Source organism: Microbacterium sp. LMI1-1-1.1 (assembly GCF_040815675.1).
Taxonomy (GTDB): domain Bacteria; phylum Actinomycetota; class Actinomycetes; order Actinomycetales; family Microbacteriaceae; genus Microbacterium.
Map to the genome: position 1 here is coordinate 847,753 of NZ_JBFPNN010000001.1, position 55,602 is coordinate 903,354.

The window sequence follows — 55,602 nt, forward strand, 5'->3', positions numbered from 1 at the left end:
GCTGGGCCTTGGTGAAGCGGTGGATCTCGTCGAGGAAGAGGATCGTCGACTGCCCGTAGAGGTCGCGCTGGGTGAGCGCCTCCTGCATGACCTCGCGGACGTCCTTGACCCCCGCGGTGATCGCCGACAGCTCGACGAAACGCCGCCCCGAGGACCGGGCGATCGCCTGCGCCAGCGTCGTCTTGCCCGTCCCGGGCGGGCCCCACAGGATGACGGACACGGCGGACGCTGACGCCGACGAGTCCGTCGTCGCCAGGGTCACCAGCGGTGACCCGGGCCGCAGCAGGTGCCCCTGACCGGCGACCTCGTCGAGGCTCGTGGGCCGCATCCGCACGGCGAGCGGCGTCTGGCCCTGGAACAGGGCGTGCGAAGGGGTCACCCGACCAGGCTAACCGTGCCCGCCGACACGGGCGGGCGTCCGCTTTGTCCCGCCGCGGGCCCGCTGAATAGGATCGACGGAGCCCGCGAACGGGCGCGAGGAGGTCGACGTGGCGACGGGTGGCAAGGACCGGCAGAGCCGGGAGCAGCGGGAGCGTGCGCGGATCTACCAGGCGCGGCGGGACCTGCACGAGCGGACCATCCGGCGACGCACCCGCGACAACGTCCTCGCCGCGGTGATCGGCGGGCTCGTCGTGCTCGCCGCCGTCGGCGCGCAGACCGCCTACTTCGTCGCGGGTCCGGGAGCGCCCGCGCCGGTCCCGTCCGAGACGGCGACGCCGCAGCCCTCCTCGTCGGAGACGCCCGCGCCGTCGGAGACGCCCGCTCCGTCGGAGACCCCCTCCCCCTCGGACGCGCCGAGCCCCGAGGCCACCCCGACGACCGCCCCCTGATCCTGTCGGCGGCCCGCCGGGCGTACTAGGCTCGGAGGGTCCTTCTCCCCCAGGCGGCGTTGCCGCGATGAGGTGCTACTCCGTGACTTCCGAGCCCACTCCCGAGACCGTCGACCAGCCGCAGCCGTGGGGCCGCGTGGATGACGACGGCACTGTTTCCGTCCGCGAGGGCGATGACTGGCGCGTCGTCGGTCAGTACCCCGACGGCACCGCGGACGAGGCGCTCGCCTACTACGAGCGCAAGTACGCGGACCTCGCCAGCGAGGTCACGCTCCTCGAGGTGCGCTCCCGTCGCGGGGGCGCCTCCGCCTCCGACCTGCGGTCCACCGCCAAGACGGTGCGCGGCAAGCTCGACGGCGCCGCCGCGGTCGGCGACCTCGCGGCGCTGGTCACCCGCGTCGAGGCGCTCACCGCGCAGTTGTCGGAGGCCACCCAGGCCGAGTCCGCCGCCGCCAAGGAGGCGGTCGACGAGGCCGTCCGCGAGCGCACCGCCATCGTCGAGCAGGCCGAGGCCTACGCCGCGCGCGACCCGCAGACCGTGCAGTGGAAGCAGATGACCGCCGACATGACGGCCCTCTTCGACCGCTGGCAGGCGCACCAGCAGAACGGTCCGCGCCTGCCGAAGTCCACGGCCCAGCAGCTGTGGCGCCGCTTCCGCGATGCGCGTGCGGTCGTCGACCGTCACCGTCGCGAGTTCTTCTCGGCGCTGGACGAGACCCACAAGTCGGCGCGCGACGCCAAGACCCGCCTCGTCGAGCGCGCCGAGGCCCTCGCGCCGCGCGGCGAGGACGGCATCGGCGCCTACCGCGACCTCCTCGACCAGTGGAAGGCCTCCGGTCGCGCCGGCCGCAAGGTCGACGACGCGCTGTGGGCCCGTTTCAAGGCCGCCGGCGACGCGCTCTACAGCGCGCGCGGTGAGCGCGAGGCCGCCGACGCCGAGGCGTCGAAGGAGAAGATCGAGCAGAAGAAGGTGCTGCTCGAGCAGGCCGCTCCCATCGTCGACGTGAAGGACCTGGCGACCGCCCGTCAGCGCCTCACCGCCATCCAGCGCCAGTGGGACGAGATCGGCCGCATCTTCCCGCGCGACAAGGAGCGTGCGCTGGACGACGAACTGCGCAAGATCGAGCAGAGCGTGCGCACCCGCGAGGACGCCGACTGGAAGCGCAACGACCCGGAGCAGAAGGCACGCGCCAACGACATGACCCGTCAGCTGACGGACGCCATCGACAAGCTCGAGGCGGAGCTGGCCGACGCTCAGGCCCGCGGCGACAAGCGCGCGGAGGCGCAGGCGTCCGAGGCGCTGGAGGCCCGTCGCACCTGGCTGCGCGCCCTGGGCGGCTGACACCTCCTCCCCACCTGACGCGGCGCCCGCGGTTGTCCACAATGGATGCCGCGGGCGCCGCGTCGTGTCCGGCGGTGACGCACACTGCTAGGCATGGCATCCCCGTTCCTGTTCTTCCCCGGTGATCCGCTCACCGAGTCCGAGCTGCGCGCCGCGTGCCTCGACGGTCTGCTCGTGCCGCTCGGGGCCGGATTCATGCACGCCGACGCCGCGGAGACGGCATGGATGCGCGCGGCGAGCCTGCGGCCGCTGCTCGGCGACGCCCTCGCCGCGACACGGCTGACCGCGGCGTGGATCCACGGCGCCCTGGACGTCGAGCCCGTCCGCCACGAGGTGCAGCGGGCCGTGCCGCGGCGGTCGACCGATGCCCGGCGGCTCTCCGTGGCCTACCGCGACATGCAGATCGACGACGGCGACCTCGAGACCGTCGCCGGCGTGCGGGTGACCAGCGTCGCGCGGACACTGGCCGACCTGGCGCGATCGGAGGATCCGGTGCATCTCGAGGCGGCATCCCGATGGCGCGACGGCGACCGCGCCGCCGTCATCCGGGCACGGGAGTGGCTGGCGGGGGCGCGTCGCTTCCCCGGCAAGCGGCGGGCGGCGGCGCTGCTGGGCGAGGCGTCCTCGTGACGCCGGCTCGTCGCTCTGCGACGGCGCCACGGTGCGGAGACGCCCCGCGTCCGCCACCGCGCCCCGAAGAGGGACGCGCCGCGCGTCGTCAGGACGACGTGACGCGGTAGACGTCGTAGACCGCGTCGATGCGCCGCACCGCGTTCAGCACGCGGTCGAGGTGCACGGTGTCGCCCATCTCGAACACGAACCGGCTGATCGCCAGGCGATCGTTGTTCGTCTGCACCGACGCCGTCAGGATGTTCACGTGGTGCTCGCTCAGCACGCGGGTGACGTCGCTGAGCAGTCCGGAGCGGTCCAGCGCCTCGACCTGGATCTGCACGAGGAACACGCTCTTCGTCGTCGGCGCCCACTCCACGTCGATGAGACGCTCGGGGTCCTCCCGCAGCGACTTGACGTTCGTGCAGTCGTCGCGGTGCACCGACACGCCGCTGCCGCGGGTGACGAAGCCCACGATCTCGTCGCCGGGGACGGGCGTGCAGCACTTCGCGAGCTTGACGAGGATGTCGGGCGCACCGCGGACCAGGACGCCGGAGTCGCCGCCGCGCGGGGCGCGGGAACGGCCGATCTGCGGCAGGTCGATGGGTCCGGTCGAGGTGTCCTCGGCACTGACGAGGGCGGTGACCTTCTCGATCACCGACTGCGTCGACACGTGTCCCTCGCCGACCGCGGCGTACAGAGCCGACACGTCCTCGTAGTGGAACTGCCGGGCGACCTCGGTGAACGAGTCCTGGTTCATCAGGCGCTGCAGCGGCAGATTCTGCCGGCGCATGGCGCGGGCGATGGAGTCCTTGCCCTGCTCGATGGCCTCCTCGCGACGTTCCTTCGTGAACCAGCCGCGGATCTTGTTGCGCGCCCGCGTGCTCTTGACGAAGCCCAGCCAGTCCTGGCTCGGCCCGGCGTCGGGGTTCTTGGAGGTGAACACCTCGACGACGTCGCCGCTCTGCAGCTCCGACTCGAGCGGTACGAGGCGTCCGTTGACCTTGGCCCCCATCGTGCGGTGGCCGATCTCGGTGTGCACGGCGTAGGCGAAGTCGACGGGCGTCGCACCGGTCGGCAGCCCGATCACGCGCCCCTTGGGCGTGAAGACGTAGACCTCCTTCGCGCCGATCTCGAAGCGCAGGGAGTCGAGGAACTCCCCCGGGTCGGCCGTCTCGGCCTGCCAGTCGGAGATGTGGGCGATCCACGCCATGTCGGCGTCCACCGCCTTGGCGTCGGTCTTCCCGCCCGCCATCCGCTCCTTGTACTTCCAATGCGCCGCGACGCCGAACTCGGCCTGCTGGTGCATCTCGTTGGTGCGGATCTGGATCTCGACCGTGCGCCCGCCGGGACCGATCACCGTGGTGTGCAGCGACTGGTACAGGTTGAACTTCGGCGTGGCGATGTAGTCCTTGAACCGGCCCGGCAGCGGCGTCCAGCGCGCGTGGATCGCCCCCAGGACGGCGTAGCAGTCGCGCACCGTGCCGACGAGGATCCGGATGCCGATGAGGTCGTAGATGTCGTCGAACTCGCGACCTCGCACGACCATCTTCTGGTAGACGGAGTACAGCTGCTTGGGTCGGCCCATCACGCGTCCGCGTACGCGGAGCTCACGCAGGTCGGCATCCACGTTGTCGATGACCGTCTGCACGTACTGCTCGCGCTGCGGTGTGCGCTGCTTGACGAGGCTCTCGATCTCCGCGTACAGCTTCGGGTGCAGCACGGCGAACGAGAGGTCTTCGAGCTCGGACTTGATCGCCTGGATGCCGAGACGGTGGGCGAGCGGGGCGTAGATCTCGAGCGTCTCAGTAGCCTTCTTCGCCGCCTTGTGCGGCGGGACGAAGCCCCACGTGCGCGCGTTGTGGAGGCGGTCGGCGAGCTTGATGAGCAGGACGCGGATGTCGCGCGACATCGCGACGATCATCTTGCGGACGGTCTCGGCCTGCGCGCTGTCCCCGTACTTGACGCGATCCAGCTTGGTCACGCCGTCGACGAGCATGGCGACCTCGTCGCCGAAGTCGGCGGCCAGCTCGTCGAGCGGATAGCCGGTGTCCTCGACCGTGTCGTGCAGCAGCGCCGCCGCGATCGCCTTGGGCCCGAGACCGAGCTCGGCGAGGATCTGGGCCACGGCGAGCGGGTGCGTGATGTAGGGCTCGCCGCTCTGACGCTTCTGACCGTCGTGCGCTTTGTCCGCCACGGCGTAGGCGCGCTCGATGATGACGAGATCGCCCTTGGGGTGGTGCGTGCGGACGGTGCGCAGCAGCTTGTCGACGTCGTCGCGGCGGGCGGCGCGCGAGAAGATGCGCGGCACGAGGCGCCGGAGAGAGGACGTCTGCGACCCGGCCGGAACGGTCTCGGTCATTCGGCCTCCCCTGGAAACGCCATGAAGCTCAATCCTACGCCCGCCGCGCCCCTCCCCCGCGCGCCGCTGGTCACCCGTCCCACAGCGCCCCTGCAGGACGAACGGCGAGATGGATGCCACAGCCGTCCCTCCCGCACCCACCCGCCCCACCGGCCCTGCAAACGCCCCCGTCCGCGCAGCGCCGGCAGCGTCCCGGAAACGCCGCGGGCCCCCGACCGAGGAGGTCGAGGGCCCGCGGGCAGGAAGGACGTCAGGCGGTGACGACCGCGCGCTCGCGCGCGTCGAGGACACGGGCGTCGCGCTGGGCGATCGGCGCCTCCTTCTCGCGCAGCAGGGCGTACAGCGGCACCGCCACGAACAGCGTCGAGTACGCCGCGATGATCGTGCCGACGAAGATCGACAGCGAGATGTCGCTCAGCGTCCGGGCACCGAGCGGCACGCCGATGAACAGGATCGCGCCGACCGGCAGCACCGCCACGACGGTCGTGTTGATCGAGCGGATGAGCGTCTGGTTCGCCGCGAGGTTGACCGACTCGGCGAACGTGCGCCCCGAGATCTCCCCGTCCTCGCGGGTGTTCTCCCGGACCTTGTCGAAGACGACCGTCGTGTCGTACAACGCGTACGACAGGATCGTCAGGAAGCCGATCACCGCCGCCGGGGAAATCTCGAACCCGAAGAGCGCGTAGACGCCGATGGTGATGACGAGGACGTCGACGAGGCCCACGATGGCGGCGACGGACATCTTCCACGTGCGGAAGTACACGGCGAGGATGATGAACGTCAGGGCGAGGAAGATCGACAGACCCCACAGCGACTGCCGGGTCACGTCGGCGCCCCACGTGGGTCCGATGAACGAGTTGGTGATCTCGCTCGTCGGCACCTCGTACGCCTCGGACAGCGCGGCCGAGACGGCCTGCGTCTGGTCGTTGGTGAGCTGATCGGTCTGCACCCGCACGGCCTGGTCGCTGATGACGCTGACGCGGGTCTGCGCGCCGGGCACGACGGACGTGACCGCCTGGGTCGCCGTGTCCTGCTCGAGCGACGCGGGGTTGGAGACCGTGAACTGCGATCCGCCGGTGAACTCGATCGAGAACTGGACGGGCCGGAACAGCGGCACGAGGGCCGCCCCGATCACGAGGACTGCGGCGATGATGAACCACAGGCGGCGGCGCTGGACGAACGGGAAGGACGTCTTCCCGGAGTACAGGTCGTTACCGAGCTGAGTCATGGAACGCATCAGTTGTCGCCCTCCTTGGGGCCGCTCTCGCCGCGGCTCGCCGCGGCCAGCTCGGCCTGCTTGCGTTCGGCGATGGTCTGCCGGCGGGCGGCCTCGCCGCGCGAGCGCGAGGCGCGGCCGCGCGGCGCGGAGACCGGAGCCCGGAACTGCGCACGACCGCGGTAGACCGCCCCGAGCGCCTCCGGGTTCATGCCCGACAGCGCGTGGCCGGAGCCGAAGAACCGGGTCCGCGCCAGCAGCTGCATGACCGGGTGCGTGAACAGGATGAAGATCAGGATGTCGATCGCGGTCGTGAGACCGAGGGTGAACGCGAAGCCCTTCACCGTGGCATCCGCGAGGATGTACAGCACCACCGCGGCCAGCACGTTGATGGACTTCGAGATGTAGATCGTGCGCTTGGCGCGATCCCATCCGTCCTCGACGGCCGAGGTGATGGACTTGCCGTCGCGCAGCTCGTCGCGGATGCGCTCGAAGTACACGATGAACGAGTCCGCCGTGAAGCCGATGGTGACGATCAGACCGGCCACACCCGCCAGCGACAGGCGGAAGCCCATGCGCCAGGCGAGGATGCACAGCGTGATGTAGGTCAGCACCGCCATCACGCCGAGCGAGGCGATGATGACCATGCCGAGCGCGCGGTAGACGATCAGCGAGTAGATCGCGACGAGGCCGAGGCCGATGAGACCGGCGATGAAGCCGACCTGAAGCTGCTGAGAGCCGAGGGTCGCCGACACGGTGTCGGAGCTGACGACCTCGAAGCTGAGCGGCAGCGCACCGTACTTCAGCTGGTCCGCGAGGGCCTTGGACGACTCCTGGTCGAAGCTGCCGCTGATGCTCGGGCGTCCGTCGAGGATGATGCCGTTCATCGACGGCGCCGAGAGCACGCTGCCGTCGAGCACGAACGCGAACTGGTTGAGCGGCGGCTGCGCGCCGTACAGGCGCTGGCTGATCTCGCCGAAGGTCTGCGTGCCGGCGTCGTCGAAGCTCAGGTTGACGGTCCACTGGCCGGTGGTCTGCTCCTGGCCGTTGGTGGCGTCGGTGATCGACGAGCCGTCGAGCTCGACAGGGCCGAGGATGTACTTGACGTCGCCCTGGGTGCTGCACGTGATGAGCGGCTGGTCCGTGGGCGCCTGCGCCGGATCGTTCTCGGGGTTCGCGCAGTCGTACGCGAGGAACTGCGCCTGCAGCGCCGGGGTGATCCAGGACGGGTCGCTGCCGTTCGTTGGCGACGCGGTCGGCTCGGACGGGAGCGCCGGATCGGGCGACGGGTAGGGCGTCGCGCTGCCGTCCTCACCGACGAACGTGTTGGCCGGGGCTCCGGTGAAGAGCACGGCGCGCAGCTGCAGCTGGGCGGCGTTCTGGATGCGCTCGCGCGTGGCCTCGTCGGCCTCGCCGGGGATCTGGACGACGATGTTCTGGCCGCCCTCGGTCGCCACGTCCGCTTCGCCGACGCCGGAGGCGTCGACACGCTGACGGATGATCGACACCGCCTGCTGCATCTGCTCGGTGTCGGGGGTGGCGCCGTCGGTGGTCTGCGCGGCGAGGATGATCTGCGTCCCGCCCTGCAGGTCGAGGGCGAGGTCGGGGCTCCAGGAGCTCTGCTGGAAGGCGTACACGCCCAGCGCGTTGATGCCGAAGAGCACGCCGGTGATGGCGAGCAGTCCGGTCAGCGCGCGCCAGGCATGGCGAACGGGTGTCGAGGGCGCCACGATGTCGGCTTTCTGTGCGGCGGGGAACGGAGGGCGAGCGGGGGCTCAGGCCTGGGGACGGTCCTTGTCGTCGCGCTCGGTGTCGGCGACGTTCTGGCGGGAGGTGCGGTGGTCGTCGCTGAGCGAGCTGATGTCGCCGTCGGCGACGCCGGCCACGTACTCGGCCTCGGACTCCTCGGCGGCGATGAGCTCGTCCTCGGTGACGAAGCCCTCGGTGGGGCTCACGATGCGCAGCACCGCCTGGCTGTGCACCTTGATGACGACGCCCGGGGCGATCTCGACGTGCGCGGGCTTGTCGAGGTCCTCGCCGTCGTAGTCGACGATGGTGCCGTAGAGGCCGCCCTGCAGCAGGACCTCCGCGCCGGGGACCGTCTGACGGGCCTTCTCCTCCTGCTCGAGCTTCTGCTTCTGCATGCGGCGGCGCGAGCTGTAGAACATGAAGACCAGCAGACCGATCAGCAGGATGATCAGGCCGTAGTTGGCGAAGAAGCTCGCGAAGTCCATGGAGGCGGTGCACCTTTCGGGTCAGGCGCGCCGTGCGGCACTGCCTAGCGGGGGGTGGGGAATCCCTCGCCGAGTATAGGTCATGACCCCGACGTGAACCGGAGGAGACCGTCGGGCAGCGGGGCGCCGAGGTGGTCGTACGCCTCCGGCGTGGCGACGCGCCCCCGCGGGGTGCGCCCGAGGAAGCCGATCCGCACCAGGTACGGCTCCACGACCGACTCGATGGTCTCGGGCTCCTCGCCCACCGCCACGGCGAGCGTGCTGAGCCCGACCGGCCCGCCGCGGAAACGGCGCACAACCGCGTCGAGCACCGCCCGGTCGAGGCGGTCGAGCCCGATGGCATCCACGTCGTAGAGGTCCAGCGCGGCACCGACGGTGCGCAGGTCGGCGTCGCCGGCATCCGTCCCGGCCGACGGCCCGTGGACGACGAGGTAGTCGCGCACGCGTCGCAGCAGCCGGTTCGCGATGCGGGGGGTCCCGCGCGAGCGGCGGGCGATCTCGGACCGTGCGGTCCCCGGCAGCCCGACGTCGAGCATGGATGCCGACCGCGACACGACCCGTTCGAGCTCCTCGGGCTCGTAGTACTCCAGGTGCGCCGTGAAGCCGAAGCGGTCCCGCAGTGGATTGGGCAGCAGCCCCGCGCGCGTCGTCGCGCCGACGAGGGTGAAGGGCGCCAGGTCGAGCGGGATGCTCGTCGCCCCCGCCCCCTTGCCGACCATGATGTCGATGCGGAAGTCCTCCATCGCGAGGTACAGCATCTCCTCCGCGGAGCGCGCCATGCGGTGGATCTCGTCGATGAACAGAACCTCGCCCGGCGTGAGGGAGGACAGCAGGGCCGCGAGGTCGCCGGCGTGCTGGATCGCCGGTCCGCTGGAGAGCCGGAGCGGGCGCCCGCTCTCGTGCGCCACGATCATCGCGAGCGTCGTCTTGCCGAGTCCCGGCGGACCGGACAACAGGATGTGGTCGGGCGAGCGCTGCTGGATGCGGGCGGCGTCAAGCAGCAGCTGCAGCTGGCCGCGCACCTTCTGCTGGCCGACGAAGTCGGCGAGCGACGTCGGGCGCAGGGCGCCCTCGATCGCGAGCTCGGTCTCGTCGTCGGGCGCGCCGGCGTCGCGGACGTCAGCCACCCACGCTCTCCTTGCGCGCGGGACCGAGGAGCGCGAGCGTCAGGCGCAGCAGCGACTGGACCGACGCGCGGTCGGCGTCGCTGGCGTCCTCGGCGACGGATGCCACGGCCTCGGCCGCGACGCGTTCGCTCCAGCCCAGCCCGACGAGGGCCTGCGTCACCTGCACCGGGACCTGGCCCTGCGCGGCGACCGCGGCGGGCGCCTCGACGGGGACGACCGCGAGCTTGCCGGCCAGCTGCACGACGATGAGCTTCGCGGTCTTGGGGCCGATGCCGGACACGCGACGGAACGGGGCGTCGTCGTCGTCGGCGACGGCCTGGGCGATCTGCGGCACGGTCAGCGACGACAGCACACCGAGGGCGGACTTCGGGCCCACTCCGGTCACGCCGATGAGCTGCGTGAAGACCGTCAGCTCCTCGCGCGTGGCGAAGCCGTAGAGCGACAGCGCGTCCTCGCGGACGATGAGCGTGGTGTGCAGGTGCACGTCGTCGCCGACATGCGTCTGACGCGACACCTGCGGAGTGACGGCGACCGAGAACCCGACGCCGCCGACCACGACGACGAGGGCGTCGTCCGCGACGTGGGCGGCCGTCCCGTGCAGCGAGGAGATCATCCTGGCATCCTATGCGCTGGTTCGTACATGTGTTCGAGCGACACGCGTCGGCGGGGTGCGCTTCTTCTCGGCATCCCGCCAGGCCTTCTGCGCCGGGGTGAGCGCGTCGTCCCCGGATGCCGCGGCCGCTCCCCCGCGCCACGCGTGGCACAGGGCGATGGCGAGGGCGTCGGCCGCGTCGGCGGGCTGCGGCAGGGCGTCCAGGCGCAGCACGCGCGCGACCATGGTCTGCACCTGCAGCTTGTCGGCGGAGCCGTAGCCGGTGATCGCGGCCTTCACCTCGCTGGGGGTGTGCGTGGCGGCGGTGAGGCCGTGCTCGGCGGCGAGCAGGAGGGCGATCCCGCTGGCCTGAGCCGTCCCCATCACCGAATGACGGTTGTTCTGCGCGAACACGCGCTCGACGGCGACGACGTGCGGCTCGTGGGCGACGAGCACCTCGCGGATCCCGGCCGCGATCGCCGCCAGACGCTTCTCGATCGGATCGCCCGGCGCCGACCGGGCCACTCCGACGTGCACGAGCGAGGCCGTGCGGTTCGGAGAGACGTCGACGACGCCGATGCCGCAGCGCGTGAGGCCGGGGTCGATGCCGAGGACGCGGAGGGAACGGGACACGGCCCCCACGCTAAGCGCAGGGGCCGTGTCGGAGCAGAGGGCGCGCCCTTACTCGTCGTTCTCGAGCTCGGCCTGCACCTCGGGGGTGAGGTCGAAGTTGGTGAAGACGTTCTGCACGTCGTCGCTGTCCTCGAGCGCGTCGATGAGACGGAAGACCTTGCGGGCGGTGTCGGCGTCGACCTCCACCTTCAGCGAGGGGACGAACTCGACGTCGGCGGAGTCGTACTCGATGCCGGCGTCCTGCAGCGCGCTGCGGACGGTGACCAGGTCGCTCGCCTCGGTGATGACGCCGAAGCCCTCGCCGTGCGGCTCGACCTCCTCGGCGCCGGCCTCGAGCACGGCGAGCATCACGTCGTCCTCGGTGGTGCCCTCGGACGGCACGACGATGACGCCCTTGCGGCTGAAGTTGTAGGCGACGCTGCCCGGGTCCGCCAGGGTGCCGCCGTTACGGCTGAGCGCGGTGCGCACCTCGGCCGCGGCGCGGTTCTTGTTGTCGGTCAGACACTCGATGAGGAACGCGACGCCGTTGGGGCCGTAGCCCTCGTACATGATCGAGGTGTACTCGACCGCGTCGCCGCCGATGCCCGCACCGCGCTTGATGGCACGGTCGATGTTGTCCTTGGGGACCGAGGTCTTCTTCGCCTTCAGCACGGCGTCGAAGAGGGTCGGGTTGCCCTGCAGGTCCGCTCCGCCGAGCTTGGCGGCGACCTCGATGTTCTTGATCAGCTTGGCCCACGACTTGGCGCGGCGGGAGTCGATGACCGCCTTCTTGTGCTTGGTCGTCGCCCATTTGGAGTGTCCGGACATGCTCTCCAGTCTAGAGCGCGGGGGCGCCCGCGCCGCTGCGGACCCGGACCCGGTCGAGGAACCGGGCGTGGAAGCGCGTCTCGCCCGTCGACTCCGGGTGGAACGCCGTGCCCAGCAGCGCGCCCTGTTCGATCGCGACGACCCGCCCGTCGGGGAGGGATGCCAGGGGGGTGGCATCCGGTCCCCACTCCACCACCACGGGGGCGCGGATGAACGCGGCGTGCACCAGCGGAGCGCCGAGGGCGGGGACGTCGAGGTCCGTCTCGAACGACGCCGTCTGGCTGCCGAACGCGTTGCGGGCCACGCGCGCGTCGAGGCCGCCGAAGGTCTGCTGACCCTCGATGCCGCCGTCGATGCGGTCGGCCAGCAGGATCAGCCCCGCGCAGGTGCCGAAGACGGGCAGGCCGTCCGCGATCGCGGCGCACAGGGGCTCGCGCATGCCGAACGCGCGGGCGAGCTTGTCGATGACGCTGGACTCGCCGCCGGGGAGGATGAGCCCGTCCACGCCGGCGAGCTCGTCGGGGCGACGCACCGGACGGGCGTCGGCCCCGAGGCCCTGCAGGACGCGGACGTGCTCGCGCACGTCGCCCTGCAGGGCGAGCACGCCGACCCGGGGCTTACCAGCCACGCTCGGCGAGGCGGTGCGGGGCGGGGAGGTCGGCGACGTTGATGCCGACCATCGCCTCGCCGAGCCCGCGGGAGGCCTCGGCCACGATCTTCGGGTCGTCGTGGAACGTGGTCGCCTTGACGATGGCGGCGGCGCGCTGCGCGGGATTGCCGGACTTGAAGATGCCCGAGCCGACGAAGACGCCGTCCGCGCCGAGCTGCATCATCATCGCGGCGTCCGCGGGCGTGGCCACTCCCCCGGCGGTGAACAGGACGACGGGCAGGGTCCCGGTCTCGGCGATCTCGGCGACGAGCTCGTACGGCGCCTGCAGCTCCTTGGCGGCGACGTACAGCTCGTCCTTCGTCTTGGCGCGGAGGGCGTTGATCTCGCTGCGGATGGTGCGGATGTGCTTCGTGGCCTCCGAGACGTCGCCGGTGCCGGCCTCGCCCTTGGAGCGGATCATCGCCGCGCCCTCGGTGATGCGGCGCAGGGCCTCGCCGAGGTTGGTGGCACCGCAGACGAAGGGGACGGTGAAGTTCCACTTGTCGATGTGGTTGACGTAGTCGGCGGGCGAGAGCACCTCGGACTCGTCGATGTAGTCGACGCCGAGCTCCTGCAGGATCTGCGCCTCGACGAAGTGCCCGATGCGCGCCTTCGCCATGACCGGGATGGAGACGGATGCCACGATGTCGTCGATCAGGTCGGGGTCGCTCATGCGCGCGACGCCGCCCTGGGCGCGGATGTCGGCGGGCACGCGCTCGAGCGCCATCACGGCGACGGCGCCGGCGTCCTCGGCGATGCGGGCCTGCTCGGCGGTGACGACGTCCATGATGACGCCGCCCTTCAGCATCTCGGCGAGGCCGCGCTTGACGCGCGAGGTTCCGGTCGCGGTGTCCGACATGTCGTCTCCGTCCTGACGCTTCGGGGCGTCGATTTATTGGCTTAGGCCAAAAATTACCACGACTCAGGACGTAGGCTGACCGGGAACGGCGACACCGGACGGGAGGGGCATGAGCGTCGACATCGCGGGCCGATCGGCCTCGGAGATCTCCGCCGACCTGCGCGCGCGCATCGAGCGCGGGGAGCTGCGTCCCGGCGACGCCCTGCCGCCGGTGCGGCAGCTGGCCGCCGACCTCGGGGTCAACCGCAACACCGTCGTCGCCGCCTACCGGCAGCTCGCTCAGGCGGGACTCGTCGTCGCCCGCGGGCGCGGCGGCACCCGGGTCGCCGATCCGCGTGCGGTCGCCCAGGAGGGGTACGCCCCCGACACGGTCCTCCGCGACGTCGGCACGGGCAATCCCGATCCGGCGCGCATCCCCGACTACGCCTCCGCGCTCGCCCGTTCGAGCCGGCCCGTCCTGTACGGCGAGCCCGTCGTGGACCCGGACCTGGAGGCCTGGGCCCGCGGCTGGATGACCGACGAGCTGCCGCAGGGGGACGTCCGCATCACCGTGACGAGCGGAGCGAGCGACGCGATCGAGCGCCTGCTCGCGGCCGCGCTGCAGCGCGACGACGCGATCGCGCTGGAGGACCCGTGCTTCCTCTCCGCGATGCACACGGTGCGGACCGGGGGCTACCGCGCGGTGCCGGTGCCGGTGGATGCCGCCGGCATGACCCCCGACGGGCTCCGTGCCGCGCTGGCCGCGGGCGTGCGCGCGGTGATCTGCACGCCCCGGGCGCACAACCCGACGGGGGCGAGCCTCACGGCCGAGCGCGCGGCGGAGCTGCGCACGGTCCTCGCCGACCACCCCTACGTCCTCGTCATCGAGGACGATCACTTCTCGCTCCTCTCGCGCGTGCCGCTGCACTCCGTCATCGGCCCCGGACAGCGCCGGTGGGCGCGCATCCGGTCGGTCTCGAAGTTCCTGGGGCCGGACCTGTGCCTCGCCCTCACCGCCTCCGATGCCGAGACCGCCGACCGCCTCGCGGTGCGGCTGACCCCCGGCACCACGTGGGTCAGCCACATCCTCCAGCGTCTCGCCCTCACGCTCCTCACCGACGAGGGCGTGCGCGACGACATCGCGGACGCGGCCCGCCACTACGCCGCGCGGAACGCCGCCTTCGCACGGCTGCTGGGGGATCGAGGCATCCCGGTCCCCGTCGGGGACGGACTGAATCTGTGGGTGCCGCTGCCGGCTCCGGCGGCCGAGGTCCGCGAGGATCTCATGCGCCGCGGGTGGCTGGTGCGCGGCGGGGAGCACTTCCAGCTCTCGCCCCACCGTCCGGGCGAGCACCTGCGGCTGACGGTCCACGACCTCGACGACGACGCCGCCCGTCAGCTCGCCGACGACATCGCCGCGGCCGTGCGTGCGCGCGGCGGTCGGGACAGGAGTGGGAGGATCGGAGGATGAAGGTCCTCTCGATCCAGTCCGCCGTCGCGTACGGTCACGTCGGCAACTCCGCCGCCGTCTTCCCCCTCCAGCGCATCGGCGTCGAGGTGCTGCCGGTCTACACGGTCACCTTCTCCAACCACACCGGCTACGGCGCGTGGCGGGGACCGCTCATCTCCCCCGAGGACGTCGCCGCGGTCATCGCCGGCATCGAGGACCGCGGTGTGTTCCCCGAGATCGACGTGGTCCTGTCGGGCTACCAGGGCGGCGAGGGCATCGCCGACGTCATCATCGACACGGTCGCGCGGGTGAAGAAGGCGAACCCGGATGCCGTCTACGCGTGCGACCCGGTCATGGGCAACGCCAAATCGGGGTGCTTCGTCGCCCCCGCCATCCCGGACCTGCTCCGTGAGCGCGTCGTGCCGGTGGCCGACATCCTCACGCCGAACCAGTTCGAGCTCGGCTTCCTCACCGGGACCGAGCCGGGGAGCATCGACTCGACGCTCGCGTCGGCCGACCTCGTGCGCGCCCGCGGACCCCGCACCGTGCTGGTGACCAGCGTCGAGCGCCCCGACCGCGAGGCCGACACGATCGAGATGATGGTCGTCGCCGACGCGGGCGCGTGGATCGTCCAGACGCCCCTCATCCCGATGAAGGCGAACGGGTCGGGCGACGTCACCGCGGCCCTGTTCACCGCGCACCTGCAGCGCACGGGCGATCCCGCCGACGCCCTGGCCCGCACGGCGTCCAGCGTCTTCGACCTGCTGTCGAACACGTACGAGGCGGGCTCCCGCGAGCTGCGCCTCATCGAGTCGCAGGAGGCGTACGCGCACCCGCGCCTGCAGTTCCCCGTACGTCAGGTGCGCTGACCCGCGCCTGCCGCCGGCGCTGACTGGGCGCAGAAGTACGCCGGGGAGCCCCCGCGCGCGTACATCTGCGCCACGTCACCGCCACGACGACGAAAACCAGCGCTGACTCGGCGCAAATGCACGCCAGAAGCCCCCGCGCGCGTACATCTGCGCCACGTCACGGCCACGACGACGAAAACCAGCGCTGACGTGGCGCAAATGCACGCCAGAAGCCCCCGCGCGCGTACATCTGCGCCACGTCACGGCCCCCGCAACAGCAGCGGGCCAGGCAGAGGGTCAGGCGGCGCCGGCCCCCGCCGCCCACGCGTCGGCGACCGTGCGGCGGACGTCGCCCAGCAGCTGCGGCAGCGCCTTGGTCTTGGCGATGATGGGGAAGAAGTTCGCGTCCGAGGCCCAGCGCGGCACGATGTGCTGGTGCAGGTGCCCGTCGACGCCGGCACCGGCGATCGCGCCCTGGTTCATGCCCAGGTTGAAGCCGTCGCACCGCGAGACCGCGCGGAGCACGCGCATGCCCTGCTGCGTCAGGTCGCCGATCTCCGCCACCTCCTCGGGGGTCGCCTGGTCGTACGTGGCGATGTGCCGGTACGGGCAGACCAGGAGGTGCCCCGAGTTGTACGGGAACAGGTTGAGCAGCACGTAGGCGGTGCGGCCGCGGGCGACGATCAGGCCGTCCTCGTCGGTCTTGCCCGGTGCGGCGCAGAACGGGCAGTTCTGCTCCATCGGCTCGCGCCCGGCCTGGATGTAGGCCATCCGGTGCGGCGTCCACAGGCGCTGGAACTCGTCCGGGACCCCGGCCAGCTCGCCGGCGGCGACGAGCTCGACGGGCGTGCCGTCGGACGCGGTGCCGGACGCCGTGGCATCCGGGATCCCTCCGCCCGGCGCGTCGGGCGCCTGCGTCACGCGAGGTCCTCCGCCGTGTCGACGAGGGTGCGCGCGCTGATCGCGCCGCGGACGCGGGCGACCGCCTCGGCGACGGGGATGCCGTTGAGCTGCGTGCCGTCGCGGAACCGGAAGGACACGGTGCCGTTCGATCGGTCCTGCTCGCCGGCGATCAGCATGAGCGGGACCTTCTGCGTCGTATGCGTGCGGATCTTCTTCTGCATGCGGTCGTCGCTGTGGTCGACCTCGGCACGGACGCCCCCGGCCTTCAGATCCGCGACGATGTCCTGCAGGTAGTCGCCGTACTCGGCGGCCACGGGGACCGCCACGACCTGGACCGGCGCGAGCCACACCGGGAACGCACCCGCGTAGTGCTCGAGCAGGATCGCGAAGAAGCGCTCGACGGAGCCGAACAGGGCGCGGTGGATCATGACGGGACGGTGCTTCTCGCCGTCGGGACCGGTGTACTCGAGCTCGAAGCGCTCGGGCTGGTTGAAGTCGAGCTGGATGGTCGACATCTGCCACGTGCGGCCGATGGCGTCGCGCGCCTGCACCGAGATCTTCGGGCCGTAGAAGGCGGCCCCGCCCGGGTCGGGCACGAGCTCGAGGCCGGACGCCTCGGCGACCTCGCGGAGCGTCTCGGTCGCCTCGGTCCAGAGGGCGTCATCGCCGATGAACTTCGGGTTGCCCTCCTCCTTCGTCGACAGCTCCAGGTAGAAGTCGTTGAGGCCGTAGTCGCGCAGCGTCTGCAGCACGAAGTCGAGGCTGTGGGTCAGCTCGCCCTTCACCTGGTCGGCGGTGACGTAGATGTGGGTGTCGTCCTGCGTCATGCCGCGCACGCGCGTGAGGCCCGAAAGCGTGCCGCTCTTCTCGTAGCGGTAGACCGACCCGAACTCGCTCAGGCGCAGGGGCAGCTCGCGGTAGCTGCGCCCGCGCGAGCGGAAGATCAGGTTGTGGAACGGGCAGTTCATGGGCTTGAGGTAGTACTCCTGGCCCTCGCGCGAGACGTGCCCGTCGGCGTCCACGACCTCGTCGAGCACCATCGGGGGGTACATGCCGTCGGCGTACCACTGCAGGTGGCCGCTCGTCATGAACAGGTCGCCCTTGGTGATGTGCGGGGTGTTGACGACCTCGTAGCCGCTGGCGAGCAGGCGCTCGCGCATGTACCGCTCGATCTCGTAGCGGATGATGCCGCCCTTGGGGTGGAACACCGACAGCCCCGGGCCGATCTCGTCGGGGAACGAGAAGAGGTCGAGCTCCTTGCCCAGCTTGCGGTGGTCGCGCTTGGCGGCCTCCTCGAGACGGTGCTGGTAGGCGCGCAGCTCGTCCTTGGTGGGCCAGGCGGTGCCGTAGATGCGCTGGAGCTGGGGGTTCTTCTCGCTGCCGCGCCAGTAGGCGCCGGCGATGCGGGTGAGGTCCCACCCGTTGCCGATGAGGCGCGTGCCGGGAACGTGGGGTCCGCGGCACAGGTCCTTCCACGCCGTCTCGCCGTCGCGGGTGACATTGTCGTAGATCGTCAGCTCGCCGGCGCCGACCTCGACCGACGCGCCTTCGGCCGCCTCCGCGGAGCCGCCCTTCAGCCCGATGAGCTCGAGCTTGAACGGCTCGGCGGCCAGCTCGGCCCGCGCCTCGTCGTCGCTGACGACCCGGCGCACGAACCGCTGGTTCTCGCGGACGATGCGCTCCATCTCCTTCTTGATGACCTTGAGGTCGTCGGGGGTGAAGGGCTCGTCGACCTGGAAGTCGTAGTAGAAGCCGTCGGTGACGGGCGGACCGATGCCGAGGTTCGCCTGCGGCTTGACGCGCTGCACCGCCTGCGCGAGGACGTGCGCGGTGGAGTGGCGCAGGATCGACAGGCCGTCGGCGCTGTCGATCGTCACGGCCTCGACATCGTCCTCGGCGGTGACCGTCGTGGCGAGGTCCTTCAGCTCGCCGTTCACGCGCAGCGCGACGACCGATCGATCGGGGAAGAGGGCGAAGCCGTCGGCGGGGAAGGTCTGCTCCGACGGCAGGGCGGCATCAGTCAAGGCGGTCTCCAATAAAGCTCGCTCCCAGGCTACCCGCAGGGTGTGGCGCCGACGGCACGCGGCGTGCCCCATCATGGGACCCGTGACCCTGGCGATCATCGGCGGCGTGCTCTGGCTTCTCGGCATCGTCGCCCTCCTCACCGGAGCCCTGCCCACCGACGACGCCCTCGCCGTCGCGGAGCGCGTGTGGCCCATCCTGCTGTTCGTCGTCGCCGTCACGGTCGTCGCGGAACTGGCATCCAAGGCCGGCCTGTTCGACGTCGTCGCCGCCCGCCTGGCGCGGGTCGCGCGCGGGCGGACGGCGCTGCTGTGGATGCTCGTGGTCGTGCTCGCCGTGGTGGCCACGGCGTTCCTCTCCCTGGACACCACGGCGGTGCTGCTGACGCCGGTCGTCGTCGCGATGGCCGTCGCGCGGAAGATGGACCCGCTGCCGTTCGCCTTCGTCACCGTGGTGCTGGCCAACACGGCGTCGCTCGTCCTGCCGGTGTCGAACCTGACGAACCTGCTCGCCTCCGACGCGCTCGGCGGCGGCCACGACCCGATCGCCTTCCTCGCCCTCCTCGGCCCCTCCGCGCTCATCGCGATCCTCGTGTCGGTCGCCGTGCTGACGGCGGTGTTCCTCCGCCGCCTGCCGCGGACCTACCCCGACGCCCCCGCCCCCGCCGTCGCCGATCCCCTGCTCCTGCGCGTGTCCGGGGTGGTGACCGTGGCCCTCCTGCCGCTGCTCGTCATCGGGCTGGAACCCTGGATGCCGGCGGTCGGCGCCGCGATCGTGCTCGTGGCCGTGTTCGCCTGGCGTGCGCCGCGGGCGCTCGGCATCCGTCTCGTCCCCTGGTCGCTGCTCGTGTTCGCCGGCGGGCTGTTCCTCGCGGTGGGCGCCCTCGAGGCGCTGGGCATCGGACGGGTGACGTCCGTCCTGGCCGGCACCGGCGACGACCTCGTGTCGCTCTGGCAGCTGGCCGGCGCCGGCGCGCTCGCGGCCAACGGCATCAACAATCTGCCGGCCTACCTCGCGCTGGAGTCGGCCGCGGGGTCGCCGGCACGGCTGGCGGCTCTGCTGATCGGGGTGAACGCCGGTCCGATCGTCACGCCCTGGGCGTCGCTGGCGACGCTGCTGTGGCACGACCGCCTCGTCGCGGCGGGCGTCGAAGTGCGCTGGTCGCGGTTCGTGGTGCTCGGCGCGGTGATCGCCCCGCTGATCCTGCTGCTGGGCGTGCTACCCCTCGCCCTCGTCTGACCGGGACGGCGCCGGGGGCCGCGGCGCCCGCAGCCGCTCGCCGGACTCCGGAGTCCGTGCGCGTGTGCGCGCTCACCGGCGCGAATCGGCGCTCACCGGCGCGAATCGGCGCTCACCGGCGCGAATCGGCGCGACGGCAGCGCGAATCTCCGGAGTTGCGCGAGCCCGTTCTTCCGGAGCCGGGCACGGCCGGCCGCGTCACTCGTCGTACGCGCGCCCCCAGGCGCGCCCGGGCTCGACGAGCCAGGCGACGAAGTTCTCGCGGATCGGGTACGGCTCGCCGGTGTAGAGCGTCGAGATGCGGTCGACGACCTCCAGGGCCGCGGCGCCCTCGAGACGCTCCACCGCGGTGCCGCGGACGAACGCCATCGCGAGCGGGTCGTCGGGCTTGGTCACCGAGACGGCCACGCGCGGGTCGCGCTGCAGGTTCCGGTCCTTCAGCGCCCCCGCCTCGGTGAAGAAGGCGAGCCGCTCCCCCTCGACGCCGACCCACACCGGAACGGAGTGGGGCGCCCCGTCCTTCATCAGCGTCGACAGGTGCGCGACGGCGGTGGTCTCGAAGTACGGCTTGGCGGTGGTCCAGTCGCTCATGCGGAGGCCAACGCCGAGACCGCCGCGGTTCTTCCCGCCCCGATCGCCCCACTCCCCCGGAATCGGCTCCCCCGAGGCCGGCTCCCCCTCCCCGATCGCCCGCCGCCCGCGGGCCGGACGCGATACGACGCCCCGTCCGCCGCGAAACACGACTGCTATCCGGTGGTCGTCGTGCGGAAACAGTCGAGGTCTCTACTGGGGGCATGACCAACGAAGCCGTCCACACCGACATCCATCCGGATCGTGTCGCGACCCGGGTCAGTCTCGCTCTGCTCGGCGTCCGCAGCGACGCCCCGGTCCGCCGCTCCGGCGGGGCGGGTCCGAGCGACGACGGTCACTTCGTGATCGACGGCGACGGCGCCGCGATCCCCTTGAATCCGAACAGTCCCTACGTCGTGTCCGCGGCGGGCCGCCTCACCCGGGACGGCGCGGACCTCGGCTTCGACGTCGCGCCGGTCGTCCGGCCCCGCTTCTACGACCTGCAGACGTCCGAGGGCGTCGCGTACGACAAGATCGCCAAGCTGCACGGCAAGAACGTCCTCGCCACGACGGTCGTGCAGACGTGCGTGCGGTACGACGAGAGCGAGCGCTGCCGCTTCTGCGCCATCGAAGCGTCCCTCGACGCGGGCACGACCATCGCGGTCAAGACGCCGGCCATGCTCGCGGAGGTCGCCGAGGCCGCGGTGCGTCTGGACGGGGTCACCCACATGGTGATGACCACCGGCACGTCGAACGGCTGGGACCGCGGCGCGAAGCACCTCGCCCGCTGCGTGCGTGCGGTCAAGGCGGCCGTGCCGCAGCTCGAGATCCAGGTGCAGTGCGAGCCGCCGGCGGACCTCCAGGCCATCACGGACCTGTACGACGCGGGCGCCCGGTCCATCGGCATCCATGTCGAGTCCATGGACGACGAGGTGCGGCGGAGATGGATGCCGGGCAAGTCGCGGGTCGGCCTGGACGAGTACCGCGCCGCCTGGCGCGAGGCGGTGCGGGTGTTCGGCTGGAACCAGGTGTCGACCTATCTCATCGTCGGCATGGGTGAGGAGCCGGATGCCGCCGTCGAAGGCGCCCGCGAGCTCATCGAGATGGGCGTCTACCCCTTCGTCGTCCCGTTCCGCCCGCTGAAGGGCACTCTCGCCACCGACGTGGACCGGGTGCCGGCGCCCCATCGCGCCACGGTGGACCACATCACGACACGGGTCGCGGCGCTGCTGCAGGCGGCGGGCATGCGGGGCGAGGACCAGCGCGCCGGGTGCGCGGCATGCGGGGCGTGCAGCATCCTCAAGACGGCGGGCGCGTGATGTTCGACTTGCCCGTCCTGACGGGGGCGCTCCCGCGGCAGGCGGCGGCGGCGTGGGAGATCCGCGTCGCGGACCCCGGCCAGGTCCGGGCGTACCGGGACCTCCGCCGCGACGTGTTCGTCGCCGAGCAGGGCCTGTTCCCGGACTCGGACCGCGACGACGTCGACGACGATCCGCGGACGATCGTCCTCGTCGCGGTCACGGCGGAGGGCGAGATCCTCGGCGGCGTCCGCCTCGCCCCCGCGACCCCGCGTGACATCGGCTGGTGGACCGGCGGGCGGCTCGTGGTCCGCCGCACGGCACGGCACGCCGGCGGGATCGGCCCGGAGCTGGTCCGCGCCGCCTGCCGGGAGGCGCTGCGACGCGGCGTCCTGCGCTTCGAGGCGACCGTGCAGGTCGCGAACGAGCCGCTGTTCCGCCGCCTCGGATGGGTGCGGTGGGGGGCGGCATCCGTCTCCGGGGTCCCGCACGTGCGCATGCGCTGGCCGATCGACCGGATCGCGGAGCTCGTCGCCGCGACGAAGCTGCCGCTCGGCGACGTGCTCGCCGGACTGCGCGACGACCACCCCGCCGGACTCGGCGGCGACGGCTGGATCGGCGACGACGGCGCCCTCGTCGCCGGGACGGACGTGGTCGTGGCGACCGACGCGATCCTGCCCGCGATGATCGAGAAGGACCCCGAGTGGGCCGGCTGGTGCGGGGTGCTCGTCAACGTCAACGACGTCTCCGCGATGGGCGCGCGGGCGGTGGGACTGATGGATGCCGTCGCGGCACCCACCCCGTCGGCGGTGCGTCGCATCGTCTCGGGGCTGCGCAGCGCGGCCGTGGCCTGGGGCGTGCCGATCCTCGGCGGGCACACGCAGGTGCGCGCGTCGCCGTCGCTCGCGGTCACCGCCATCGGGCGGACCGTCTCCCCCGTCCCCGGCGGCGGAGGGAGGGCGGGACACCCGCTCGGCCTCACCGTCGACCTGCACGGGCGCTGGCGGCGCGGCTTCGAGGGGCGGCAGTGGGACTCGACCTCCTCCCGCACCGGCGAGGAGCTGCGGCACCTCGCGGGGCTCATCCCCGGCCACCGTCCCGCCGCCGCGAAGGACGTCAGCATGGCCGGCATCGTCGGCACCGCCGCGATGCTCGCCGAGGCGTCCGGCACCGGCGCGCGCATCGACGTGGCCGCCGTCCCCGCGCCGGACGGCGTGGCCTTCGGCGACTGGATGACGTGCTTCCCCGGCTTCGGGATGGTGACGGCCGGAGCGCCGCCGCTGGCCTCCCCGCTCGCCGCATCCGCGACGGTTGGCGAGCTGACCACCGCCCCGGGGGTGACCCTGCACTGGCCGGACGGCGTCGAGACCCGGGCGGTCGACGCCGGGGCCACCGGTCTCGGTGCGGCGTAACACGACCTCATTCCGACCGAAACCATTCCGAAACGCCCGGCGCCCACGCTGGGAACAGGGAAACCGATCCACACCCGACTGCTCCACCCCTGCACCACCGACGCGAAGGACATCATCATGACCTCTGACCTCGACGCGCAGATCGCGGAGAACATCGCCGCCTCGCTCAAGGAGATCCCCCACCCGTCGCTGCCGAAGGGCAGCAACATCTACGGCTCCACCAAGCTCTTCCCCGACTTCCAGGCGGAGAACGGCGAGAGCTACTTCACCCTCATCCACGGCATCCCGCACGAGTCCTCGGTGAGCTTCGTCGCGATCCTCCAGGCGACCCGCGCGCTCCGGAAGGGCTTCGAGTCGGCGATCTACCTGTACGGCCCGGGCACCCTCGCGGCCGCCGCGAACCGCGGCTTCCCGACCACGGGCGACGCGGGCTTCCCCGGCGAGCTGAACATGAACAACTCGCTCGAGACGTTCATCAAGGAGGGCGGCACGGTCTACTGCTGCCGCTTCGGACTCGCCCTGCACGGCATCCGCGAGGAGGACATCATCGAGGGCGTCATCCCCGCGCACCCGCTCGACGTGCAGGACGCGGTCATCTACTACGCCCGCAAGGGCGCGATCATCAACTCCGTCTACAACCTCTGAGGTCCGCCGTGTCGATCACCGTCGCCTCCGTCTCGGCCAACTTCACCCGGGACCTGGAGCAGAACTACGCGCTCATCGCCGATCTGGTGGCCGAGGCGCGGGCCGCGGGGGTGTCGTTCCTGGCCTTCCCGGAGGCCGCGATCGGCGGATACCTGTCGTCCCTCGGCAATCACGGCGACACCGTCAAGACGACGACCCGGTCGATGCCGCCGGCCATCCGTCTCGACGGCCCCGAGATCGCCCGGGTGCAGGAGATCGCCGGCGACATGATCCTCACCATCGGCTTCTGCGAGCTCGCCGACGACGGGGAGACGCGGTACAACGCCGCCGTGTGCCTCGACGGCGACACCGTCTACGGCTCGTACCGCAAGGTGCACCAGCCGCTGGGCGAGAACATGTCGTACTCGGCCGGCGACGCCTACGCGGCGTTCGACACCCCCGTCGGGCGGGTCGGGATGCAGATCTGCTACGACAAGGCGTTCCCCGAGGCCGCACGCATGCTCGCCCTCGACGGCGCCGAGATCATCGTCAGCATGTCGGCCTGGCCGGCGGCGCGCACCGCGACCGCGGAGAACCTGCAGGACGATCGCTGGACCTATCGGTTCAACCAGTTCGACATCGCGCGGGCTCTCGACAATCAGGTGTTCTGGATGGCATCCAATCAGTCGGGCACGTTCGGGTCGCTGCGCTACGTCGGCAACGCGAAGGTCGTCGACCCGGGCGGCAACATCCTCGCCACGACACTCCTCGGCACGGGGCTCGCGATCGCCGAGATCGACATCGCGGAGACGTTCCGGGCGATGCGCGGCGGCATGTTCCACCTGCGCGACCGGCGTCCGGACGTCTACGGCCCCGTAACGCGGACCGGCGGCGCCGGGGTCGACGGGTGGCGGGAGCTCGCTCATGCCTGAGATGCGATTCACCGTCGAGTGGCCCGACGGGATGCGGACCTCGCACTACTCGCCGAGCCTCGTCGTTCACGACTTCCTCGTCACCGGCGAGCGCTATCCGGTCGCGGACTTCGTGTCGCGCACGCGGGAGGCGCTCGACATCGCCAGCGAGCGGGTGCGGGCGGCCTACGGGTTCGCGTGCACCTCGGCCGCGGCCTCGCAGGCCGAGATCGCCCGCGCCGCGGACGGCCACGGGACGGGCGAGGTCGTCGTCCTCGCCATGGAGCCTCCGCTCCCGGCGGTGCCCGCGTGATCCCCGTCGAGATCGAGGCGGGCCGGCACTACTCGGCCGTCGTCGTCGGCGGCGGGCAGGCCGGGCTGGCGGTGAGCCGGCACCTCGTCGAGCGCGGGGTCGACCACGTGGTGCTGGAGCGGTCCTCGATCGCCCACGAGTGGCGGGACGGGCGGTGGGACAACTTCACCCTCGTGACGCCGAACTGGCAGTGCCGTCTGCCGGGGTATCCGTACGCCGGGCCCGACCCCGACGGCTTCATGCGGCGCGACGAGGTGTACGCCTGGGTCCGCGGCTACGCCGACACCTTCGACGCCCCCGTGGCCGAGCAGGTGGGCGTGGAGCGGGTGGCGCGGCGCGACGACGGCGCCTTCCTCGTGACCACGACCGCCGGGACCGTCTCGGCCGACGCCGTCGTGTCCGCCACCGGCGGCTACCACGAGCCCCTCGTGCCCGCCTGGGCCGCCGATCTGCCGCCGTCGGTCCGACAGCTGCACTCGCACGAGTACCGCAACGGTGGACAGCTGCCGGGCACGGTCCTCGTCGTGGGGACCGGTCAGTCCGGCACGCAGATCGCGGAGGACCTGCACCTGGAGGGGCGCCGGGTGCACCTCGCCGTGGGCCGGGCGCCCCGCGTCGCCCGCTTCTACCGGGGCCGCGACTGCATGACGTGGCTGGCCGACATGGGGGTCTACGACATCCCCGTCGGGGCGCAGGCCGCCGCCAAGCGCGCGGCGACCAACCACTACGTCACCGGGCGCGACGGCGGGCGCGACATCGACCTGCGCGCGTTCGCCGCGCAGGGCATGGCGCTGCACGGACGTGCCGTCGGGATCACCGGGGGCCGGCTGCACTTCGACGACGCACTCGCCGCGAACCTCGACCACGCCGACGACGTGGCCGCCTCCATCAAGCGCGACATCGACGCGTTCATCGCGCGTGAGGGCATCGACGCGCCGGCCGAGCCGCCCTACCGGCCGGTCTGGGCTCCTCCGCCCGGACCCACCTCGGTCGGCCTGGACGAGATCGACGCCGTCGTGTGGGCGATCGGGTTCCGGCCCGACTGGTCGTGGCTGGGAGACCTGGCGGTGCTGGATGCGCAGCGGCATCCCGTGCACGACCGGGGCGTGACCGCCGAGCCCGGGTTCTTCTTCGTCGGGCTGCCGTGGCTGCACACGTGGGGGTCGGGCCGGTTCCACGCGATCGCCCGGGATGCCGCCCACGTGGCGGCGCAGGTCGACGCGACCGCGTCGGCTCTCGCCGTGCGGTGAGGCGGGGTCCCATTAGCCTGCTGACATGGGATCGGTGACGATGGCCGCCGTCGCGGCCCACTTCGGGCGCGATGTCGAGCGCACGCTGGCCAAGCTCCCCGGGATCGTCGCGGACGCGCGGTCGCGAGGCGTCGACCTGCTCGTGCTGCCGGACGCGACGATCGGCGGCTACCTCCTCGACCTGCACCACCCCGTGGGGGACGGCGACAGCGTTCCGCACTCCGTGGAGATCGACGGACCGGAGGTCGCCGCCATCGTCGCACTCGCCGGCGACATGACGGTGTGCTTCGGCATCGCCGAGCGGGCAGTGGAGGACGGCGGCGAGCGCCGATACAACACGGCGGTGTGCGTCACCGGCTCGGGGGTCCTCGGCACGCACCGCAAGGTGCACCTGCCCCTGGGCGAGGGCGAGGTGTACGAGCCGGGGTCGGCGTTCGAGGCCTTCGACACCCCCGTCGGGCGCCTGGGCATGCTCATCGACTTCGACAAGACCTTCCCGGAGGCGGCGCGGTCGCTCGCCCTGAACGGGGCGGAGATCCTCGCGTGCCTGAGCGCGTGGCCCGCCAGCGTCACCGACCGGTCCGACCGCATCCGCAACGACCGTCAGGCGCACCTGTTCGACCTGTACGACTGCGCGCGGGCCGCGGAGAACCAGGTCTACCTCGTCTCGTCCAACCAGACCGGCGTCCTCGGCGGACTGCGCTTCCTCGGACAGGCCAAGGTCGTCGACCCCGCGGGCGAGATCGTCGCCAAGACGTGGGCGAAGGGCGGTCTGGCCGTCGCCGAGGCCGACGTCGCCGGCGACATCGCCCGTGCCCGCCGCTCGCTGAACCACCTCGCTCAGCGCGTCTCCCCCGCCTACCGCCTGGACGCGCCGGTCTGACGACCCCGCCCCGCCCCGACCGCCGCACACGCAGGGAGGACACCGTTGCATATCGCACTGCTGACCTACTCCACCAAGCCCCGCGGCGGCGTCGTGCACACGCTCGCCCTCGCGGAGGCGCTCGCCGCCCGGGGGAACGACGTCGCGGTGTGGACGCTCGGGCGCGGCGCGGACACCGCCTTCTTCCGCCCGGTGCGGCCGGAGGTGCGGGTGCGGGTCGTCCCGTTCGCGGCGCGGGACGGCGAAGGAGTCGGCGAGCGCATCGAGCGGTCCATCGACGTCATGTCCGCCGCCCTGGACACCGACGCGGACGTGGTCCACGCCCAGGACTGCATCTCCGCCAACGCCGCCCTGCGCCGCGGCATCCCGGTCCTGCGCACCGTCCATCATCTCGACGCCTTCACCACGCCCCAGCTGGTCGCGTGCCACGACCGCGCCGTCCGGGAGCCGGTGGCGCTGCTGAGCGTGTCCGCGGCCGTGTCGGCGGAGGTCGAGGGGCTCTACGGCCTCCGCCCGCACGTGATCCCCAACGGCGTGGACGCCTCGCGCTTCGCGGCGGCGGCGGGACCGGATGCCGCCCCCGCGCGCGACCGCTGGAGGTCCGAGCTCGGCGACTACGTCCTGGCGCTCGGCGGCATCGAGCCGCGCAAGGGCTCGATCGACCTGCTGGAGGGGTTCGCCCGGCTTCGGGCGAGCCATCCGTGTCTGCGGCTCGTGTTCGGCGGAGGGGAGACCCTGTTCGACTACCGCGACTACCGCGCGGCGTTCGACGCCCGCGCCGCCGAGCTGGGGATCGTCCCCACGGTCCTCGGCACCGTGGACGACGACGCGCTGCCCTCGCTCGTCGCGGCTGCGCGGGTGCTCGGGTTCGTCTCCACGAAGGAGGGCTTCGGTCTCGCCGCCATGGAGGCTCTCGCCGCGGGGACGACGGTGGTGGCCCGCGATCTCCCCGTCATCCGGGAGGTGTTCGGCGATGCCGTCCTGTACGCCTCGACGCCCGAGGAGATCGCGTTCCGCATCGGCAGCGCGCTCACGGCATCCGGCGACGTGGATCGCGACGCGGGCCGGCGCCTGGCCCGGGCGCATACGTGGGATGCCGCCGCGCGCGCGCACGAGGCGTTCTACCGCGACGTGATCGGGCAGACCTCCTCCTCGGGCACCGCCGCGCACGCTCCCGCCCGGACGCGGTGATGGCGGCGCCGACGTTCTCCGCGCTGCTGGCCGATCGGGCCCGACGCGCGCCGGAGGAGCCGGTCGTGGTCGACGATCGCGAGACGCTCACCGCCCGCGGGCTCGACACCGCGGCCACGTCCCTGGCTCACACCCTGCGCCGGCGCGGTGTGGGACTCGACGACACCGTCACGATGTCGATGGCGAACAGCGTCGACGTCGTCATCGCCTGCGTCGGCGTCTGGCGCGCCGGAGCGACCCCGCAGCTGCTCGACCCCCGCCTGCGCCGCGAGGAGCGCGCGGCCCTGGAGGGTCTGGACCGTCCCGCCGCGGCGATCGGGGCCGCACCCGTCGACGGCTCGATCCCCTGGCTGCCGAGCGCGCGCGTGGCGCCCGACGCCGGGCCGCTGCCCGATCTGGCCGCATCCTCGTGGAAGGCGGCGACGACGTCCGGTTCCACCGGGAGGCCGAAGATCGTGCGGGCCGCCGCGCCGGCCCGCCTCGACCCGGAGCGCCCCGTGGCCGCGTTCCTCCCCCGGACCGGCACGCAGCTCGTGGCCGGGCCGCTCTGGCACTCCGCGGTGTTCACCTACGCGTTCCGCGGTCTGCTGACCGGACAGCGGCTGGTCGTCATGGACCGCTTCTCATCCGACGACTGGATCGACCGCGTCGAGACCCACCGCGTCACGTGGGGGCTGCTCGTCCCGACGATGATGGCGCGGCTCCTGCGCCTCCCCGAGGCTCAGCGGGACCCGGCGCGCGTGACGAGCCTGCACGCGGTCCTGCACATGGGGGCGCCCTGTCCCCCGGACCTCAAGCGGGCGTTCCTCGCCTGGCTCGGACCCGAACGGGTCGACGAGGTGTACGCCGGGAGCGAATCGAACGGCCTCACCCTCATCGGCGGGGTCGACTGGCTCGCGCATCCCGGCAGCGTCGGCCGTCCCATCGGGGGCACTCGGCTCCGCATCCGCGACGACCGCGGCGACGACGTCCCCACCGGCCGGCCAGGGCGGATCTGGATGCACCGCGGGGACGACGCGGCCTACGCCTATGTCGGCGCGCGCTCCCGGCGGGACGCGGACGGGTGGGACACCCTCGACGACATCGGGCACGTCGACGCGGACGGCTTCCTCTTCGTCCACGACCGCGCCGACGACATCGTCAACCGCGCCGGCACCAAGGTGGCTCCGGCGACGGTCGAGAGCGCCCTGGCATCCCACCCCGACGTGGTGGAGGCGGTGGCGTTCGGGGTGCGCGACGACGACCTCGGGTCCGCGGTGCACGCCGTCGTCCGGCTGACCGACGACCCGGCGCCCCTCCACGACATCCTCGCCTTCGGGCGGTCCCGCCTCGGACCCGTGCCGCTGGACGCCCTGCACGTGACGACGTCACCCCTGCGGAACGACGCCGGCAAAGTCCGGCGGTCCTCCCTCGCCGACGAGTTCGCCCCGCACGCCTGACCCGGTGGCATCCCTTCGATGAACGCTCCCTGCCCCGGGAAACGGGCTCACCCCGCGTTTCCGAGTGCAGCGGGCGTTTCTCAGCGATAGCGCCCGCGCGGCTCAGTCGGCGCGGGAGATGCGGATGATCACGCGGTCGCCGGGACGCCGCTGCAGGCGCCGTACGACGGCCTCGACGCCGAGGATCATCCGGAACTGCAGCCCGTACTTCTTCTTCAGGGCCCGCTCCGCGCGCGGGTCGCCGGTGTGCGGCCCCGCGATCCGGGCGACAGCCGTGAGCTCGGTGGCATCCGGTTCCACCTTCCCCATCCGGCTGCAGGGCCGCAGGGTGACGCGCGGGTCGTTGCGCAGGCGCTTCACCTTGCCCGTGTGACGCTCGCTCGTGACGACGAGCTCGTCGCCGTCGGGGGCGATCCAGACCGGGACCGCGACGAGGTCGCCGTTGCGTCGGTACGTTCCGAGGGAGACGAAGGATGCCGCGGCGATCTCGTCCCAGACCGGGTCGGGGGTGCTCATCCGCTCACGCTAGCGCCCTGCGGGCGCGAGGAGCCGGTGCGGTCGCACGCGTCGTGGGCGAGCGTGAGCAGGTCGGTGAGGACGGTCCCCTGGGCGCCGACGTCCTCGGGATGCCATTGCACGCACCACAGCGGCGCGCTGACGTGCTCCAGCGCCTCGACGGTGCCGTCCTCGGCCCGCGCGGTGACGCGCAGCTCCGCGCCGAGACGGTCGACGGCCTGATGGTGAGCGCTGCGGACGGTGAGCTGCGTCGCGCCGAAGACCCGCGCCATCGCGCTGTCGGGCTCGACGGTGATGCCGTGGTCGACCATGCAGTCGGACACGCTGCCCGGGTTCACGTGCGCGTCGCCCTCGAGGTGCGGCACGAGCGTGCCCCCGAGCGCGACGTTGACGATCTGCATCCCCCGGCAGATGCCCACGACGGGACGGCCGGCGGCGACCGCCGCGCGGATGAGGTCGACCTGCGCCCGGTCGGCCGCGGGGAAGGTCTACCCCACCCGCGGGTCGTCGACGTCGCCGCCGTACAGCGCGGGGTCGACGTCCTCACCGCCCATGACGATCAGCGCGTCCGCGGCGGTCACCCGGTTCGCGCGGTCACCGGCGGGCAGCGACCCGGCGGCGACGCGGTCCACGAGGAACCCGCTGTCCGCGGCGGCTCGCAGCACGCCGGCGGTCAGCTCGTTGAGCTTGTCCTCGTACGCGGGGTCGTCGCGCCCCCCGTCGACCACGTCGAGCACCAGCAGGACCGGGCGTTCCCGGGCGGAGTCGTTCACCCGTTCATCGTGGCACGCCGCGCGCCCTCGCTCTTGCCCGGTAAACGCTCCCCGCCGGTGGAAACGCGGCGGCACGGCGTTTCCCCCAGCTCGAAGCGTTTACACGACGGGATGCCGCTTCGCGCAAGCCCGCCGAACAAACAGAAAACCCCCGGAGGTCCGGGGGTTTCAGGTGGTGCGCGATACTGGGATCGAACCAGTGACCTCTTCCGTGTCAGGGAAGCGCGCTACCGCTGCGCCAATCGCGCCTGTGAAGGCTGTTCTGTTATGAGGCGAGGTGGCGACGGGATTCGAACCCGTGTAAACGGCTTTGCAGGCCGGTGCCTAGCCGCTCGGCCACGCCACCGTGTGTGGTTCGACCCACGTGTCGTGATCCCCGTCGGTTTCCCAGACGGAGACTCCTCCACTCGAGCGGATGACGAGACTCGAACTCGCGACCCTAACCTTGGCAAGGTTATGCGCTACCAACTGCGCTACATCCGCATTTCGTTCCCGGGGCTTGCCCCGAGCACTCGTAAGACATTACCCGATCCTGGCGCATGCGCAAAACGGTGCGCGGCCCGCGCGTGTCTCCCCGGGTGGTTCGAAGCACCGCTCGGCATCCGCTACGATCGATGAGTCCCGTTCGGGACGACGGGCGATTGGCGCAGTTGGTAGCGCGCTTCCTTCACACGGAAGAGGTCATCAGTTCGAGTCTGGTATCGCCCACCACGAAACCCCCCCGGTCGACCGGGGGGTTTTCCTGTTTCCGGGTGCCGTCGGGCAACAGGAAATCCGCGGCGGAGACGCCCCGAGGACGGCGAAGCCCCCGGCGTCACACGAGACGACCGGGGGCTTCGAACGAACCGGGGGCGCACTCCCCCGCCGCGCTCAGGCGGCGGCGGCGAGCTGGACGCGGTGCGCGTCCTCCTGCTGCTGCCACGTGGCGGCGTTCAGCAGCAGACCGGACGACATGGCCGCCTGGTCCGCGAGCTGGCGCAGGTACCCCCCGGAGAGGCGCACCGGCTCGGCGCTCGAGAAGTGGAAGCGCAGGGAGATCGACGGCTGGATCCACAGCGTCGTGCGCGAGTGGGCGGCCGCGGCGTCCGTCCACGTGAGGGTGAACGACTCGCTCCGCCGGAGCTTGGTCGCGAGGACGACCTGCAGGTACTGCAGCAGTCGGTCGTCGATCTCGATCGGCTGGGGGTCGGAACCGTAGAAGAGCTTGCCCATGAGGACTCCTGGCTGTGTGGTGCGCGTGCGGAGGAAGAGAAGGGGGACCGGGTCAGAAGACCAGCGGCGCGAGCACGGCGAGGCCTGCCGCCGAGGTGACGACGGCCGCAACGACGACCGCGGTCGACAGCCGCTGCGCCGTGGCCTCAGCCGGAGACGGAACGAACGTCGACCGGCGCAGGCGCGAGGGCTGGCCCCAGGTGAACACGTTGGTGGTCATTACGGTTTCCTTCCGTCTCGGTCCGGAGACACTCAACCCCGGTGATGATCAACCTAGCATGTATTTAAGGCCGTTAGGTAAAGCACCGAGAAGTATTCTGCGATGATGATCAGCAGGGGAACCTTAGGTGTCTAGTTATAGTGAGAAGGCACCGATGGACATGGGGAGCACACGATGACCGCAGAGACGAGCGAGACCTCGCCGCTGATGGCGGCGCTCATGCTGTTCTGCCGAGAACGAGCCATCGCGGCCGCACAGGCGCGGAAAGAGCTCGAGGTGAACGAGTTGGATGCGAAGGCGATCCTCTACATCGCGACCCATGCCGGCGCCCGCCCCTCCGAGCTCGCCGGCCACCTCCGCGTGACCTCGGCCGGCGTCACGACCATGGTCGAGCGCCTCGTACGCCGCGGCATCCTCCGCCGCGAAGCAGACGAGGCCGATCGCCGCGTCAGCCACATCCACCTGGCCGTGTCCCTCGACGAGGAGCCGTGGTCGCAGCTGACCCGCTTCCACGACGCGTTCCGCGCCGTCGTCTCTCAGCTCGATTCCGAGGTCGAGCGGGAGCTGGCGGTGTTCCTGACGCACGCGACGCTCACCGCCCGCGACGAGATCGACCGCTCCGCGACCGGCGCGACGTCAGCCGCCTGACGCCCGCCGGACCGCACCACGCTCAGGCCGAGGGCACCTCACCGGCGAGCTGCGCCATGTGCTCGACGGACTTGCGCTGCAGGAACGCGCACAGGTCGGCGGCGTTCGCGATCTCGCGGCAGAGGTCGTAGACGTCCTCGGGCGAGAGCTCGGTCACCTCGGGCTGCGCCTCGAACGTCACACGCCAGTCCGGGACGCCGACGGCGATGGGTGCGAGGTACACGGACGTGGTGGCATTCGCGAGCGGGAAGATCACCAGGCCGCTGTCGACGCCGTCCACGGGCTCCTGGTCGGCGACGTAGGCCGTTCCCCCGCCCGCACCGCTCGCGGCGAACTCCTCGAGCCACGACTGCAACAGGTCCTTGCTGCGAAACGGCACTTGGCGCACCCTCCGTTGTCCTCGCGGAAGACGCTCCGCTCAGAAAATCGTACGACAGCGCCGCCCCTTTCCCGACCACGTCCAAGAACCGGCGTCAGCCGGGGAGCGTCAGGCTCGGCGCCACCCGTAACGCGCCGACAGCGCCGCGGCGATCCGGTCGAACCGCTGCCGGTCCAGCGCCGCGGCCTCCCGCCGCATGGCCGCGTCCGGGACGACGTAGACCTGCTCCACGTCGACCCACGACGGACGCCCCTGCGGGTCCCACGCGCCGGCTCCGAGCGCCAGGTAGTCGGCATCCCCGGCGTGCGGCTTGCTCGTCAGGCGCACCGCGAACGAGTGGGCGGCGTCCCGTCGGCCGAGCACGAGCACGGGACGGTCCTTGCCCCGCCCGTCGCGCTCCTCGTAGGGCACCCAGGTCCACACGATCTCGCCGCCGTCCGGCGCCCCGTCCCGCTCGGGGGCGTACGTCAGCGTCAGACCCCGCGGGCCCGGCGGGGCGATCTCGAGGGTGCCGCCCGTGGCATCCCGATTCCGGATGCCGCCCGGCCGCGCGCTCGGAGCGGGCTCGCGGGTCGGCGGCGTCGACGGGCGGAACGCCCCCAGGAGCGCGGACAGCAGGCGTGAGGCGGTTCCCATGTGTTCACCCTAGACAGCCCTGCGCGCACGACGGAGGGGCGCCACGGACGAATCCGTGACGCCCCTCGGGCCGAGGCTGAGATCAGCCGCGGGTGTCGCTGAGGACGTAGCCCTCCTCGCCGTGGACGATGGTGTCGATGCCGGCCACCTCGTCCTCGTTGCGGACGCGGAAGCCGATCGTCTTCTCGATCGCGAAGCCGATGACGTAGGCCAGGACGAAGGAGTAGACGAGCACCGCGAGCGCGGCGATGGCCTGCACGAGCAGCTGCGTGAGCGAGCCGCTGTAGATGAGACCGGTGCCGTTGGCGAAGATGCCCAGGTACAGCGTGCCGAGGAGGCCGCCGACCAGGTGGATGCCGACCACGTCGAGCGAGTCGTCGAAGCCGAGCTTGAACTTCAGCTCGATGGCGAGCGCGCAGACCGCACCGGCGACCAGGCCGAGGACGATGGCCCAGAAGGGGGTCAGCGAGGCGCAGGCCGGGGTGATGGCGACGAGACCGGCGACGGCACCCGAGGCGGCGCCGACCGAGGTGGGCTTGCCGTCCTTGATCTTCTCGACGAGCAGCCAGGCGAGCAGCGCCGCGGCGGGAGCGGCGATCGTGTTGACGAAGGCCAGAGCGGCGGTGCCGTCGGCAGCGAGCTCCGAACCGGCGTTGAAGCCGAACCAGCCGAACCACAGCAGACCGGCGCCCAGGAGGACGAACGGCGGGTTGTGGGGGACGTGAGCGCCCTTCTGGAAGCCGACGCGCTTGCCGAGGACGAGCGCGAGGGCGAGCGCCGCGGCACCGGCGTTGATGTGCACCGCGGTACCGCCCGCGAAGTCGATCGCACCCACCCCGAACACGGTCTGCATGCCGTGGGTGATCCAGCCGCCGTAGGCGAAGGAGCCGTCGTCGGCGAGGCCGAAGTTGAAGACCCAGCTGGCGACGGGGAAGTAGACGACGGTCGCCCACACGGTGGCGAAGATCATCCACGCGCCGAACTTGGCGCGGTCGGCGATGGCGCCGGAGACCAGCGCGACGGTGATGATGGCGAACGTGGCCTGGAAGGCGACGAAGGCCAGCGGCGGGTAGGCCGCGTCCTCAGGCGTCTCGAGCAGGCTGGTCAGCCCGAGAGCGGTGAAGTCGATCGACCAGGGGGCGACGGTGCCCTCGGCGGCCGGGAACGCGATCGCGTAGCCGTACAGCACCCACAGGACGCCGATCAGGCCCATGGCGCCGAAGCTCATCATCATCATGCTGATGACGCTCTTCGCCTTGACCAGACCGCCGTAGAAGAACGCGAGTCCTGGCGTCATGAGCAGCACGAGTGCCGCTGCTATCAGGATGAATGCGGTGTTGCCTTGATCCATCTCGGAGGAAACCTCTCTGCAGGGACGCCGGGAGCGCGTCGGGTCCCCCCAGTGTTGCCGCGCCGGGTTTCCCCGGGCCCCCGCCCGCTGTTTCCGGGATGTTACGAGCGTGCCGCGGAGGTAAACATCGCGTTTCGCACTCCCGAGAGGTGGGAATGAGGTTGCGGGTCAGGAATGGGTGAGCGCGACGAGTCGAGAGACGGCGCGCAGGTACTTCTTGCGATAGCCGCCGCCGAGCATCTCCTCGGCGAACACCGTGTTCAACGGCACGCCCGTGGCGCGGATCGGGATCTGCGCGTCGTACGCCCGGTCCACGAAGGCGACGAGCCGCAGCGCGGCGGACTGGTCGTGCAGGACCTCGACGTCGCGCAGGCCGATGACGTCCAGTCCGTCGATGAGACGGATGAATCGCGAGGGGTGCACGCGGGCCAGGTGGCCGATCACGCCCGAGAACGCGTCGTCGGATGCCACTCCCCCGGTCGCCGCGCCGTCGACGGCGTCGCGGTAGTCCGCGTCGGAGAGGACGCGCGCCTCGCCGTCGATCGCGCGCTGACGGAAGTCGGTGCCGTCGATGCGGATGGTGCGGAAGCTGTCGGACATCGACTGGATCTCGCGCAGGAAGTCCTGCGCGGCGAAGCGCCCCTCGCCGAGAGCGTTGGGCGGCGTGTTCGAGGTGGCGGCGAGCTTGGTCCCGGATGCCACGAGCTCTCCGAGCAGCCGGGTCATGACCATGGTGTCGCCGGGGTCGTCGAGCTCGAACTCGTCGATGCACAGCAGATCCGACCCGCGGAACAGCTCCACCGCCTTGGCGTACCCCAGGATGCCGACGAGCGCCGTGTACTCGATGAACGACCCGAAGTACTTCCGGCGGGCGGGCATCGCGTGGTAGATCGAGGCGAGCAGGTGGGTCTTGCCGACGCCGAACCCGCCGTCGAGGTACACACCGGGCTTGACCGGCGGCGTCTTCTCCGCGCGACGGAAGAAGCCGACCTTCTTCACCGGGGCCGTGGCGCCGCCGGCGAAGGCCTGCAGCAGCTCCTTGGCCTCCTGCTGCGACGGGTACGCCGGGTCGGCGCGGTAGGAGTCGAACGTCGCGCCGTCGAACTGGGGCGGCGGGACGAGCGCGTCGACCATCTCGGCACCCGAGACGGCGGGATCGCGGTCGACGAGGTGAATGAGGCCGGTCGTCGCGGGCGAAGAGGTCATGGCCGTCCTGTGTCGCAGTCTTACGGGAGGGGTGCGTGCACCCACGGGCGGTCCTAGGGTCGTTGGTGCGGTGTCCACCCTACGCCGCGATCACCGCCGCACCGACCGAGGAGCCCTCCGTGACCGTCGAGTTCGACACCACGTCCCCCAAGTTCGCCGCGTACTCCGAGCCCGGCCGGCTCGTGACCGGCGAATGGCTGCAGGAACGACTCGGGACGCCCGGTCTCGTCGTCGTCGAGTCCGACGAGGACGTCCTGCTGTACGAGACCGGCCACATCCCCGGCGCCGTCAAGGTCGACTGGCACACCGAGCTGAACGACCCGGTCGTCCGCGACTACGTCGACGGCGAGGGTTTCGCGAAGCTCCTCAGCCGTAAGGGCATCTCGCGCGACGACACCGTCGTCATCTACGGCGACAAGAACAACTGGTGGGCCGCCTACGCCCTGTGGGTGTTCTCCCTCTTCGGGCACGAGGACGTGCGCCTGCTCGACGGCGGACGCGACAAGTGGATCGCCGAGGGCCGCCCCCTGACGACGGATGCCACGAGCCCCGAGCCGACGGACTACCCCGTCGTCGAGCGCGACGACTCCGTGCTGCGCGCCTATAAAGAGGACGTGCTCGCGCACCTCGGCAACCCGCTGATCGACGTGCGCTCCCCGGAGGAGTACTCGGGCGAGCGGACCTCCGCCCCCGCCTACCCCGAGGAGGGCGCGCTCCGCGCCGGCCACATCCCCACCGCGCAGAGCGTGCCGTGGGCGAAGGCCGTCGCCGAGGACGGCGGCTTCAAGTCGCGCGAGGAGCTCGATGCCATCTACCGCGAGGGCGCGGGTCTGAAGGACGGCGACTCCGTCGTCGCCTACTGCCGGATCGGAGAGCGGTCGAGCCACACCTGGTTCGTGCTCAAGCACCTGCTCGGCTTCGACGACGTGCGCAACTACGACGGGTCCTGGACCGAGTGGGGCAGCGCGGTGCGCGTGCCGATCGTCTCCGGCGCGGAGCCGGGCGAGGTCCCCGGCCGCTGACGGAAGCGGCCCGACGACGACGCCGCTGAGCGAAGCGGCCCTGAGGGCGATCGCGCCGCCGCATCGCGGGCGTGGGAGGATGGCGGAGATGTCCGAGACCGTCCTCCCCGCCCGCCTCGCCGAGATCCGCGAGGAGTTCCTCGAGCTCGACGAACCCGACCGCCTGCAGCTGCTGCTCGAGTTCTCGCAGGAGCTGCCCGAGGTGCCGGCGCAGTACGCCGACCACCCCGAGATGTGCGAGCGCGTGGCCGAGTGCCAGTCCCCCGTCTACATCGTCATCGACGTCGACGACGACGACCGCGTCGCGATGCACGCCACGGCCCCGGCCGAGGCCCCCACCACGCGCGGGTTCGCCAGCATCCTGGCCCAGGGTCTGACGGGGCTCACCGCGGACGAGGTCCTCGCCGTCCCGGACGACTTCCCGCAGAGCATCGGCCTGACCCGCGCGGTCAGCCCGCTCCGGATCGCCGGCATGACCGGCATGCTCATGCGCGCCAAGCGCCAGGTGCGCGCCAAGCGCGGCGCCTGACCGGCGGCATCCGGAGTCAGCCGCCCGCCGGGCGGTCCAGTCCCTGCCCGCGCACCCACGAGCGGATCGCCTCGGACCAGCGGTCCTCGTCGTAGTTCCAGAGCTTCGTGTGGCGCGCGACGGTGAACGTCTCCATCCGCACCAGATCGGGGCGTGCGGCCGCGAGACGGTGCGACGCGTCCGCGGGCACGAACCCGTCGTCGTCGCTGTGCAGGAGCAGGACGGGATGCCGCAGCTCATCGGCCCGCGCGACGACGTCGAGGCGGTCGAAGGGGATGGCTGCGCCGCTGCGCACGAGCGGCACGCCCCAGTCGGACCCGACCATCTGCCGGGCGAGACCGGAGACGAGGGGCGGCAGCTTCAGCAGCCGGGCCTGGTAGTCCAGCACCGTGCGCCAGTCCACGACGGGCGACTCCAGGACGAGACCGGCGATGACGTCGCGATGCGGGGAGTGCAGGTCGGCCTGGAGGGCGATCGCGCCGCCCATCGACCAGCCCATGAGGACGACCCGCCGGGCGCCGTTGCGGCGGGCGTAGGCGATGGCGGCATCCACGTCCCGCCATTCCGTCGCCCCGAGGGCGTACGTGCCCGTCCGGCTCCGCGGGGCCTCCCCGTCGTTCCGGTACGACACGACGAGGCTGGTGATGCCGAGCTCGTGGAACACCGGGACCGCCCGCAGCGTCTCGGCGCGCGTGGTGCCGCGACCGTGCACCTGCACGACCCAGACGTCGCTCTCCCGCTCCGCGGGGAACACCCACGCGGGGCAGGGGCCGCTCGGCGCGCCGATCAGCGCCGTGCGGAAGGGGAGGTGCAGCTGCTCGGGCTCGTCGAAGTACCACCCGCTGAACGCGGCGTCGGGGGCGAGCGAGGCGTCGGCGGGGACGTGCGTGAGGAGCTTGCGCGTGACGGTGGTGTCGTCCGCCCCGACCACCGACCCCACGCGGAGGTAGTCCAGGGTGCCGGTCGTGAAGAGGCCGTATCGCCCCGGCAGCTCGGTGTCGGCGGTGCGTTCCATCCGGACCGTCTGCGCAGCGGCATCCACGGCCACCATCCGGACGTTCGGGATGCGCGCGGCCGGCGTGACGACACGACGGGCCATGCGGAGGGAGATGGCTCCGAGGGCGGTGAGCGTGGACCCGAGCGCGAGGCTCAGCAGGGTCAGGGACACGCCGATGAGCCCGGCCGAAGGGTGCGAGGCGCCGCCCGTCGCGGCGCGCCTGGGAGCGTTCATCGAGGCCTCACTCTAGTCTGCTGCCGTGAATGACCTGCGCCCACCGGAGGCGTCCACTCCCTTCGCCCGGGCGGTGGAGGAGCTGCGAGAGACGATGTTCCGCGACGACCTCGTCGTCCGCGAGATCCCCTCGCCGTCCGGCCTCGCGCCGTTCTCCCTCGCGCTCGCGGGGGACGTGCGCCCCGAGGAGCACGCCACCGACTCCCCGTTCGGCACCGGGCGCTTCATCCTCCTGCACGACCCGGAGGAGCCGGAGCCGTGGGGCGGGGCATGGCGCATCGTCTGCTTCGCGCAGGCGCCGCTCGAGCCCGAGATCGGGATCGACCCGCTGCTGGCGGACGTGGCCTGGTCGTGGCTCGTCGACGCCCTCGACTCGCGGGGTGCCGAGCGCCACTCGGAGTCGGGCACCGCGACGAAGACGCTGTCCACGGGCTTCGGCACCCTCGCGGCCCAGGGGGACGGGTCGCAAATCGAACTTCGCGCGTCATGGTCGCCGCGCGGTCCCTTCCGTCCTCACCTCGAGGCGTGGGCGGAACTCGTCTGCATGCTCGCCGGCCTCCCCCCGGGGTCCGAGGGCGTCGCGGTATTCGGAGCCCGGAGGCCCACGCGTGGTTGAGTACATCGTCATCGAGGACGCCGAGGGTCTCGCCTCCGCGTGCGACGCCCTGGCGGACGGGACCGGCCCCGTCGCCGTCGACGTCGAGCGCGCGTCCGGCTTCCGCTATTCGCAGCGGGCGTACCTCATCCAGGTGTTCCGCCGCGGCGCCGGCGTGTTCCTCTTCGACCCGTCGACCATCGAGGACTTCTCGCCGCTGCAGGCCGCCATCGGCGACGAGGAGTGGGTGTTCCACGCCGCGAGCCAGGATCTCCCCTCCCTCCGGGAGCGCGGCCTCGAGCCGCCGCGCATCTTCGACACCGAGCTGGGCGCGCGCCTGCTCGGTCACGAGCGCGTCGGTCTCGGCGCGGTCGTCGAGGAGACCCTCGGCATCACCCTCGCCAAGGCGCACTCCGCCGCGGACTGGTCGACGCGCCCGCTGCCCGCGTCGTGGCTCGAGTACGCCGGCCTTGACGTCGAGCACCTCGTCGACGTCCGCGACGCCCTCGCCGCGGAGCTGGCCGAACAGGACAAGACGGAGTTCGCGCGTCAGGAGTTCCAGGCCGTGCTCGAGCGGCAGCCCAAGCCTCCGCGCGAGGACCCCTGGCGCCGTCTGAGCGGCCTGCACGCCGTGCGCGGACGTCGCTCGCTGGCCGTCGCCCGCGCCCTCTGGCAGGCGCGCGAGGACTACGCGCGCGATCAGGACATCGCCCCCGGCCGTCTCGTGCCGGACCGGGCCCTCGTGGCCGCCGTCATCGCCGACCCGCAGAGCAAGCAGGCCCTCGCAGGGATCAAGGAGTTCACCGGACGCGCGAGCCGGACGCAGCTCGACCGCTGGTGGAACGCCATCGTCGAAGGACGCCAGTCCGGCGAGCTGCCACCCGACCGCGTGCCGAGCGACACCCTCCCCCCGCCCCGCGCCTGGGTGGACCGCAACCCCGACGCGGACCGCCGCTTGAAGGCGGCGCGCCCCGCCGTCGAGGAGCGCGCGGGGGAGCTCGGCATGCCGACCGAGAACCTTCTGACGCCCGAGATGCTGCGCCGCGTGGCGTGGAACCCGCCCGCGGACATCACGGCGGAGACGGTCGGGGCGGCTCTCGCCGAGCAGGGCGCCCGCCCCTGGCAGATTGAGCAGACCGCACAGGTGATCGCCGATAGCTTTGTAGCTTCCGTCAACGAGCCCGACGACGCCGCGGACCCGGCTTCGTAGGTTCGGACAACCGATTCTTCTCCCCCGACCGCTCTTCCTAGGCTGGTGGCATCCCAACCTTTGGAGGCAGAGTGGCCGAGATGTCGGACGTCTTCTTCGTCGATGGAATGCGCACCCCGTTCGGGCGCGCCGGCGAGAAGGGCATGTACTGGAACACCCGGGCCGACGACCTCGTCGTCAAGGCGATCATCGGGCTCATGGAGCGCAACGGCGACGTGCCGAAGGACCGGATCGACGATGTCGCGATCGCGGCGACGTCCCAGACCGGTGACCAGGGCCTGACCCTCGGTCGCACGGCGGCCATCCTCGCGGGGCTGCCGATGACGGTGCCCGGCCTGGCCATCGAGCGCATGTGCGCCGGCGCGATGACGAGCGTCACCACGATGGGCGCCTCGATCGGGGTCGGGATGTACGACCTCGCCCTCGCGGGCGGCGTCGAGCACATGGGCCGCCACCCCATCGGCGGCAACGTCGACCCCAACCCGCGCTTCGTCGCCGAGAAGCTCGTGGACCCGGGTGCGCTCAACATGGGCGTCACCGCCGAGCGCATCCACGACCGGTTCCCACACCTCACCAAGGAGCGCTCGGACCGGTTCGGCATGGCGAGCCAGCACAAGGTGCAGGCGGCCTACGACGCCGGCAAGCTGCAGCCCGACCTCGTCCCCGTGGCCGTGAAGGACGCCGACGGCGCCTGGGGCCTGGCGACCGAGGACGAGGGCCGCCGCCCCGAGACCACCCTCGAGGGCCTGGCGTCGCTGAAGACCCCGTTCCGTCCCCACGGGCGTGTCACCGCCGGCACGTCGTCGCCGCTGACGGACGGCGCGACGATCAGCCTGCTCGCCGGCGGCGACGCCGTGAAGGAGCTCGGCCTGCGGCCGAAGATGCGGATGGTCTCGTTCGCGTTCGCCGGCGTGCAGCCCGAGATCATGGGCATCGGCCCGATCCCCTCGACCGAGAAGGCGCTGAAGAAGGCCGGTCTCACGATCGACGACATCGGCCTCTTCGAGCTCAACGAGGCTTTCGCCATCCAGGTCATCTCGCTGCTGGACCACTTCGGCATCGCCGACGACGACCCCCGGGTCAACCCGTGGGGCGGCGCGATCGCCGTGGGACACCCGCTCGCGGCATCCGGGGTCCGCCTCATGATCCAGCTCGCCGCCCAGTTCGCCGAGCGACCCGACGTCCGCTACGGGCTCACCGCCATGTGCGTGGGTCTCGGGCAGGGCGGGTCCGTCATCTGGGAGAACCCGTTCTTCGACGGAAAGAAGAAGCGCAAGTGACCGACTACTCCGCCATCGACTTCTCGCCGCTGGAGGCGCTCTCGGACGACGAGGTCGTCACGCACTCCCCCGTCCGCGACGTGCGGCTCCCCTCGGGCAACGTGCTCGCCCTCGTCACGCTCGACAACGGGCGGGACCACACGCGGCCGAACACCCTGGGACCGGCGACCCTCGCCGAGCTCGGACGCACGCTCGAGACGCTGAAGAAGCGGGCCACCGCGGGCGAGATCCACGCGGTCGCCCTCACCGGCAAGCAGTACATCCTGGCCGCCGGCGCCGACCTCTCCGACGTGGCCAAGCTGCCGTCGAAGGACATCGCACGCCTCATCGCCCAGCGCGGGCACCAGGTGCTCGGCTCCCTCTCCGACCTCGGCGTCCCGTCGTTCGCCTTCGTCAACGGCCTCGCCCTCGGCGGCGGCCTCGAGATCGCGCTGAACTCGACCTACCGCACCGTCGACGCCTCGGCCGCGGCGATCGCCCTGCCCGAGGTGTTCCTCGGCATCATCCCCGGCTGGGGCGGCGCCTACCTGCTGCCGAACCTCATCGGCATCGAGAACGCCCTCGAGGTCGTCGTGTCCAACCCGCTCAAGCAGAACCGGATGCTCAAGCCCCAGCAGGCGTTCGACCTCGGGATCATGGATGCCATCTTCCCGGCGGCCTCCTACCTCGAGGACTCGCTGCGGTGGGCCGACGGCGTGCTCACCGGTCGCGTCAAGGTCGAGCGCAAGAACGTGCCCGGCAAGATCGAGCGCCTGACCAAGTGGCCCATCGCCGTGAAGGTCGCGCGGAACATGCTCGAGGCGAAGATCGGCACCGTCCCGCGCTCCCCCTACGTCGCCCTCGACCTCCTCGACAAGGCGAAGAGCGGCTCGAAGGAGGAGGGCTTCGCCCGGGAGGACGAGGCGCTCGCCGACCTGATCACGGGCGACCAGTTCGCGGCATCCATGTACGCCTTCGACCTCGTGCAGAAGCGCGCCAAGCGTCCCGTCGGCGCGCCGGACAAGGCTCTGGCGAAGAAGGTCACGAAGGTCGGCGTCATCGGCGCGGGTCTCATGGCGTCGCAGTTCGCGCTGCTGTTCGTCCGCCGTCTGCGCGTCCCCGTGATCATCACGGACATCGATCAGGCACGGGTCGACAAGGGCGTGGCATCCATCCACGAGGAGATCGGCAAGCTCGAAGGCAAGGGCCGCCTCGATGGCGACACCGCCAACCAGCTCCGTGCGCTCGTGCACGGCACCACCGATCGCACGGAGTTCGCGGACTGCGACTTCGTCATCGAGGCCGTGTTCGAGGAGGTGGGCGTCAAGCAGGAGGTCTTCTCCGCGATCGAGAAGATCGTCGCCGAGGATGCCATCCTCGCCACGAACACGTCGTCGTTGTCGGTCGCCGAGATCGGCACGGCGCTGCAGCGTCCGGAGCGTCTCGTCGGCTTCCACTTCTTCAATCCGGTCGCGGTCATGCCGCTCATCGAGGTCGTGAAGACGGATGCCACCAGCGACGCCGCCCTGTCGACGGCGTTCGTCGTCGCCAAGGGCCTGGGCAAGAACGCCGTGCTGACCGCCGACGCCCCGGGCTTCGTCGTCAACCGCCTGCTGGCGAAGGTGATGGGCGAGGCGGCGCGCGCCGTCTACGAGGGGACGCCCATCGCCACCGTCGAGAAGGCGTTCGCGCCGCTCGGCCTGCCGATGGGACCGTTCCAGCTCATCGACCTCGTCGGATGGAAGGTGGCCGCCCACGTGCAGGACACCATGACGCGCGCCTTCCCCGACCGGTTCTACGCGTCGGAGAACTTCCACGAGCTCGCTGCCCTGCCCGAGGTCGTCGAGAAGGACAAGGGCGGACGCGTCACCGGCTGGACGAAGGCCGCGCAGAAGGTGCTCGTCACCGACTCCTCCCCGGTCGATGCCGACACCATCCTGCGCCGCGTGCAGGACGGCCTCGCCCAGGAGATCCGGATCATGCTCGACGAGGGCGTCGTGCCCGCCGTCGAGGACATCGACCTGTGCCTGATCCTCGGTGCCGGATGGCCGTTCATCGACGGCGGTGCGTCGCCCTACCTCGACCGCGAGGGGGCATCGGAACGCGTCTTCGGCGACACGTTCCACCACCCGCCGATCCGCGGCATCGGGGGCTGAGGCCCCTCCCCACGACAGCGGCGCCGTCCCCGAGGGGGCGGCGCCGCTGTCATGCGTCCCGTTGTCAGGGGCGGGACTTCTCCCACTCGTCGAGCGTCGGGATCGCGCCGGTGGGCGTCTGCCGCGCGACCGGGATGCGGGTGCCGAGCACCTGCGCGACGACGTCGTGCGTGATCTTGCTGGCCGTCAGTCCGGCGTCCTCGAGGATCTGCTCGCGCGTCGCGTGATCGATGAAGGCGTCCGGGATGCCGAGCTCGTCGACGGCCGTGTCCACCCCGGCCTCGCGCAGCACCTGGCGGACGCGCGTGCCGACACCGCCGACGCGGATGCCGTCCTCGATGGTGATGACGAGACGGTGCTCGCGGGCCAGCTCCACGATCGACGGCTGCACGGGGATGGCCCACCGCGGATCGACGACCGTGGCACCGATGCCCTGCGCGCGCAGGCGCTCCGCGACCTCCATCGCCAGGTGCACCATCGGGCCGATGCCGACGAGCAGCACGTCCTCGCTGGAGCCGCGGGACAGGACGTCGACGCCGTCCGGCAGGCGCTCGATCGCCTCGAGGTCGGCCGGCACGTTCCCCTTGGGGTAGCGGATGACGGTGGGGGCGTCCTCGACCGCGGCCGCCTCGCGGAACTCCTCGCGCAGACGGGCGGCGTCGCGCGGGGCGGCGATCCGGATGCCGGGGACCAGCTGCAGCATGGCGAGGTCCCAGATGCCGTGGTGGCTCGGACCGTCGGGCCCTGTGACGCCCGCACGGTCGAGCACGAAGGTCACACCGGCCTTGTGCAGGCCCACGTCCATCAGCACCTGGTCGAACGCACGGTTCATGAAGGTCGCGTAGATCGCGACCACCGGGTGCAGTCCCCCGAAGGCGAGACCCGCCGCCGAGGCGACCGCGTGCTGCTCCGCGATGCCGACGTCGTACACGCGCTCCGGGAAGCGTTCGCTGAAGAGCTGGAGGCCGGTGGGGCGCAGCATCGCCGCGGTCATCGCGATGATGTCCTCGCGCTCGGCGCCGATCTCGACGAGCTCGCGCGCGAACACGTCCGTCCACGCCGTGCCGGTGCCCGACCCGACCGCCTCGCCGGTGATCGGGTCGATCTTGCCGACCGCGTGGAACTGGTCCGCGGTGTCGCTCAGCGCGGGCGCGTAGCCGCTGCCCTTGTCCGTGATTGCGTGGACGATGACCGGCGCGCCGTAGGACTTCGCCAGCTCGAGGGTCTCGAGGAGCGCGTCGAGGTCGTGGCCGTCCACCGGCCCGAGGTACTTGATGTCGAGGTTGCTGTAGAGCGCCTCGTTGTTCGTGAAGCGCGACAGGAAGCCGTGCGTGCCCCCGCGCACGCCGCGGTACACCGCGCGGGCCGCGGGGCCGAGGCTGCGGAAGAGCGTCGCCGAGCCGCGGTGCAGGGTGCGGTACGCATCGTTCGTGCGCACGCGGTTCAAGTAGCGGGCCATGCCGCCGATGGTCGGCGCGTAGGAGCGGCCGTTGTCGTTGACGACGATGACGAGGTTGCGGTCGTTGTCGTCGCTGATGTTGTTCAGCGCCTCCCACGTCATCCCGCCGGTGAGCGCGCCGTCGCCGACGACCGCGACGACGTGCCGGTCGCGGCGTCCGGTACGGCTGAAGGCCCGCGAGATGCCGTCGGCCCAGCTCAGCGAGCTCGAGGCGTGCGAGGACTCGACGACGTCGTGCTCGCTCTCGGAGCGCTGCGGATAGCCCGCGAGGCCGCCGCGGGAGCGCAGATGCGAGAAGTCCTGGCGACCGGTGAGCATCTTGTGCACGTAGGACTGATGCCCGGTGTCGAAGATGATCGGATCGGCGGGCGAGTCGAAGACGCGGTGCAGGGCGATCGTCAGCTCGACGACGCCGAGGTTGGGGCCCAGATGGCCGCCCGTCCGGGCGACGTTCTCGACGAGGAACGTCCGCACCTCGGCGGCGAGCTCGCGCAGCTGATCGGTCGTCAGGGCGTCCAGGTCACGCGGTCCGCGAATGCCGGGTAGCAGAGCCATCGGACTCCTCTCGTGCCGTGCGCGGAGGGGTCCGCGCGGTCTCGATTCTAGTCTTCGGGGCCGTGAGGGGCCCGGCAAGCGCTTGCGCTCGGCCGTCGCGCCCGCTCTCGGAACGAGACGTGCCCCGGGAGCACGAGGCTCCCGGGGCACGCAGCGGATGCCGGTCAGACCAGCGAACGCAGCACGTACTGCAGGATGCCGCCGTTGCGGTAGTAGTCGGCCTCACCGGGGGTGTCGATGCGGACCACGGCGTCGAACGTGACGGTCTGCTTGCCCTCGGGCGAGAACTCGCTCGGCTCGGCCGTGACCTTGACGGTCTTCGGCGTGACGCCCTCGTTGAGCTGCTCGATGCCCTCGATCGAGACGATCTCGGTGCCGTCGAGGCCCAGCGACTTCCAGCTCTCGCCGGCGGGGAACTGCAGCGGGACGACGCCCATGCCGATGAGGTTGGAGCGGTGGATGCGCTCGAAGCTCTCGGTGATGACCGCCTTCACGCCGAGGAGGTTCGTCCCCTTGGCCGCCCAGTCGCGCGACGAGCCGGAGCCGTACTCCTTGCCGCCGAAGATCACCAGCGGGGTGCCCTGCGCCTGGTAGTTCTGGCTCGCGTCGAAGATGTACGACTGCGGGCCGCCCTCACGGGTGAAGTCGCGGGTGTAGCCACCCTCGACGACCGTGCCGTCGTTCACGGCGGCCGTGAGCTCGTTCTTCAGGCGGATGTTGGCGAACGTGCCGCGGATCATGACCTCGTGGTTGCCACGGCGGGAGCCGTAGGAGTTGAAGTCCTTCTGCGCGACGCCGTGCTCCGTGAGGTACTGGGCGGCGGGGGTGCCGGCCTTGATGTTGCCCGCGGGGCTGATGTGGTCGGTCGTCACCGAGTCGCCGAGCGTGGCCATGACGCGGGCGCCGGTGATGTCGCGGACCGCGTCCGGCTGCATGGTCATGCCGTCGAAGTAGGGCGCCTTGCGCACGTACGTCGAGTCGGCATCCCATTCGAAGACCGGACCGGTCGGGGTCGGCAGGGTCTTCCAGCGCTCGTCGCCCTCGAAGACGGTGGCGTACTGCTGGATGAACTGCTCGCGCGAGATCGACGCGTCGATGATGGTCTGCACCTGGTCGGGAGCGGGCCAGATGTCCTTGAGGAACACGTCCTCGCCGTTCTGGTCCTTGCCCAGGGCGTCGGTCTCGAAGTCGAAGTTCATCGAGCCGGCGAGAGCGTAAGCGACCACCAGCGGCGGGGAGGCCAGGTAGTTCATCTTCACGTCGGGGCTGATGCGTCCCTCGAAGTTGCGGTTGCCCGACAGGACGGCCGTGACGGCGAGGTCGTTCTCGTTGATGGCCTCGGAGACCTCCTCGATGAGCGGTCCGGAGTTGCCGATGCAGATCGTGCAGCCGTAGCCGACGGTGTAGAAGTCGAGGCCCTCGAGCGCCTTGTCGAGGCCGGACTTCTCGTAATAGTCGGTGACGACCTTCGAGCCGGGGCCGAGCGTCGTCTTGACCCACGGCTTGCGCTTGAGGCCCTTGTCGACGGCGTTCTTGGCGAGCAGGCCCGCCGCGATCATGACCGAGGGGTTCGAGGTGTTCGTGCACGACGTGATCGCCGCGAGCGTGACGGCGCCGTTGTCGAGCAGGTACGACTGACCCTCCGGCGTGGTGACGCGGACCGGCTTCGAGGCGTTGACCGGGTGGCCGGAGGAGATCAGCACCTCGTGCTCGGTCAGCTCCTCGCCCTCCTCCTCGCCCGGGACGGCGCCCGGGTCGGAGGCGGGGAAGGTGCCGTCGACCTCGAGGTCGACGATGGAGTCCGAGGTGGTGACCGCGGCGTAGTTCAGAATGTCCTTCTCGAACTGCGACTTGGCCTCGGACAGCAGGATGCGGTCCTGCGGACGCTTCGGCCCGGCGATCGAGGGGACCACGGTGCTCAGGTCGAGCTCCATGTACTCGCTGAACACGAGCTCGCGGGACGGGTCGTGCCAGAGCTTCTGCTCCTTGGCGTACGCCTCGACCAGGGCGACGGTCTGCTCGTCGCGGCCCGTGAGGCGCAGGTAGTCGAGCGTGACGTCGTCGATGGGGAACATCGCGGCGGTGGAGCCGAACTCGGGGCTCATGTTGCCGATGGTGGCGCGGTTGGCCAGCGGCACGGACGCGACGCCCTCGCCGTAGAACTCGACGAACTTGCCGACGACGCCGTGCTTGCGCAGCATGTCGGTGATCGTCAGGACGACGTCCGTCGCGGTGACGCCCGCGGGGATCTCGCCGCTGAGCTTGAAGCCGACGACGCGCGGGATGAGCATCGACACGGGCTGGCCGAGCATGGCGGCCTCGGCCTCGATGCCGCCGACGCCCCATCCGAGGACGCCGAGGCCGTTGACCATCGTCGTGTGCGAGTCGGTGCCGACGCAGGTGTCGGGGTAGGCGCGCAGGACGCCGTCAACGGTGCGGTCGTAGACGACCTTGGCCAGGTGCTCGATGTTGACCTGGTGGACGATGCCGGTCCCCGGCGGGACGACCTTGAAGTCGTCGAACGCCGTCTGGCCCCAGCGCAGGAACTGGTACCGCTCGCCGTTGCGCTCGTACTCGATCTCGACGTTGCGCTCGAGCGCGTTCTCGCTGCCGAAGAGGTCGGCGATGACCGAGTGGTCGATGACCATCTCGGCCGGCGAGAGCGGGTTGATCTTGTTCGGGTCGCCGCCCAGGGCGGTCACGGCCTCGCGCATGGTCGCGAGGTCGACGATGCAGGGCACACCGGTGAAGTCCTGCATCACGACGCGCGCGGGCGTGAACTGGATCTCGGTGTCGGGATCGGCCGTCGGCACCCACGAGCCGAGCGCCTGGATCTGCTCCTTGGTGACGTTGGCACCGTCCTCGGTGCGGAGCAGGTTCTCCAGCAGCACCTTGAGACTGAAGGGGAGCTTCTCGTATCCGGCGACCGTGTCGATGCGGAAGATCTCGTAGTCGGTGCTGCCGACCGTCAGGGTGCTCTTCGCACCGAAGCTGTCAACCGTGGACACGTTCGTCTCCTTCGTCGGCGATTGCGCAGGCGTCGGCCCGCCGCATCCCATCTTCCCCGCGCTGAGCGGTCGATGCCAGGAAGGCCGACCTAACCGCGGAGGGACGGGTTTTTATCTTGATATCAAGATAAATATATCAGGACTTCGGCCGAGGGGAGAGAGCCCGGACGGCGAGCCAGGTGACCGCGAGCATCGGCGCGAAGAGGGGAAGGCCCATCACGATCTTCAGCGTGCCGAGCGCGGTGACGTCGCCCGCGAAGTACAGCGGCAGCTGCACGGCGAGCCGCGCGGCGAACAGTCCGGCCCACGCGATCGAGAGCCAGGTGTAGACGCGTCGCTTGCGCCGGTCCGCGCGCCACGCGGTGCCCTCCCCCAGCAGGTAGCCCGCGGCGAGACCGATGAGCGGCCAGCCGATGAGGGCGGAGACGAGGAAGGCGGTGCCGTACGCGCCGTTGGTGAAGAAGCCGAAGACGAAGTTGTCCTGACCGCGGCCGGTCACCAGGGCCAGCACCGCCGCGCCGACGGTGGCGAGCAGACCGCCGATCGCCGCGCTCGGCGGCGACTTCGCGACCAGGCGGGCCACCGTGAAGACGACGGCGATCCCGACCGACACCCCCAGGCTCAGCAGGAGGTTCCCCTGACGGGTCTCCGGATCGACGGTGACGGTGAAGAGGACGACGAACGCCAGCGAGGGCAGGACGGACTCCAGGATGCCGCGCCACCCGCCCATCGCCGCCCACACGGCCGCGCCGGTGCTGGTGTGCTTCGACGGGTCCAGGCCCGCGCGTCGCGCCGCGCTGCCGAGGGCGGCGCTCATGCTGTCGGCCGCGGAGGGCGGGTCCAGCGGGACGCGGTCGTCGTCGTCGCGGGAGGGGGTCCGGGCGGCCTCGTCGCTCATGCGGTGGCGGGGCTCTGCGGCATCCGGAGCGGGATGAGGTCGCGCGGGGGCATGGGCGAGCCGCCCCGCACCACGACGATGGAGCGGAAGAGGTCCTCGACAGCCGCCGCGGCCTCGACGTCGGACGTCGCTGCGCCGCCGATGACGCCGCGCAGGAACCAGCGCGGACCGTCCACGCCGACGAAGCGCGCGAGACGCTTCGCGGCGCCCTCGGCACCGGCCATCACGGGCACCTCGGCGAGCAGTTCGGGGCCGAGGGGGCCCTCGCGTTCCTCGACACGGCCGCCCTGCTGCTTGACCTGCTGGCGGATCTGGTCGCGGGTCTCCTCCCACAGGCCGCTCGTGCGCGGCGCCGCGAAGGGCTGCACCTGGAGGGTGGAGTCGGCGTAGTCGAGTCCGACGGCGACGATGCGCTTGGTCTGCTCCTCCACCTCGAGGCGCAGGTTCAGCCCCTCGCGCGGCAGGATCTTGATGCCGCCGAGGTCGATGTAGGGACGGACCGCGTTGGCCTCGGCCTCGTCGAACGGGCCGACGCTCTCGCGATCGGCGGGCGCGCTCTTGGCGGGCAGGGGTGAGACGTCGCTCATCGGGTGCTCCCTTGCAGGTTCTGGTAGCCGCTCGACCCGAAGCCGCCCTCGCCGCGGACGCTCTCGGGAAGCTCGTCGACGGGGACGAAGCGGACGGGCGGGACGGGCAGGACGATCAGCTGAGCGATACGGTCGCCGACGGCGACGTCGTAGGGCTCGTCGAGATCCGTGTTCAGCAAGGCGACCTTGATCTCGCCGCGGTAGCCGGCGTCGACGGTGCCCGGCGCGTTGACCACGGTGATCCCGTGCTTGGCGGCGAGGCCGCTGCGCGGAACGACGAAGGCGAGGTGCCCGTCGGGCAGCGCGATGCGCACGCCCGTTCCGACGAGCGCTCGACGACCCGGCTCGAGGCGGACGGCCTCCGCGGCGACGAGATCCGCGCCGGCGTCACCCGGGTGGGCGAAGACCGGGACCTCGGATGCGACAATGGGGACATCCACCGTTTCGGTCACCCCACGAGGGTAATGCAGAAGAGGGGGTGCGGCATCCGCACCGGATCCGACTACCGCGAGCGGCTGAGCCCGTCGCTCTGGGCTCTCGTGGCCGCCGCCCTGTGCGGGCCGATGGCCGCGCTCGTCTTCTCCCCGCTCGACACCACGGTGGCCCTCGTCATCGGGCTCATCGTGGCCGTGGCCATCGTGGCCGCGCTCGTGGCGCTCTCCCCCGTCGTCGAGGTGCGGGACGGGGAGCTCCGCGCCGGACGGGCGCACATTGCCGTCGACCTTCTCGGCGAACCCGTCGGCGTCGTCGCGGACGAGGCTCGAACGGCCCGCGGGAGTGGTCTCGACCGGCGGGCCTGGCATGTGATCCGTGGCGGGATCGACGGGATCGTCACGGTGCCCGTGACCGATCCCGAGGATCCGACGCCGTCGTGGGTCGTCTCGACCCGGACGCCGGATCGCCTGATCGCGGCGATCCAGCGGGCTCAGGTCAGGCTGCGCACTCCACGCAGATGAAGCCGGGGCCGTCCTCGTGGTCGATCTGCGAGCGGTGCTTCACGAGGAAGCAGTTCATGCAGGTGAACTCGTCCTCCTGCGGGGGGAGCACGACGACGTCGAGCTCGATGTCGGAGAGGTCGGCACCGGGGAGCTCGAAGCCGGAGGGGTTGTCGGCATCCTCGTTGTCGATCGACCCCGACGTCTTGTCGGGCACGCGCTCCTTGAGGGCCTCGATCGACTCGCTGTCGTCCTCGGTCTTGCGCGGTGCGTCGTAATCGGTGGCCATGCGTGCGGGTCTCTACTTCCGGTTTTCTTGGTGCCTCTGCCCGATCGGGCGGCGATAGTTTGCATGACCCCTCGGTCGAAAGCAAATGCGGTCGACGGGCCTTGCATATCGGGCGAGGCGTGAAACTCGCGGCGCGCCCGCGATATTCCCGAATCCGCCGGAACACCGTGACAGCATGGGCGCTGACCGCAGATCGGAGGGGTGTTTCGCATGGAACAGCTCAAAGTCATCGGAACCGAGGATGACGTCCTCGTCGTCGCGACCGAATCGGGCGAGAGATTCGCCCTCGCGCTGGACGAGGTGCTGCGCGCGGAGGCGCGCCGGTCGCGCCGCGACCGCGACACCGACGACGGTGCTCCCCGGCCGAGCCCGCGGGAGATCCAGGCGCACATCCGCGCCGGTCTCTCGGCGCGCGAGGTCGCGACGCTGCTGAACGCACGGATCGAGGACGTCGAGCGCTTCGAGCGTCCCGTCCTGGCCGAGCGCGAGCACGTCGTGGGTCAGGCGCTGGCGGTCCCCGTCCTCCTCGGCGGGGCGCTCGAGCACGACGCCCCCATCACGTTCGGCGCGGCCGTGCGGGCCAAGCTCGCCGAGGCCGGCGCCTCCGCGGAGCGGTGGACCAGCTGGAAGGACGCCAACGGCTGGATGGTCAAGCTGGAGTTCACCGCGAACGGCATCGACCACGACGCTCGCTGGAGCTTCGACCCCCGCCGCAGCAACCTGTCGCCCCAGAACGCGGACGCCATCCAGCTCTCCCGTCAGGGATCCCTGCCCGAAGGGCTGATCCCGCGCCTGCGCGCCCTCGACACGCCCCTGCCCAAGGACGACAGCCGCTTCGACAGCGGCGCTTTCGGGCCGCGCAAGCTCGAGATCGACGACGAGCAGTCGACGGAGCCCGTCGGTCCCGCGCCCGCCGCGGTGCAGGCGGCCGCCATCAAGCGGGCACCCGACGCCCCCGTGACCTCGGCGGAGACCGCCGACCTGCTCGAGGCGCTGCGGCGCCGCCGCGGACAGCGGGAGCCGCTGCCCGGCATGACCGAGCAGGAGGGCGCGCCGCGCACGGGCGCCGCGCCCGTGGCCCTGTTCGACGCCGTCGCGGTCGAGCCCGAGCACCGCGAGGACGACGTCGAGACCACGGCGTCGACGGATCGTCCGGCGCCCGCAGAGACGGGGCGCCGCCCCAAGGGCCGCCCGTCGATGCCCTCCTGGGACGAGATCGTCTTCGGCGCGCGCAGCGACGAGAGCTGACGCGGGTCTCCTCCAACGCCGTCCGGGCCGCGTCAGCCCGCCGGCGACTCAGGCGAACGCGCCCAGGCGCAGCAGCGGGACGGTCCGCTCCTCGTCCGTGAGCGAGCCGTGCTGCCCCACCATCCGCTGGGGGCGCTTGTCGCGCTCCCGGTCGTCGTAATAGGCGAAGCGACCGCGCGCCGCCACGAGGACGTCGCCGATCCGGGCGCACACCTCGTCGTCGACCGCGCCGAACACGCCCGCGGCGATGGCCTCGTCGCGGCTCATGACCCAGGCCCGGGCGGCCTCGCGGTCGCGCCAGACGTCGAGGACGTCATCCGCGCGACCGGGCTCGGCGTACAGGTGCAGCATGCGCGGCTCGCCGCCGATGAGGGCGACGCCGTCGACGCGCGGGTCGTCCTCGCTGAGGAGCACGTGCTTGTGCGCGGGCACGTCGACCATGCCGTGATCCGCGGTGACCAGGACGCCGGTGCCCGGGTCGAGAGCGGCATCCAGGATCCGGGCGGCCCCGTCGACGCGCTCGAGCGCGTCCGTCCAGGGGTCGGACTCCCAGCCGTGCTTGTGACCGGCGCTGTCGAGGTCGGGGGCGTACAGGTAGATGAGGGCTCCGGGATGCCGCCCGGCGAGATCGGCCGCGATGCGGACGCGTTCCTCCAGGTCGCTCGAGGCCAGGAACTCGGCGCCGCGGAGAGTGGCGGCGGTGAAGCCTGTCCCCGTGTACTCCGGACGCGAGACGACGAAGCACGGGCGTCCCGCCGCGGCCTCGCTCTCCATGAGGGGGCGTCGGCGCTGCCAGGTGAGGGGGTCCAGGCCGTCGGTCTCCCAGCCGTGCAGCTGATTGGAGGCGATATCCGTGCCGGGGATCCGCGCGCGGTAGCCGACGATGCCGTGCCCGCCCGGCTCGGCGCCGGTGAGGAGGCTGCTGAGGGCCGCCGCGGTCGTCGACGGGAACACGGTGCGGACCACGTCGCGGCGGCCGCCCAGAGACCCCAGGAAGCGCGCATGACCGCGACGTGCGGCGAGGTTGTGGGCGCCGAGCCCGTCGACGACGAAGACGATCGCGCTGCGCGCGGGGGCGAACCAGTCGCCCTCCCCGTTCAGCGACGCGATCGTCTGGGTGAGAACGCCGGTGAGGCTCCGGGAGCGGGGCGGGTCGGCCGGTAGGCTGAGGGACATCGGGGCCAGTCTCCCACACGACTCGCGGCCGCCCTGTCGGCCCTCGCGACCCGACGCCGCTCTATCCGAGGCCTGAACTATGCCCGATTCCCGTTCCTCCTCCCCTGTCGCCGAGCGCATCGAGGACGTCGATGTCTCCACCGAGATGCAGGGGTCGTTCCTGGAGTACGCCTACTCCGTCATCTACTCGCGCGCGCTCCCCGACGCGCGCGACGGGCTCAAGCCGGTTCAGCGCCGCATCCTCTACCAGATGGCCGAGATGGGTCTGCGTCCCGACCGCGGCCACGTGAAGAGCGCCCGCGTCGTCGGCGAGGTGATGGGAAAGCTCCACCCCCACGGCGACGCCCCCATCTACGACGCCCTCGTCCGCCTCGCCCAGCACTTCTCCCTGCGCGTGCCGCTCGTCGACGGGCACGGCAACTTCGGCTCCCTCGACGACGGCCCCGCCGCCCCCCGCTACACGGAGGCGCGTCTGGCCCCGCCCGCGCTGGCGCTGACCGAGAACCTCGACGAGGACGTCGTCGACTTCATCCCGAACTACGACGGCCAGTTCCAGCAGCCCGACGTCCTCCCCGCGGCGTTCCCGAACCTCCTCGTCAACGGCGCCACCGGCATCGCCGTCGGCATGGCGACGAACATGGCCCCGCACAACCTCGTGGAGGTGGTGGCGGCCGCGACCCATCTGCTGCGGCATCCCGAGGCCTCCGTCGAGGAGCTCATGGAGTTCGTCCCGGGCCCCGATCTGCCCTCCGGCGGGATCATCGTGGGCCTCGACGGCATCAAGGACGCGTACACCAACGGCCGCGGCAGCTTCCGCACGCGGGCGAAGGCGTCGATCGAGTCCCTCGGCCCGCGCCGTACCGGCATCGTCATCACCGAGCTGCCCTACCTCGTCGGTCCGGAGCGCGTGAT

Annotated in this window: 55 protein-coding genes, 4 tRNA genes and 1 pseudogene (2 of these 60 cut by a window edge); 26 read left to right on the forward strand and 34 right to left on the reverse strand. The window is 71.5% G+C overall.

The annotated features are described in order from the left end of the window. Positions 1–379, reverse strand: partial view of a replication-associated recombination protein A gene (locus MRBLMI1_RS03955; RefSeq protein ID WP_367726836.1) — the 5' end (the start) only. It extends 1,040 nt beyond the left edge of the window; 379 of the gene's 1,419 nt are visible here — the first part of the coding sequence; its start codon is at positions 377–379; the stop codon falls past the left edge of the window. Positions 380–488: 109 nt separating this feature from the next. Here MRBLMI1_RS03955 and MRBLMI1_RS03960 point away from each other — a divergent pair, with 109 nt between their 5' ends. The 3 genes from MRBLMI1_RS03960 (at position 489) to MRBLMI1_RS03970 (ending at position 2,802) form a co-directional block, all read left to right on the forward strand. Further along, positions 489–830 (forward strand): dioxygenase, encoded by a 342-nt coding sequence (locus MRBLMI1_RS03960; RefSeq protein ID WP_367726837.1) that lies wholly within the window; start codon positions 489–491, stop codon positions 828–830. A gap of 67 nt (positions 831–897) precedes the next feature. Continuing rightward, entirely contained in the window at positions 898–2,172 is a 1,275-nt protein-coding gene (locus MRBLMI1_RS03965; RefSeq protein ID WP_387054844.1) for a DUF349 domain-containing protein, read from the forward strand. Positions 2,173–2,265: 93 nt separating this feature from the next. After that, entirely contained in the window at positions 2,266–2,802 is a 537-nt protein-coding gene (locus MRBLMI1_RS03970; RefSeq protein WP_367726839.1) for a type IV toxin-antitoxin system AbiEi family antitoxin, read from the forward strand. An 88-nt stretch (positions 2,803–2,890) separates the two neighbouring features. On the opposite strand, the gene MRBLMI1_RS03975 is transcribed toward MRBLMI1_RS03970, so the two are convergent. The 10 genes from MRBLMI1_RS03975 to pdxS all read right to left on the reverse strand — a co-directional run bounded on the left by MRBLMI1_RS03975 (position 2,891) and on the right by pdxS (position 13,260). Then, a complete protein-coding gene (locus MRBLMI1_RS03975) occupies positions 2,891–5,143 on the reverse strand; it encodes a RelA/SpoT family protein (RefSeq protein ID WP_367726840.1) in 2,253 nt (750 codons plus the stop codon). A gap of 250 nt (positions 5,144–5,393) precedes the next feature. Then, a complete protein-coding gene (gene secF, locus MRBLMI1_RS03980) occupies positions 5,394–6,380 on the reverse strand; it encodes a protein translocase subunit SecF (protein ID WP_367726841.1) in 987 nt (328 codons plus the stop codon). Then, a complete protein-coding gene (gene secD, locus MRBLMI1_RS03985) occupies positions 6,380–8,089 on the reverse strand; it encodes a protein translocase subunit SecD (protein WP_367726842.1) in 1,710 nt (569 codons plus the stop codon). The genes secF and secD overlap by 1 nt, the downstream gene beginning before the upstream one ends. A 45-nt stretch (positions 8,090–8,134) precedes the next feature. Then, positions 8,135–8,593 (reverse strand): preprotein translocase subunit YajC, encoded by a 459-nt coding sequence (locus tag MRBLMI1_RS03990; RefSeq protein WP_367726843.1) that lies wholly within the window; start codon positions 8,591–8,593, stop codon positions 8,135–8,137. A gap of 80 nt (positions 8,594–8,673) precedes the next feature. Then, complete coding sequence (gene ruvB / locus MRBLMI1_RS03995) at positions 8,674–9,720, reverse strand: Holliday junction branch migration DNA helicase RuvB (protein ID WP_367726844.1); 1,047 nt, start codon at positions 9,718–9,720, stop codon at positions 8,674–8,676. Further along, positions 9,713–10,333, reverse strand: a complete 621-nt coding sequence (gene ruvA, locus MRBLMI1_RS04000) for a Holliday junction branch migration protein RuvA (protein WP_367726845.1) — start codon at positions 10,331–10,333, stop codon at positions 9,713–9,715. The genes ruvB and ruvA overlap by 8 nt, the downstream gene beginning before the upstream one ends. A gap of 9 nt (positions 10,334–10,342) precedes the next feature. After that, a complete protein-coding gene (gene ruvC, locus MRBLMI1_RS04005) occupies positions 10,343–10,945 on the reverse strand; it encodes a crossover junction endodeoxyribonuclease RuvC (protein ID WP_367726846.1) in 603 nt (200 codons plus the stop codon). A 48-nt stretch (positions 10,946–10,993) separates the two neighbouring features. Next, on the reverse strand, positions 10,994–11,752 hold the full coding sequence (locus MRBLMI1_RS04010) for a YebC/PmpR family DNA-binding transcriptional regulator (RefSeq protein WP_367726847.1): 759 nt from the start codon (positions 11,750–11,752) through the stop codon (positions 10,994–10,996). Positions 11,753–11,762: 10 nt separating this feature from the next. Next, on the reverse strand, positions 11,763–12,380 hold the full coding sequence (gene pdxT, locus MRBLMI1_RS04015; protein ID WP_367726848.1) for a pyridoxal 5'-phosphate synthase glutaminase subunit PdxT: 618 nt from the start codon (positions 12,378–12,380) through the stop codon (positions 11,763–11,765). Further along, positions 12,370–13,260, reverse strand: coding sequence for a pyridoxal 5'-phosphate synthase lyase subunit PdxS (gene pdxS, locus MRBLMI1_RS04020; RefSeq protein WP_367726849.1), 891 nt, complete (start codon positions 13,258–13,260; stop codon positions 12,370–12,372). The genes pdxT and pdxS overlap by 11 nt, the downstream gene beginning before the upstream one ends. A gap of 109 nt (positions 13,261–13,369) precedes the next feature. On the opposite strand from pdxS, the gene MRBLMI1_RS04025 reads away from it, so the two are divergent. Next, positions 13,370–14,710: an aminotransferase class I/II-fold pyridoxal phosphate-dependent enzyme gene (locus MRBLMI1_RS04025; protein ID WP_367726850.1), complete on the forward strand. Its 1,341-nt coding sequence runs from the start codon at positions 13,370–13,372 to the stop codon at positions 14,708–14,710. Beyond that, entirely contained in the window at positions 14,707–15,558 is an 852-nt protein-coding gene (pdxY, locus tag MRBLMI1_RS04030) for a pyridoxal kinase PdxY (RefSeq protein ID WP_367726851.1), read from the forward strand. Before MRBLMI1_RS04025 ends, pdxY begins: the two co-directional genes overlap by 4 nt. Before the next feature lie 276 nt (positions 15,559–15,834). On the opposite strand, the gene MRBLMI1_RS04035 is transcribed toward pdxY, so the two are convergent. Together MRBLMI1_RS04035 and thrS are read right to left on the reverse strand one after the other, a co-directional pair. After that, on the reverse strand, positions 15,835–16,356 hold the full coding sequence (locus tag MRBLMI1_RS04035; protein WP_367727601.1) for an HIT family protein: 522 nt from the start codon (positions 16,354–16,356) through the stop codon (positions 15,835–15,837). 98 nt (positions 16,357–16,454) lie between these two features. After that, on the reverse strand, positions 16,455–18,464 hold the full coding sequence (gene thrS / locus MRBLMI1_RS04040) for a threonine--tRNA ligase (protein WP_367726852.1): 2,010 nt from the start codon (positions 18,462–18,464) through the stop codon (positions 16,455–16,457). 73 nt (positions 18,465–18,537) lie between these two features. Here thrS and MRBLMI1_RS04045 point away from each other — a divergent pair, with 73 nt between their 5' ends. Beyond that, on the forward strand, positions 18,538–19,701 hold the full coding sequence (locus MRBLMI1_RS04045; RefSeq protein ID WP_367726854.1) for an SLC13 family permease: 1,164 nt from the start codon (positions 18,538–18,540) through the stop codon (positions 19,699–19,701). Positions 19,702–19,899: 198 nt separating this feature from the next. Here the strand turns inward: MRBLMI1_RS04045 and MRBLMI1_RS04050 are convergent, their stop codons facing one another. After that, positions 19,900–20,292, reverse strand: a complete 393-nt coding sequence (locus tag MRBLMI1_RS04050; protein WP_367726855.1) for a TIGR03618 family F420-dependent PPOX class oxidoreductase — start codon at positions 20,290–20,292, stop codon at positions 19,900–19,902. Positions 20,293–20,495: 203 nt separating this feature from the next. On the opposite strand from MRBLMI1_RS04050, the gene MRBLMI1_RS04055 reads away from it, so the two are divergent. The 9 genes from MRBLMI1_RS04055 (at position 20,496) to MRBLMI1_RS04095 (ending at position 29,592) form a co-directional block, all read left to right on the forward strand. Next, positions 20,496–21,590, forward strand: a complete 1,095-nt coding sequence (locus MRBLMI1_RS04055) for an MSMEG_0568 family radical SAM protein (RefSeq protein ID WP_367726856.1) — start codon at positions 20,496–20,498, stop codon at positions 21,588–21,590. After that, on the forward strand, positions 21,590–22,981 hold the full coding sequence (locus MRBLMI1_RS04060) for an MSMEG_0567/sll0787 family protein (RefSeq protein WP_367727611.1): 1,392 nt from the start codon (positions 21,590–21,592) through the stop codon (positions 22,979–22,981). The genes MRBLMI1_RS04055 and MRBLMI1_RS04060 overlap by 1 nt, the downstream gene beginning before the upstream one ends. Positions 22,982–23,098: 117 nt before the next feature. Beyond that, positions 23,099–23,626 carry an MSMEG_0572/Sll0783 family nitrogen starvation response protein gene (locus MRBLMI1_RS04065; RefSeq protein ID WP_367726857.1) on the forward strand — a complete coding sequence of 176 codons (528 nt, stop codon included), beginning with the start codon at positions 23,099–23,101 and terminating at the stop codon, positions 23,624–23,626. Positions 23,627–23,634: 8 nt separating this feature from the next. Continuing rightward, positions 23,635–24,537, forward strand: coding sequence for a carbon-nitrogen hydrolase family protein (locus MRBLMI1_RS04070; RefSeq protein WP_367726858.1), 903 nt, complete (start codon positions 23,635–23,637; stop codon positions 24,535–24,537). Next, positions 24,530–24,829 carry an MSMEG_0570 family nitrogen starvation response protein gene (locus MRBLMI1_RS04075; protein WP_367726859.1) on the forward strand — a complete coding sequence of 100 codons (300 nt, stop codon included), beginning with the start codon at positions 24,530–24,532 and terminating at the stop codon, positions 24,827–24,829. The genes MRBLMI1_RS04070 and MRBLMI1_RS04075 overlap by 8 nt, the downstream gene beginning before the upstream one ends. Further along, the gene (locus MRBLMI1_RS04080; RefSeq protein ID WP_367726862.1) at positions 24,826–26,079 is read left to right on the forward strand and encodes an MSMEG_0569 family flavin-dependent oxidoreductase; all 1,254 of its coding nucleotides are present in this window, start codon (positions 24,826–24,828) and stop codon (positions 26,077–26,079) included. The genes MRBLMI1_RS04075 and MRBLMI1_RS04080 overlap by 4 nt, the downstream gene beginning before the upstream one ends. A gap of 25 nt (positions 26,080–26,104) precedes the next feature. Beyond that, the gene (locus MRBLMI1_RS04085; protein ID WP_367726865.1) at positions 26,105–26,962 is read left to right on the forward strand and encodes a carbon-nitrogen hydrolase family protein; all 858 of its coding nucleotides are present in this window, start codon (positions 26,105–26,107) and stop codon (positions 26,960–26,962) included. Between the two features lie 45 nt (positions 26,963–27,007). Beyond that, entirely contained in the window at positions 27,008–28,153 is a 1,146-nt protein-coding gene (locus MRBLMI1_RS04090; RefSeq protein ID WP_367726866.1) for an MSMEG_0565 family glycosyltransferase, read from the forward strand. Then, entirely contained in the window at positions 28,153–29,592 is a 1,440-nt protein-coding gene (locus MRBLMI1_RS04095; RefSeq protein ID WP_367726868.1) for an AMP-binding protein, read from the forward strand. Before MRBLMI1_RS04090 ends, MRBLMI1_RS04095 begins: the two co-directional genes overlap by 1 nt. Before the next feature lie 102 nt (positions 29,593–29,694). Here the strand turns inward: MRBLMI1_RS04095 and MRBLMI1_RS04100 are convergent, their stop codons facing one another. The 6 genes and pseudogenes from MRBLMI1_RS04100 to MRBLMI1_RS04125 form a co-directional block, all read right to left on the reverse strand. Continuing rightward, positions 29,695–30,108 carry a PPOX class F420-dependent oxidoreductase gene (locus MRBLMI1_RS04100; RefSeq protein WP_367726869.1) on the reverse strand — a complete coding sequence of 138 codons (414 nt, stop codon included), beginning with the start codon at positions 30,106–30,108 and terminating at the stop codon, positions 29,695–29,697. Beyond that, positions 30,105–30,578 (reverse strand): annotated as a pseudogene (locus MRBLMI1_RS04105) (gamma-glutamyl-gamma-aminobutyrate hydrolase family protein); the annotation flags it as partial. The pseudogene MRBLMI1_RS04105 and the gene MRBLMI1_RS04100, both read right to left, overlap by 4 nt. Before the next feature lie 18 nt (positions 30,579–30,596). Then, the gene (locus tag MRBLMI1_RS04110; RefSeq protein ID WP_367726872.1) at positions 30,597–30,881 is read right to left on the reverse strand and encodes a hypothetical protein; all 285 of its coding nucleotides are present in this window, start codon (positions 30,879–30,881) and stop codon (positions 30,597–30,599) included. A 173-nt stretch (positions 30,882–31,054) separates the two neighbouring features. Next, positions 31,055–31,129 (reverse strand) — tRNA-Val (locus MRBLMI1_RS04115). Positions 31,130–31,156: 27 nt separating this feature from the next. After that, positions 31,157–31,227, reverse strand: a tRNA-Cys gene (locus MRBLMI1_RS04120). 64 nt (positions 31,228–31,291) lie between these two features. Next, positions 31,292–31,364, reverse strand: a tRNA-Gly gene (locus MRBLMI1_RS04125). Between the two features lie 152 nt (positions 31,365–31,516). Between MRBLMI1_RS04125 and MRBLMI1_RS04130 the strand changes: the two genes are divergently transcribed. Beyond that, positions 31,517–31,592, forward strand: a tRNA-Val gene (locus MRBLMI1_RS04130). Positions 31,593–31,751: 159 nt separating this feature from the next. Here the strand turns inward: MRBLMI1_RS04130 and MRBLMI1_RS04135 are convergent. After that, a complete protein-coding gene (locus tag MRBLMI1_RS04135) occupies positions 31,752–32,093 on the reverse strand; it encodes a hypothetical protein (RefSeq protein WP_367726873.1) in 342 nt (113 codons plus the stop codon). Positions 32,094–32,145: 52 nt separating this feature from the next. Beyond that, a complete protein-coding gene (locus tag MRBLMI1_RS04140) occupies positions 32,146–32,313 on the reverse strand; it encodes a hypothetical protein (protein WP_367726874.1) in 168 nt (55 codons plus the stop codon). 174 nt (positions 32,314–32,487) lie between these two features. On the opposite strand from MRBLMI1_RS04140, the gene MRBLMI1_RS04145 reads away from it, so the two are divergent. Beyond that, a complete protein-coding gene (locus MRBLMI1_RS04145) occupies positions 32,488–32,961 on the forward strand; it encodes a MarR family winged helix-turn-helix transcriptional regulator (RefSeq protein WP_367726876.1) in 474 nt (157 codons plus the stop codon). Positions 32,962–32,983: 22 nt separating this feature from the next. Here the strand turns inward: MRBLMI1_RS04145 and MRBLMI1_RS04150 are convergent, their stop codons facing one another. The 4 genes from MRBLMI1_RS04150 to zapE all read right to left on the reverse strand — a co-directional run bounded on the left by MRBLMI1_RS04150 (position 32,984) and on the right by zapE (position 36,533). Continuing rightward, the gene (locus tag MRBLMI1_RS04150) at positions 32,984–33,340 is read right to left on the reverse strand and encodes a hypothetical protein (protein WP_367726878.1); all 357 of its coding nucleotides are present in this window, start codon (positions 33,338–33,340) and stop codon (positions 32,984–32,986) included. 108 nt (positions 33,341–33,448) lie between these two features. Next, positions 33,449–33,976 carry a type II toxin-antitoxin system PemK/MazF family toxin gene (locus MRBLMI1_RS04155; RefSeq protein ID WP_367726881.1) on the reverse strand — a complete coding sequence of 176 codons (528 nt, stop codon included), beginning with the start codon at positions 33,974–33,976 and terminating at the stop codon, positions 33,449–33,451. Between the two features lie 82 nt (positions 33,977–34,058). Continuing rightward, positions 34,059–35,327 (reverse strand): ammonium transporter, encoded by a 1,269-nt coding sequence (locus tag MRBLMI1_RS04160; RefSeq protein WP_367726882.1) that lies wholly within the window; start codon positions 35,325–35,327, stop codon positions 34,059–34,061. A gap of 168 nt (positions 35,328–35,495) precedes the next feature. Next, the gene (gene zapE / locus MRBLMI1_RS04165; RefSeq protein WP_367726884.1) at positions 35,496–36,533 is read right to left on the reverse strand and encodes a cell division protein ZapE; all 1,038 of its coding nucleotides are present in this window, start codon (positions 36,531–36,533) and stop codon (positions 35,496–35,498) included. Between the two features lie 119 nt (positions 36,534–36,652). Between zapE and MRBLMI1_RS04170 the strand changes: the two genes are divergently transcribed. Both MRBLMI1_RS04170 and MRBLMI1_RS04175 read left to right on the forward strand, forming a co-directional pair. Next, complete coding sequence (locus MRBLMI1_RS04170) at positions 36,653–37,555, forward strand: sulfurtransferase (protein WP_367726887.1); 903 nt, start codon at positions 36,653–36,655, stop codon at positions 37,553–37,555. Positions 37,556–37,643: 88 nt separating this feature from the next. Then, positions 37,644–38,084, forward strand: a complete 441-nt coding sequence (locus MRBLMI1_RS04175) for a SufE family protein (protein WP_367726889.1) — start codon at positions 37,644–37,646, stop codon at positions 38,082–38,084. A 16-nt stretch (positions 38,085–38,100) separates the two neighbouring features. On the opposite strand, the gene MRBLMI1_RS04180 is transcribed toward MRBLMI1_RS04175, so the two are convergent. After that, on the reverse strand, positions 38,101–39,315 hold the full coding sequence (locus tag MRBLMI1_RS04180; RefSeq protein WP_367726890.1) for an alpha/beta hydrolase family protein: 1,215 nt from the start codon (positions 39,313–39,315) through the stop codon (positions 38,101–38,103). 25 nt (positions 39,316–39,340) lie between these two features. On the opposite strand from MRBLMI1_RS04180, the gene MRBLMI1_RS04185 reads away from it, so the two are divergent. From MRBLMI1_RS04185 to MRBLMI1_RS04200, 4 genes are all read left to right on the forward strand, one after another. Then, positions 39,341–39,931 carry a DUF3000 domain-containing protein gene (locus tag MRBLMI1_RS04185; RefSeq protein ID WP_367726891.1) on the forward strand — a complete coding sequence of 197 codons (591 nt, stop codon included), beginning with the start codon at positions 39,341–39,343 and terminating at the stop codon, positions 39,929–39,931. Beyond that, on the forward strand, positions 39,924–41,120 hold the full coding sequence (locus MRBLMI1_RS04190) for a ribonuclease D (protein ID WP_367726892.1): 1,197 nt from the start codon (positions 39,924–39,926) through the stop codon (positions 41,118–41,120). Before MRBLMI1_RS04185 ends, MRBLMI1_RS04190 begins: the two co-directional genes overlap by 8 nt. A 71-nt stretch (positions 41,121–41,191) precedes the next feature. Continuing rightward, the gene (locus MRBLMI1_RS04195; protein WP_367726893.1) at positions 41,192–42,400 is read left to right on the forward strand and encodes a thiolase family protein; all 1,209 of its coding nucleotides are present in this window, start codon (positions 41,192–41,194) and stop codon (positions 42,398–42,400) included. Then, the gene (locus tag MRBLMI1_RS04200) at positions 42,397–44,535 is read left to right on the forward strand and encodes a 3-hydroxyacyl-CoA dehydrogenase NAD-binding domain-containing protein (RefSeq protein ID WP_367726894.1); all 2,139 of its coding nucleotides are present in this window, start codon (positions 42,397–42,399) and stop codon (positions 44,533–44,535) included. The genes MRBLMI1_RS04195 and MRBLMI1_RS04200 overlap by 4 nt, the downstream gene beginning before the upstream one ends. A 64-nt stretch (positions 44,536–44,599) precedes the next feature. Here MRBLMI1_RS04200 and dxs read toward each other — a convergent pair whose 3' ends face one another. The 5 genes from dxs to dut form a co-directional block, all read right to left on the reverse strand. Beyond that, a complete protein-coding gene (gene dxs, locus MRBLMI1_RS04205) occupies positions 44,600–46,549 on the reverse strand; it encodes a 1-deoxy-D-xylulose-5-phosphate synthase (protein WP_367726895.1) in 1,950 nt (649 codons plus the stop codon). 164 nt (positions 46,550–46,713) lie between these two features. Beyond that, the gene (locus MRBLMI1_RS04210; protein ID WP_367726896.1) at positions 46,714–49,557 is read right to left on the reverse strand and encodes an aconitate hydratase; all 2,844 of its coding nucleotides are present in this window, start codon (positions 49,555–49,557) and stop codon (positions 46,714–46,716) included. A 136-nt stretch (positions 49,558–49,693) separates the two neighbouring features. Further along, the gene (locus MRBLMI1_RS04215; RefSeq protein ID WP_367726897.1) at positions 49,694–50,455 is read right to left on the reverse strand and encodes a DUF3159 domain-containing protein; all 762 of its coding nucleotides are present in this window, start codon (positions 50,453–50,455) and stop codon (positions 49,694–49,696) included. After that, the gene (locus tag MRBLMI1_RS04220) at positions 50,452–51,042 is read right to left on the reverse strand and encodes a DUF3710 domain-containing protein (RefSeq protein WP_367726899.1); all 591 of its coding nucleotides are present in this window, start codon (positions 51,040–51,042) and stop codon (positions 50,452–50,454) included. Before MRBLMI1_RS04220 ends, MRBLMI1_RS04215 begins: the two co-directional genes overlap by 4 nt. Beyond that, positions 51,039–51,494, reverse strand: coding sequence for a dUTP diphosphatase (dut, locus tag MRBLMI1_RS04225; protein ID WP_367726900.1), 456 nt, complete (start codon positions 51,492–51,494; stop codon positions 51,039–51,041). The genes MRBLMI1_RS04220 and dut overlap by 4 nt, the downstream gene beginning before the upstream one ends. A gap of 12 nt (positions 51,495–51,506) precedes the next feature. Here dut and MRBLMI1_RS04230 point away from each other — a divergent pair, with 12 nt between their 5' ends. Next, a complete protein-coding gene (locus MRBLMI1_RS04230; RefSeq protein ID WP_367726901.1) occupies positions 51,507–51,998 on the forward strand; it encodes a DUF3093 domain-containing protein in 492 nt (163 codons plus the stop codon). Here MRBLMI1_RS04230 and MRBLMI1_RS04235 read toward each other — a convergent pair. Beyond that, on the reverse strand, positions 51,973–52,266 hold the full coding sequence (locus MRBLMI1_RS04235) for a DUF4193 domain-containing protein (RefSeq protein ID WP_367726902.1): 294 nt from the start codon (positions 52,264–52,266) through the stop codon (positions 51,973–51,975). The genes MRBLMI1_RS04230 and MRBLMI1_RS04235 overlap by 26 nt on opposite strands. Positions 52,267–52,476: 210 nt before the next feature. Here MRBLMI1_RS04235 and sepH point away from each other — a divergent pair, with 210 nt between their 5' ends. Next, complete coding sequence (gene sepH, locus MRBLMI1_RS04240) at positions 52,477–53,514, forward strand: septation protein SepH (protein ID WP_367726904.1); 1,038 nt, start codon at positions 52,477–52,479, stop codon at positions 53,512–53,514. A gap of 48 nt (positions 53,515–53,562) precedes the next feature. Here the strand turns inward: sepH and MRBLMI1_RS04245 are convergent, their stop codons facing one another. Continuing rightward, positions 53,563–54,690 (reverse strand): alkaline phosphatase family protein, encoded by a 1,128-nt coding sequence (locus MRBLMI1_RS04245; RefSeq protein WP_367726905.1) that lies wholly within the window; start codon positions 54,688–54,690, stop codon positions 53,563–53,565. A 79-nt stretch (positions 54,691–54,769) separates the two neighbouring features. On the opposite strand from MRBLMI1_RS04245, the gene MRBLMI1_RS04250 reads away from it, so the two are divergent. After that, positions 54,770–55,602, forward strand: the beginning of a protein-coding gene (locus MRBLMI1_RS04250; protein ID WP_367726906.1) for a DNA gyrase/topoisomerase IV subunit A. 1,621 nt of this gene lie beyond the right edge of the window; the window shows 833 of its 2,454 coding nt (coding positions 1–833); its start codon is at positions 54,770–54,772; its stop codon lies beyond the right edge, outside the window.

Coding starts and splice junctions, on each gene's coding strand:
- sepH (WP_367726904.1), top strand. CDS start 52,477: ATGGAACAGCTCAAAGTCATCGGAACCGAGGATGACGTCCTCGTCGTC.
- MRBLMI1_RS04135 (WP_367726873.1), bottom strand. CDS start 32,093: ATGGGCAAGCTCTTCTACGGTTCCGACCCCCAGCCGATCGAGATCGAC.
- MRBLMI1_RS03975 (WP_367726840.1), bottom strand. CDS start 5,143: ATGACCGAGACCGTTCCGGCCGGGTCGCAGACGTCCTCTCTCCGGCGC.
- MRBLMI1_RS03970 (WP_367726839.1), top strand. CDS start 2,266: ATGGCATCCCCGTTCCTGTTCTTCCCCGGTGATCCGCTCACCGAGTCC.
- MRBLMI1_RS04145 (WP_367726876.1), top strand. CDS start 32,488: ATGACCGCAGAGACGAGCGAGACCTCGCCGCTGATGGCGGCGCTCATG.
- MRBLMI1_RS04025 (WP_367726850.1), top strand. CDS start 13,370: ATGAGCGTCGACATCGCGGGCCGATCGGCCTCGGAGATCTCCGCCGAC.
- MRBLMI1_RS04060 (WP_367727611.1), top strand. CDS start 21,590: ATGTTCGACTTGCCCGTCCTGACGGGGGCGCTCCCGCGGCAGGCGGCG.
- MRBLMI1_RS04095 (WP_367726868.1), top strand. CDS start 28,153: ATGGCGGCGCCGACGTTCTCCGCGCTGCTGGCCGATCGGGCCCGACGC.
- MRBLMI1_RS04065 (WP_367726857.1), top strand. CDS start 23,099: ATGACCTCTGACCTCGACGCGCAGATCGCGGAGAACATCGCCGCCTCG.
- zapE (WP_367726884.1), bottom strand. CDS start 36,533: ATGACCTCTTCGCCCGCGACGACCGGCCTCATTCACCTCGTCGACCGC.
- MRBLMI1_RS04155 (WP_367726881.1), bottom strand. CDS start 33,976: ATGGGAACCGCCTCACGCCTGCTGTCCGCGCTCCTGGGGGCGTTCCGC.
- MRBLMI1_RS04050 (WP_367726855.1), bottom strand. CDS start 20,292: ATGAGCGACTGGACCACCGCCAAGCCGTACTTCGAGACCACCGCCGTC.
- dxs (WP_367726895.1), bottom strand. CDS start 46,549: ATGGCTCTGCTACCCGGCATTCGCGGACCGCGTGACCTGGACGCCCTG.
- MRBLMI1_RS03965 (WP_387054844.1), top strand. CDS start 898: ATGAGGTGCTACTCCGTGACTTCCGAGCCCACTCCCGAGACCGTCGAC.
- MRBLMI1_RS03990 (WP_367726843.1), bottom strand. CDS start 8,593: ATGGACTTCGCGAGCTTCTTCGCCAACTACGGCCTGATCATCCTGCTG.
- MRBLMI1_RS04245 (WP_367726905.1), bottom strand. CDS start 54,690: ATGTCCCTCAGCCTACCGGCCGACCCGCCCCGCTCCCGGAGCCTCACC.
- pdxY (WP_367726851.1), top strand. CDS start 14,707: ATGAAGGTCCTCTCGATCCAGTCCGCCGTCGCGTACGGTCACGTCGGC.
- MRBLMI1_RS04085 (WP_367726865.1), top strand. CDS start 26,105: ATGGGATCGGTGACGATGGCCGCCGTCGCGGCCCACTTCGGGCGCGAT.
- MRBLMI1_RS04230 (WP_367726901.1), top strand. CDS start 51,507: ATGCAGAAGAGGGGGTGCGGCATCCGCACCGGATCCGACTACCGCGAG.
- pdxS (WP_367726849.1), bottom strand. CDS start 13,260: ATGTCGGACACCGCGACCGGAACCTCGCGCGTCAAGCGCGGCCTCGCC.
- MRBLMI1_RS04075 (WP_367726859.1), top strand. CDS start 24,530: ATGCCTGAGATGCGATTCACCGTCGAGTGGCCCGACGGGATGCGGACC.
- MRBLMI1_RS04220 (WP_367726899.1), bottom strand. CDS start 51,042: ATGAGCGACGTCTCACCCCTGCCCGCCAAGAGCGCGCCCGCCGATCGC.
- MRBLMI1_RS04010 (WP_367726847.1), bottom strand. CDS start 11,752: ATGTCCGGACACTCCAAATGGGCGACGACCAAGCACAAGAAGGCGGTC.
- MRBLMI1_RS04180 (WP_367726890.1), bottom strand. CDS start 39,315: ATGAACGCTCCCAGGCGCGCCGCGACGGGCGGCGCCTCGCACCCTTCG.
- MRBLMI1_RS04045 (WP_367726854.1), top strand. CDS start 18,538: ATGGGACCCGTGACCCTGGCGATCATCGGCGGCGTGCTCTGGCTTCTC.
- ruvA (WP_367726845.1), bottom strand. CDS start 10,333: ATGATCTCCTCGCTGCACGGGACGGCCGCCCACGTCGCGGACGACGCC.
- secF (WP_367726841.1), bottom strand. CDS start 6,380: ATGCGTTCCATGACTCAGCTCGGTAACGACCTGTACTCCGGGAAGACG.
- MRBLMI1_RS04160 (WP_367726882.1), bottom strand. CDS start 35,327: ATGGATCAAGGCAACACCGCATTCATCCTGATAGCAGCGGCACTCGTG.
- MRBLMI1_RS04055 (WP_367726856.1), top strand. CDS start 20,496: ATGACCAACGAAGCCGTCCACACCGACATCCATCCGGATCGTGTCGCG.
- MRBLMI1_RS04175 (WP_367726889.1), top strand. CDS start 37,644: ATGTCCGAGACCGTCCTCCCCGCCCGCCTCGCCGAGATCCGCGAGGAG.
- MRBLMI1_RS04215 (WP_367726897.1), bottom strand. CDS start 50,455: ATGAGCGACGAGGCCGCCCGGACCCCCTCCCGCGACGACGACGACCGC.
- MRBLMI1_RS04235 (WP_367726902.1), bottom strand. CDS start 52,266: ATGGCCACCGATTACGACGCACCGCGCAAGACCGAGGACGACAGCGAG.
- MRBLMI1_RS04140 (WP_367726874.1), bottom strand. CDS start 32,313: ATGACCACCAACGTGTTCACCTGGGGCCAGCCCTCGCGCCTGCGCCGG.
- MRBLMI1_RS04100 (WP_367726869.1), bottom strand. CDS start 30,108: ATGAGCACCCCCGACCCGGTCTGGGACGAGATCGCCGCGGCATCCTTC.